The organism is Nocardioides oleivorans, from assembly GCF_004137255.1.
In the GTDB taxonomy this organism is placed as follows: domain Bacteria; phylum Actinomycetota; class Actinomycetes; order Propionibacteriales; family Nocardioidaceae; genus Nocardioides; species Nocardioides oleivorans.
Window position 1 is genome coordinate 1 of record NZ_SDWT01000003.1, and the last position, 52,312, is coordinate 52,312.

General features: G+C 71.3%; 65 protein-coding genes (1 of these 65 cut by a window edge). 27 read left to right on the forward strand and 38 right to left on the reverse strand.

Annotated features, from left to right (window positions below):
• Both EUA93_RS18585 and EUA93_RS18590 read left to right on the forward strand, forming a co-directional pair.
• Nucleotides 1-831: HNH endonuclease signature motif containing protein (locus EUA93_RS18585; protein WP_165355227.1), on the forward strand; the 831-nt coding region annotated here is incomplete at its 5' end.
• A gap of 303 nt (nt 832-1,134) precedes the next feature.
• Nucleotides 1,135-1,716: a P-loop nucleotide/nucleoside kinase family protein gene (locus tag EUA93_RS18590; RefSeq protein ID WP_207208859.1), complete on the forward strand. Its 582-nt coding sequence runs from the start codon at nt 1,135-1,137 to the stop codon at nt 1,714-1,716.
• A 79-nt stretch (nt 1,717-1,795) separates the two neighbouring features.
• On the opposite strand, the gene EUA93_RS18595 is transcribed toward EUA93_RS18590, so the two are convergent.
• Both EUA93_RS18595 and EUA93_RS18600 read right to left on the reverse strand, forming a co-directional pair.
• On the reverse strand, nt 1,796-3,028 hold the full coding sequence (locus tag EUA93_RS18595; RefSeq protein ID WP_129401847.1) for a TolB-like translocation protein: 1,233 nt from the start codon (nt 3,026-3,028) through the stop codon (nt 1,796-1,798).
• Nucleotides 3,029-3,126: 98 nt separating this feature from the next.
• Nucleotides 3,127-3,717, reverse strand: coding sequence for a DUF1349 domain-containing protein (locus EUA93_RS18600; protein WP_129401848.1), 591 nt, complete (start codon nt 3,715-3,717; stop codon nt 3,127-3,129).
• Between the two features lie 97 nt (nt 3,718-3,814).
• Here EUA93_RS18600 and EUA93_RS18605 point away from each other — a divergent pair, with 97 nt between their 5' ends.
• A complete protein-coding gene (locus tag EUA93_RS18605; RefSeq protein WP_129401849.1) occupies nt 3,815-4,237 on the forward strand; it encodes a VOC family protein in 423 nt (140 codons plus the stop codon).
• An 88-nt stretch (nt 4,238-4,325) separates the two neighbouring features.
• Here the strand turns inward: EUA93_RS18605 and EUA93_RS18610 are convergent, their stop codons facing one another.
• Nucleotides 4,326-4,697 carry a hypothetical protein gene (locus tag EUA93_RS18610; protein ID WP_129401850.1) on the reverse strand — a complete coding sequence of 124 codons (372 nt, stop codon included), beginning with the start codon at nt 4,695-4,697 and terminating at the stop codon, nt 4,326-4,328.
• A gap of 105 nt (nt 4,698-4,802) precedes the next feature.
• Between EUA93_RS18610 and hrpB the strand changes: the two genes are divergently transcribed.
• The 3 genes from hrpB (at nt 4,803) to msrB (ending at nt 8,497) form a co-directional block, all read left to right on the forward strand.
• Nucleotides 4,803-7,376, forward strand: a complete 2,574-nt coding sequence (hrpB, locus tag EUA93_RS18615) for an ATP-dependent helicase HrpB (protein ID WP_129401851.1) — start codon at nt 4,803-4,805, stop codon at nt 7,374-7,376.
• A 52-nt stretch (nt 7,377-7,428) separates the two neighbouring features.
• Nucleotides 7,429-7,968 carry a hypothetical protein gene (locus EUA93_RS18620; protein WP_129401852.1) on the forward strand — a complete coding sequence of 180 codons (540 nt, stop codon included), beginning with the start codon at nt 7,429-7,431 and terminating at the stop codon, nt 7,966-7,968.
• A gap of 76 nt (nt 7,969-8,044) precedes the next feature.
• Nucleotides 8,045-8,497, forward strand: coding sequence for a peptide-methionine (R)-S-oxide reductase MsrB (gene msrB / locus EUA93_RS18625; protein WP_129401853.1), 453 nt, complete (start codon nt 8,045-8,047; stop codon nt 8,495-8,497).
• Here the strand turns inward: msrB and EUA93_RS18630 are convergent.
• Entirely contained in the window at nt 8,494-9,219 is a 726-nt protein-coding gene (locus tag EUA93_RS18630; protein ID WP_129401854.1) for a DinB family protein, read from the reverse strand. The two genes, msrB and EUA93_RS18630, sit on opposite strands and share 4 nt — an antisense overlap.
• Before the next feature lie 121 nt (nt 9,220-9,340).
• On the opposite strand from EUA93_RS18630, the gene EUA93_RS18635 reads away from it, so the two are divergent.
• Nucleotides 9,341-9,832, forward strand: coding sequence for a VOC family protein (locus tag EUA93_RS18635; RefSeq protein WP_207208860.1), 492 nt, complete (start codon nt 9,341-9,343; stop codon nt 9,830-9,832).
• Between the two features lie 18 nt (nt 9,833-9,850).
• Here the strand turns inward: EUA93_RS18635 and EUA93_RS18640 are convergent, their stop codons facing one another.
• From EUA93_RS18640 to EUA93_RS18660, 5 genes are read right to left on the reverse strand one after another with little or no spacing between them, the layout of a single operon-like run.
• Complete coding sequence (locus tag EUA93_RS18640) at nt 9,851-10,594, reverse strand: SDR family oxidoreductase (protein WP_242497515.1); 744 nt, start codon at nt 10,592-10,594, stop codon at nt 9,851-9,853.
• Nucleotides 10,595-10,602: 8 nt separating this feature from the next.
• Complete coding sequence (locus tag EUA93_RS18645) at nt 10,603-11,271, reverse strand: histidine phosphatase family protein (protein ID WP_129401856.1); 669 nt, start codon at nt 11,269-11,271, stop codon at nt 10,603-10,605.
• The gene (locus EUA93_RS18650) at nt 11,268-12,356 is read right to left on the reverse strand and encodes a phosphotransferase family protein (protein ID WP_129401857.1); all 1,089 of its coding nucleotides are present in this window, start codon (nt 12,354-12,356) and stop codon (nt 11,268-11,270) included. Before EUA93_RS18650 ends, EUA93_RS18645 begins: the two co-directional genes overlap by 4 nt.
• A complete protein-coding gene (locus EUA93_RS18655; protein ID WP_129401858.1) occupies nt 12,353-13,141 on the reverse strand; it encodes an SDR family NAD(P)-dependent oxidoreductase in 789 nt (262 codons plus the stop codon). Before EUA93_RS18655 ends, EUA93_RS18650 begins: the two co-directional genes overlap by 4 nt.
• A complete protein-coding gene (locus EUA93_RS18660; RefSeq protein ID WP_129401859.1) occupies nt 13,138-14,391 on the reverse strand; it encodes an acyl-CoA dehydrogenase family protein in 1,254 nt (417 codons plus the stop codon). The genes EUA93_RS18655 and EUA93_RS18660 overlap by 4 nt, the downstream gene beginning before the upstream one ends.
• Before the next feature lie 51 nt (nt 14,392-14,442).
• Between EUA93_RS18660 and EUA93_RS18665 the strand changes: the two genes are divergently transcribed.
• Complete coding sequence (locus EUA93_RS18665) at nt 14,443-15,078, forward strand: TetR/AcrR family transcriptional regulator (RefSeq protein WP_207208861.1); 636 nt, start codon at nt 14,443-14,445, stop codon at nt 15,076-15,078.
• An 11-nt stretch (nt 15,079-15,089) separates the two neighbouring features.
• On the opposite strand, the gene EUA93_RS18670 is transcribed toward EUA93_RS18665, so the two are convergent.
• Nucleotides 15,090-16,664, reverse strand: a complete 1,575-nt coding sequence (locus EUA93_RS18670; RefSeq protein WP_129401861.1) for an MXAN_6640 family putative metalloprotease — start codon at nt 16,662-16,664, stop codon at nt 15,090-15,092.
• 73 nt (nt 16,665-16,737) lie between these two features.
• Nucleotides 16,738-17,133 (reverse strand): FAD synthase family protein, encoded by a 396-nt coding sequence (locus tag EUA93_RS18675; protein ID WP_129401862.1) that lies wholly within the window; start codon nt 17,131-17,133, stop codon nt 16,738-16,740.
• A 52-nt stretch (nt 17,134-17,185) separates the two neighbouring features.
• Between EUA93_RS18675 and EUA93_RS18680 the strand changes: the two genes are divergently transcribed.
• Entirely contained in the window at nt 17,186-18,484 is a 1,299-nt protein-coding gene (locus EUA93_RS18680) for a DUF445 domain-containing protein (protein WP_129401863.1), read from the forward strand.
• A gap of 4 nt (nt 18,485-18,488) precedes the next feature.
• On the forward strand, nt 18,489-18,746 hold the full coding sequence (locus tag EUA93_RS18685; protein ID WP_129401864.1) for an RNA-binding S4 domain-containing protein: 258 nt from the start codon (nt 18,489-18,491) through the stop codon (nt 18,744-18,746).
• A gap of 48 nt (nt 18,747-18,794) precedes the next feature.
• Here EUA93_RS18685 and EUA93_RS18690 read toward each other — a convergent pair whose 3' ends face one another.
• Nucleotides 18,795-19,607: an ABC transporter permease gene (locus tag EUA93_RS18690; RefSeq protein WP_129401865.1), complete on the reverse strand. Its 813-nt coding sequence runs from the start codon at nt 19,605-19,607 to the stop codon at nt 18,795-18,797.
• Entirely contained in the window at nt 19,604-20,500 is an 897-nt protein-coding gene (locus EUA93_RS18695; protein ID WP_129401866.1) for an ABC transporter ATP-binding protein, read from the reverse strand. Before EUA93_RS18695 ends, EUA93_RS18690 begins: the two co-directional genes overlap by 4 nt.
• 139 nt (nt 20,501-20,639) lie before the next feature.
• On the opposite strand from EUA93_RS18695, the gene EUA93_RS18700 reads away from it, so the two are divergent.
• Together EUA93_RS18700 and EUA93_RS18705 are read left to right on the forward strand one after the other, a co-directional pair.
• Nucleotides 20,640-21,839, forward strand: coding sequence for a sensor histidine kinase (locus EUA93_RS18700; RefSeq protein WP_129401867.1), 1,200 nt, complete (start codon nt 20,640-20,642; stop codon nt 21,837-21,839).
• Nucleotides 21,836-22,549: a response regulator transcription factor gene (locus EUA93_RS18705; protein WP_242497516.1), complete on the forward strand. Its 714-nt coding sequence runs from the start codon at nt 21,836-21,838 to the stop codon at nt 22,547-22,549. Before EUA93_RS18700 ends, EUA93_RS18705 begins: the two co-directional genes overlap by 4 nt.
• A gap of 34 nt (nt 22,550-22,583) precedes the next feature.
• On the opposite strand, the gene EUA93_RS18710 is transcribed toward EUA93_RS18705, so the two are convergent.
• The 3 genes from EUA93_RS18710 to EUA93_RS18720 form a co-directional block, all read right to left on the reverse strand.
• Entirely contained in the window at nt 22,584-22,925 is a 342-nt protein-coding gene (locus tag EUA93_RS18710) for an FKBP-type peptidyl-prolyl cis-trans isomerase (RefSeq protein WP_090972757.1), read from the reverse strand.
• A gap of 51 nt (nt 22,926-22,976) precedes the next feature.
• Nucleotides 22,977-23,408 (reverse strand): CBS domain-containing protein, encoded by a 432-nt coding sequence (locus EUA93_RS18715; RefSeq protein WP_129401870.1) that lies wholly within the window; start codon nt 23,406-23,408, stop codon nt 22,977-22,979.
• Nucleotides 23,409-23,495: 87 nt separating this feature from the next.
• The gene (locus EUA93_RS18720; RefSeq protein WP_129401871.1) at nt 23,496-24,368 is read right to left on the reverse strand and encodes an inositol monophosphatase family protein; all 873 of its coding nucleotides are present in this window, start codon (nt 24,366-24,368) and stop codon (nt 23,496-23,498) included.
• A 41-nt stretch (nt 24,369-24,409) separates the two neighbouring features.
• On the opposite strand from EUA93_RS18720, the gene EUA93_RS18725 reads away from it, so the two are divergent.
• The gene (locus EUA93_RS18725; RefSeq protein WP_129401872.1) at nt 24,410-24,871 is read left to right on the forward strand and encodes a DUF2231 domain-containing protein; all 462 of its coding nucleotides are present in this window, start codon (nt 24,410-24,412) and stop codon (nt 24,869-24,871) included.
• Between the two features lie 7 nt (nt 24,872-24,878).
• On the opposite strand, the gene rsgA is transcribed toward EUA93_RS18725, so the two are convergent.
• From rsgA to EUA93_RS18745, 4 genes are read right to left on the reverse strand one after another with little or no spacing between them, the layout of a single operon-like run.
• Nucleotides 24,879-25,883, reverse strand: coding sequence for a ribosome small subunit-dependent GTPase A (gene rsgA / locus EUA93_RS18730; protein ID WP_129401873.1), 1,005 nt, complete (start codon nt 25,881-25,883; stop codon nt 24,879-24,881).
• Nucleotides 25,880-27,187, reverse strand: coding sequence for a 3-phosphoshikimate 1-carboxyvinyltransferase (gene aroA / locus EUA93_RS18735; protein ID WP_129402054.1), 1,308 nt, complete (start codon nt 27,185-27,187; stop codon nt 25,880-25,882). The genes rsgA and aroA overlap by 4 nt, the downstream gene beginning before the upstream one ends.
• Before the next feature lie 29 nt (nt 27,188-27,216).
• The gene (locus EUA93_RS18740) at nt 27,217-27,747 is read right to left on the reverse strand and encodes a DoxX family membrane protein (protein WP_129401874.1); all 531 of its coding nucleotides are present in this window, start codon (nt 27,745-27,747) and stop codon (nt 27,217-27,219) included.
• Between the two features lie 55 nt (nt 27,748-27,802).
• Entirely contained in the window at nt 27,803-29,671 is a 1,869-nt protein-coding gene (locus EUA93_RS18745) for a sigma-70 family RNA polymerase sigma factor (RefSeq protein ID WP_129401875.1), read from the reverse strand.
• Between the two features lie 343 nt (nt 29,672-30,014).
• Between EUA93_RS18745 and EUA93_RS21670 the strand changes: the two genes are divergently transcribed.
• The 6 genes from EUA93_RS21670 (at nt 30,015) to EUA93_RS22350 (ending at nt 33,225) form a co-directional block, all read left to right on the forward strand.
• Nucleotides 30,015-30,611, forward strand: a complete 597-nt coding sequence (locus EUA93_RS21670; RefSeq protein ID WP_165355229.1) for a hypothetical protein — start codon at nt 30,015-30,017, stop codon at nt 30,609-30,611.
• A gap of 23 nt (nt 30,612-30,634) precedes the next feature.
• Nucleotides 30,635-31,372, forward strand: coding sequence for an SOS response-associated peptidase (locus tag EUA93_RS18755; protein ID WP_129401876.1), 738 nt, complete (start codon nt 30,635-30,637; stop codon nt 31,370-31,372).
• 4 nt (nt 31,373-31,376) lie between these two features.
• Nucleotides 31,377-32,045 (forward strand): alpha/beta hydrolase family protein, encoded by a 669-nt coding sequence (locus EUA93_RS18760; protein WP_129401877.1) that lies wholly within the window; start codon nt 31,377-31,379, stop codon nt 32,043-32,045.
• A gap of 96 nt (nt 32,046-32,141) precedes the next feature.
• Nucleotides 32,142-32,795 carry a sigma-70 family RNA polymerase sigma factor gene (locus tag EUA93_RS18765; protein ID WP_129401878.1) on the forward strand — a complete coding sequence of 218 codons (654 nt, stop codon included), beginning with the start codon at nt 32,142-32,144 and terminating at the stop codon, nt 32,793-32,795.
• Nucleotides 32,792-33,064: a mycothiol system anti-sigma-R factor gene (gene rsrA / locus EUA93_RS18770; RefSeq protein WP_129401879.1), complete on the forward strand. Its 273-nt coding sequence runs from the start codon at nt 32,792-32,794 to the stop codon at nt 33,062-33,064. The genes EUA93_RS18765 and rsrA overlap by 4 nt, the downstream gene beginning before the upstream one ends.
• An 86-nt stretch (nt 33,065-33,150) precedes the next feature.
• On the forward strand, nt 33,151-33,225 hold the full coding sequence (locus tag EUA93_RS22350) for a 50S ribosomal protein bL37 (RefSeq protein ID WP_369759046.1): 75 nt from the start codon (nt 33,151-33,153) through the stop codon (nt 33,223-33,225).
• Nucleotides 33,226-33,284: 59 nt separating this feature from the next.
• Here EUA93_RS22350 and EUA93_RS18775 read toward each other — a convergent pair whose 3' ends face one another.
• A complete protein-coding gene (locus EUA93_RS18775) occupies nt 33,285-33,659 on the reverse strand; it encodes a thioesterase family protein (RefSeq protein ID WP_129401880.1) in 375 nt (124 codons plus the stop codon).
• A 68-nt stretch (nt 33,660-33,727) separates the two neighbouring features.
• Between EUA93_RS18775 and EUA93_RS18780 the strand changes: the two genes are divergently transcribed.
• Together EUA93_RS18780 and EUA93_RS18785 are read left to right on the forward strand one after the other, a co-directional pair.
• Nucleotides 33,728-34,294, forward strand: a complete 567-nt coding sequence (locus EUA93_RS18780) for an RNA polymerase sigma factor (protein WP_129401881.1) — start codon at nt 33,728-33,730, stop codon at nt 34,292-34,294.
• On the forward strand, nt 34,291-35,760 hold the full coding sequence (locus EUA93_RS18785; protein ID WP_129401882.1) for a hypothetical protein: 1,470 nt from the start codon (nt 34,291-34,293) through the stop codon (nt 35,758-35,760). Before EUA93_RS18780 ends, EUA93_RS18785 begins: the two co-directional genes overlap by 4 nt.
• Nucleotide 35,761: 1 nt before the next feature.
• Here EUA93_RS18785 and EUA93_RS18790 read toward each other — a convergent pair whose 3' ends face one another.
• Genes EUA93_RS18790 through EUA93_RS18800 form a run of 3 tightly spaced genes read right to left on the reverse strand, consistent with a single transcriptional unit; the run spans nt 35,762 to nt 38,744 of the window.
• A complete protein-coding gene (locus EUA93_RS18790; RefSeq protein ID WP_129401883.1) occupies nt 35,762-36,241 on the reverse strand; it encodes a GNAT family N-acetyltransferase in 480 nt (159 codons plus the stop codon).
• Between the two features lie 4 nt (nt 36,242-36,245).
• A complete protein-coding gene (locus EUA93_RS18795) occupies nt 36,246-37,880 on the reverse strand; it encodes an acetolactate synthase (RefSeq protein ID WP_129401884.1) in 1,635 nt (544 codons plus the stop codon).
• Between the two features lie 9 nt (nt 37,881-37,889).
• A complete protein-coding gene (locus EUA93_RS18800) occupies nt 37,890-38,744 on the reverse strand; it encodes a DUF2785 domain-containing protein (protein ID WP_129401885.1) in 855 nt (284 codons plus the stop codon).
• 58 nt (nt 38,745-38,802) lie between these two features.
• On the opposite strand from EUA93_RS18800, the gene EUA93_RS18805 reads away from it, so the two are divergent.
• Complete coding sequence (locus EUA93_RS18805) at nt 38,803-40,272, forward strand: sensor histidine kinase (protein WP_129401886.1); 1,470 nt, start codon at nt 38,803-38,805, stop codon at nt 40,270-40,272.
• Here EUA93_RS18805 and EUA93_RS18810 read toward each other — a convergent pair.
• The gene (locus EUA93_RS18810; RefSeq protein WP_090969765.1) at nt 40,269-40,520 is read right to left on the reverse strand and encodes a WhiB family transcriptional regulator; all 252 of its coding nucleotides are present in this window, start codon (nt 40,518-40,520) and stop codon (nt 40,269-40,271) included. The two genes, EUA93_RS18805 and EUA93_RS18810, sit on opposite strands and share 4 nt — an antisense overlap.
• Before the next feature lie 253 nt (nt 40,521-40,773).
• On the opposite strand from EUA93_RS18810, the gene EUA93_RS18815 reads away from it, so the two are divergent.
• Nucleotides 40,774-41,094 (forward strand): hypothetical protein, encoded by a 321-nt coding sequence (locus tag EUA93_RS18815; protein ID WP_129401887.1) that lies wholly within the window; start codon nt 40,774-40,776, stop codon nt 41,092-41,094.
• 331 nt (nt 41,095-41,425) lie between these two features.
• Here EUA93_RS18815 and EUA93_RS18825 read toward each other — a convergent pair whose 3' ends face one another.
• Nucleotides 41,426-42,271 (reverse strand): RNA polymerase sigma factor SigF, encoded by an 846-nt coding sequence (locus tag EUA93_RS18825; RefSeq protein ID WP_129401888.1) that lies wholly within the window; start codon nt 42,269-42,271, stop codon nt 41,426-41,428.
• A 1-nt stretch (nt 42,272) separates the two neighbouring features.
• Entirely contained in the window at nt 42,273-42,686 is a 414-nt protein-coding gene (locus EUA93_RS18830; protein ID WP_129401889.1) for an ATP-binding protein, read from the reverse strand.
• 372 nt (nt 42,687-43,058) lie between these two features.
• On the opposite strand from EUA93_RS18830, the gene EUA93_RS18835 reads away from it, so the two are divergent.
• The 4 genes from EUA93_RS18835 to EUA93_RS18850 all read left to right on the forward strand — a co-directional run bounded on the left by EUA93_RS18835 (nt 43,059) and on the right by EUA93_RS18850 (nt 44,789).
• Nucleotides 43,059-43,712, forward strand: a complete 654-nt coding sequence (locus EUA93_RS18835; protein ID WP_129401890.1) for a hypothetical protein — start codon at nt 43,059-43,061, stop codon at nt 43,710-43,712.
• Nucleotides 43,709-44,047, forward strand: coding sequence for a hypothetical protein (locus EUA93_RS18840; protein ID WP_129401891.1), 339 nt, complete (start codon nt 43,709-43,711; stop codon nt 44,045-44,047). The genes EUA93_RS18835 and EUA93_RS18840 overlap by 4 nt, the downstream gene beginning before the upstream one ends.
• A gap of 120 nt (nt 44,048-44,167) precedes the next feature.
• Nucleotides 44,168-44,530: a hypothetical protein gene (locus EUA93_RS18845; RefSeq protein WP_129401892.1), complete on the forward strand. Its 363-nt coding sequence runs from the start codon at nt 44,168-44,170 to the stop codon at nt 44,528-44,530.
• Between the two features lie 16 nt (nt 44,531-44,546).
• Complete coding sequence (locus tag EUA93_RS18850) at nt 44,547-44,789, forward strand: hypothetical protein (protein WP_129401893.1); 243 nt, start codon at nt 44,547-44,549, stop codon at nt 44,787-44,789.
• Here the strand turns inward: EUA93_RS18850 and EUA93_RS18855 are convergent.
• From EUA93_RS18855 to EUA93_RS18900, 11 genes are all read right to left on the reverse strand, one after another.
• A complete protein-coding gene (locus EUA93_RS18855) occupies nt 44,786-45,472 on the reverse strand; it encodes a hypothetical protein (RefSeq protein WP_129401894.1) in 687 nt (228 codons plus the stop codon). The two genes, EUA93_RS18850 and EUA93_RS18855, sit on opposite strands and share 4 nt — an antisense overlap.
• Nucleotides 45,469-47,148: a hypothetical protein gene (locus EUA93_RS18860; RefSeq protein ID WP_129401895.1), complete on the reverse strand. Its 1,680-nt coding sequence runs from the start codon at nt 47,146-47,148 to the stop codon at nt 45,469-45,471. The genes EUA93_RS18855 and EUA93_RS18860 overlap by 4 nt, the downstream gene beginning before the upstream one ends.
• A complete protein-coding gene (locus tag EUA93_RS18865; protein ID WP_129401896.1) occupies nt 47,145-48,275 on the reverse strand; it encodes a hypothetical protein in 1,131 nt (376 codons plus the stop codon). The genes EUA93_RS18860 and EUA93_RS18865 overlap by 4 nt, the downstream gene beginning before the upstream one ends.
• 134 nt (nt 48,276-48,409) lie before the next feature.
• On the reverse strand, nt 48,410-48,700 hold the full coding sequence (locus EUA93_RS18870) for a hypothetical protein (protein ID WP_129401897.1): 291 nt from the start codon (nt 48,698-48,700) through the stop codon (nt 48,410-48,412).
• Nucleotides 48,697-49,071 carry a hypothetical protein gene (locus EUA93_RS18875; protein ID WP_129401898.1) on the reverse strand — a complete coding sequence of 125 codons (375 nt, stop codon included), beginning with the start codon at nt 49,069-49,071 and terminating at the stop codon, nt 48,697-48,699. The genes EUA93_RS18870 and EUA93_RS18875 overlap by 4 nt, the downstream gene beginning before the upstream one ends.
• Nucleotides 49,071-49,232, reverse strand: coding sequence for a hypothetical protein (locus EUA93_RS21675; protein WP_165355230.1), 162 nt, complete (start codon nt 49,230-49,232; stop codon nt 49,071-49,073). The genes EUA93_RS18875 and EUA93_RS21675 overlap by 1 nt, the downstream gene beginning before the upstream one ends.
• Nucleotides 49,232-49,660, reverse strand: coding sequence for a hypothetical protein (locus EUA93_RS18880; protein WP_129401899.1), 429 nt, complete (start codon nt 49,658-49,660; stop codon nt 49,232-49,234). Before EUA93_RS18880 ends, EUA93_RS21675 begins: the two co-directional genes overlap by 1 nt.
• 15 nt (nt 49,661-49,675) lie before the next feature.
• Nucleotides 49,676-50,020, reverse strand: coding sequence for a hypothetical protein (locus EUA93_RS18885; RefSeq protein WP_129401900.1), 345 nt, complete (start codon nt 50,018-50,020; stop codon nt 49,676-49,678).
• Nucleotides 50,020-50,349 (reverse strand): hypothetical protein, encoded by a 330-nt coding sequence (locus EUA93_RS18890; RefSeq protein ID WP_129401901.1) that lies wholly within the window; start codon nt 50,347-50,349, stop codon nt 50,020-50,022. Before EUA93_RS18890 ends, EUA93_RS18885 begins: the two co-directional genes overlap by 1 nt.
• 111 nt (nt 50,350-50,460) lie before the next feature.
• Nucleotides 50,461-52,158, reverse strand: a complete 1,698-nt coding sequence (locus EUA93_RS18895; RefSeq protein WP_129401902.1) for an HK97 family phage prohead protease — start codon at nt 52,156-52,158, stop codon at nt 50,461-50,463.
• Nucleotides 52,151-52,312 carry the final stretch of a phage portal protein gene (locus tag EUA93_RS18900; RefSeq protein WP_129401903.1) on the reverse strand. The gene runs 1,023 nt beyond the window's last position, so 162 of the gene's 1,185 nt are visible here — the last part of the coding sequence; its start codon lies off the right edge, out of view — the gene reads right to left on this strand; it ends in the stop codon at nt 52,151-52,153. Before EUA93_RS18900 ends, EUA93_RS18895 begins: the two co-directional genes overlap by 8 nt.

Consider the following 52,312-nt stretch of genomic DNA (forward strand, 5'->3'; position numbering starts at 1 on the left):
CGCGCCAAGGCGGAAGCACGGCTGCTGGAGCTCGCGGTCCAGCACGACGCGAAGGCTCTGAAGATGCTCGGGAAGCGGATCCTGGACGTCGTGGCCCCGGAGGTGGGGGAGTCCCACGAGGCCGCCGTGCTCGAGGCGGAGGAGGAGCGCGCGCTGGCTGGTGTGGAGATGACGCTCAGCGATGACGGGGAAGGCCGCTGCCGTGGGACGTTCGTGGTGCCCTCGCACGTGGGGAGGATGTTCAGGCGTCATCTGCTGGCGTTGGCGAACCCGGCCCGCCACACCGACGCCGACCTTCGCGACGAGAGCGGTGGGTGGAAGCCGTTGCGGCGGCGTCTGGGTGAGGCGTTCGTGGAGTACGTCGAGCGCTATCCGCTCGAGGCGACCCCGCAGACCGCGGGGGTGAACGCGACGGTGGTGGTGACGATGACGCTCGAGCAGCTGCTGGGGGACTCGGCGACCGCGCTGCTCGACGACGGCACCCGGATGTCGGCCGGGCAGGCGCGACGGTTGGCGTGCGAGGCCGGGATCATCCCCGCCGTCCTCGGGAGCAAGGCCCAGCCCCTCGACCTCGGGCGCACCGCGCGCCTGCACTCCAAGGCTCAGCGGGTCGCGCTCGGACTCCGGGACGGTGGGTGCACTGCCCGCGGCTGCGAGACGTCAGCGTCAGGGTGTCATGCCCACCACGACGACCCCTGGTCCAGAGGCGGGCCCACGGACCTGGCCAACGGTCGGTTGCTGTGCCCGCGACACCACCGGCTGGCGCACAGCAGTCGGCACGTGATGACCATCCACGCCGACAACACCGTCACCTACGTGATGCGGACGTAGGCCGGGGGCACATACGGGCGAATCGCCGCCTGTCGGGGTATCTGGCTGCCCGTGAGCGACGCCACCGCCTTCACCGCATGGTGCAGCGTTGCCGCGCCTGATCTCCTGCAGCCGTCTGTCGCCTTCCATCGGGAGTTCACGGACTGCGTGCGCGACGACGTCGAGTCGGTCCAGTGGTTCGCGGACCACGTGCATGCGATCACCCGGCCCGTCACCCGGTCGGCACCCTCATGGATCTGTGGATGCGGTGACAGCCGCGCAACTCGGTTGCCGAGGATCGTCGTGGCTGTGGATGCTTGAGCAGTGGCGAACGAGCTGGTCCTGTATCTCACCGTCGGCCTGCCGGGCGCGGGGAAGACGACGTTGGCGCGCCAGATCGCCGAGACCCAGGGGATTCTCCGACTCACACCTGACGAGTGGATGGCGCCGCTGTTCGGCGACAGTGACGCGGACGGTCGGCGAGACATTCTCGAGGGACGCATGATCTGGGTCGCTCATGAGGTGCTGAGGAGTGGGGCATCCGTCATCCTCGACTTCGGGTGCTGGTCACCGGAGGAGCGCTACGCGATCCGCGTCATCGCCGAGTCCGCCGAGGCACGCTTCGACCTCCGGCACGTCCGCATCGACGAGACCGAGCGTCGCGCACGGGCACGGTCTCGGTGGGAATCTGCGCCCGAGACCACGTTCGCCATGAGCGACGCCGACCACGACCGCTTCCTCGCCCTGTGCCAGCCCCCGTCGCCAGAGGAGCTGTCCTACGGCGCCGTGCCAGATCCCCCGCCCGGCTTCGACAGCTGGTTTCACTGGGCGAGCATGCGCTGGCCAACTCTGCCGCGCTTCGACGAGGTCAACGCTCGTCCTGCCGGGCCGAGATCCGCGCCCTGACGCGGCCGTACCCTCCCGGCTTCCGGACGACCTTCATCGACACCGGTCACGTCGCAACGGTGCGGCCCAGCGTCCCCGGTCAGTAGCGGACGGTCACCTTCTTCTTGACCGTGGTGCCGTTTCCTCGGAGCGACAGCGTGAGCTTGACCGTGCCGTTGCGGGCGAATCGCTGCTTGCCGGCCTTGGTGAGCTTCAACTTCACGGTGGCGGTCTTGCCTGCGGCGACCGCGTACTTCGTCTTCGCGAGAACGGTCCTGCTCTTGCCCAGGGTGGCCTTCCCTGTGCACTCGCCCAGTCCGGCGCAGGCGACCTTCACCTTGATCTTCCCGGCCTTGACCGACGCCTTCGTGCCTCGCACCGACACGGCGGCGTTGTCTCCACCCTGCTGGCTGCGGGTGCCGCCCCACGACGGGTAGACACCCGGGCCGACGACTCGCTCGGCCCCGGTGGCCACGTCGACGATGACGATCTGGTCGTCGCGCTCGAAGGCGACGCGGTCGCCCTCCTGCGACAGCGTGGGCGTGACGTCGTTGGGGTTGGACGTGAGGTCCTTGACGACGGCGCCCGTGGCGGCGCTGAACAGCGCGATCGGACCGTCCACGCCGCCGAACTCGGAGCCGCCGACGTCGACGGAGGCCACGTAGGTCTGGCCGTCGGCCGAGCCGTCGGGGAAGGCGAGCTGGCCGCGCGTCTCGGAGACGAGCACGGCTACGCAGCTCGAGGAGCCGCTGCGGTCGAGCTTGCAGATCCGGCTCGGCCGGCCGTTGTCGGTGGGGAAGACGCCGATGGGCGTCGGACCGGCCCAGCCGTGCGTCACCGTGCAGGAGCACGCCGCGATCCCGTAGACGTCCTGCGTCGCCACGTCGAGCCGGTAGGTGTAGTAGAAGCCGTTGACCGGCACGGCGAACTGCCACAGGAACGACGCACCGTCCGGGGAGATCACCGGCTGGAACCCGATCGCCCCGGTGTAGACCGTGGTCGGTGCGCCACCGGCGGTGGGCGCGGTGACGAGGTTCCCGTCCGGCTGCACCCAGGCCACGGTCCGCCCGTCGGCGGTGACGCCGGCGAACCGGCCGTCCGGGACCACGACGACGGGTCGTGCGCCGGGCACGTCGGGGTCGACGAGGCAGACGCCCTCCCCGCACTGGTAGCCCAGGACGGATCCGGACGCTGTGGCCATCCGGGGAGTCCGGGTGTCCGCGACGGCTGACCCGGTGGCGGGTACGTCGGCCGTGGCACCGGAGGTGGGGACGAGAAGCGCAGCGACGACGGCTACGGAGAAGGCAGCCACGAGGGCGCGCACGCGAGACATGCCCCTGACACTAACCCGGCGAAGGCGCAGCAGTCCGAGGCTGGAACTGCCCGACGGCTCGAGCCCTGTGCCGATCGGTCCGTCGGGTCGCTGGAGGCTCAGGCGTCCGGGTGCAGCCGGGTGTCCGGCGGGGTGGTGCGCCAGGACGTGAAGTGGACGGTGAGCCCGGCTCTGGTCGGCGCGCAGCAGAACGGCCCTGCAGAGACCGCCGCCGCCGTTTCCAGGGGCGCGACGCGAACGAGTCTCCACGGCTCGTCGTCGACACGTGCGCGCACCGTGAGCGCGTTGCCCGACCAGCTTCCGCGGACGGTGACCAGCCGTCCCGCCCAGCTCGGTACGGGAGACAGTGACCAGTCCGACTGCCCGCGGGTCACGACAGCGCCGAGGCTCTCCTCCCCGTCGCTCAGCTCGACGCCGGCCTTGATCCACGACTCGGCATCGACCTTGACGAAGATGCCGGCCTGGTCGAACTGGTCGGTGAAGTCGAGGTGGAACTGCACCTCGAGCGCGGACTCGGGCTCCAGCGTCGTCAGCAGCGCGTGCTCGGAGGAGTGGATGAAGCCGTACGACGTGAGGCGCCAGGCGTCACTGCCCTCGCGGGCAGTCACGTGGAGGCCGTCGGCATCGCGCCTGACCTCGACGGGTTCGTTCGTCCAGGATCCGTCGGTCCACGGAACGGTCTGGGACATGGTTGCCTTTCCGGAAGTAGGAGGGACTTCGCGTCGCGTGGGAAGAATGATCAGAGTAGGACAGAACCTGACCGCGTCACTCGCCAGACTTGCACCCATGACGATCACCACCACCCCTCACCTCAACTTCAACGGCAACGCCCGCGAGGCACTCGACTTCTACGCCACGGCCTTCGGCGCCGAGGTCACCGCCATGACCTACGGCGCGATGGGCGCCACCGACGACCCCGCGTGGGCCGACCGCATCGTGTGGGGCCAGGTGCAGACCGCGTCCGGCATCCGCGTGATGGCCTTCGACGTGTGGCCGCACCAGCCCTACGACCAGGGCACGAACGCCTCGTACGTCTACCTGAGCGGAACCGACGCCGACGAGATCACGGCCGCCTGGAACGGCCTGCTCGACGGCGCCGAGATCCGGCAGCCGTTCGGCCCCGCCGCGTGGTCGCAGCTCGCCGGCCAGCTGCGCGACAGGTTCGGCGTCATCTGGGCCCTCGACGTCGCCACGGCCACCGACCACTGACCACCGACCACTGACCACCGACCACTGACCGCTGGACACCGCCCGCAGGGGCCCGGCGACGCTGTCCCGTGTCGACGACCGAGGTCCGCTAGGGCTCGCCGACCGGCCTGACCACCGAACGATCGGCCGGACACGTCCACACCGCGCCCGCCCCGACGACCGCTGCCTGCAGAGGGTGGTTGTCGGGGTGGCTCGGGCACGGCGGCCAGTTGGTACGTCCGGACCCCCAGAGCTGGTCCTCGATGACCCACTCCTGGACCTGGTCGGCCGCATCCGCCACCCGCTCCGCCAGAGCGGCACCTCGTGCGACTGCCAGTCCTGAACCGCTCCCGTCGGCGCCCCACATCATGCACGACGCGCGGTCGTCGGCACCGGCCCAGTCGTCGTCGGCGAACCTCGGTGCGACGAGGCCCGCGTGGGCCAGGTCGCGCAGCACCGGGCCGATCGACTCTCCCAGCACCGGATCCACCCTCGCAGCGTCTCAGGTTCGCACCGCGACCAGCATCCGATTTCCCGGGACGGCCGCGGTGGTGCGCCGCCACCGGTGTTCGCAGCCCCGGCCGCGATGCGCGTCAGGCACACTGCACGCGTGTCCGACCCGTTGCGCCACCTGCTGGCCGCGCCCCCTGACCTCCCGGTCACCGCGGGTCTGCCTGCACTCGTGGAGGCGCTCGGCACGCGGGGGCTCGCGGTGGTCCATGCGCCGCCGGGCACCGGCAAGACGACCCTCGTGCCGCCCGCGGTCGCCGGGGTCGTCACCGGCCGGGTCGTGGTCACGCAGCCCAGTCGCATCGCGGCTCGCGCTGCTGCCCGTCGGCTCGCGGACCTGATCGGCGAACCGGTCGGCGAGACGGTCGGCTACTCCGTGCGCGGCGACCGCCGCAGCAGTCGACGTACGCGCGTCGAGATCGTCACGACCGGCCTGCTGCTCCGACGCCTCCAGCGCGATCCCGAGCTGGTCGGCGTCGGCGCCGTCGTGCTCGACGAGGTGCACGAGCGCCACCTCGATGCCGACCTGACCCTGGCGCTGCTCGTCGACGTCCGGGCCAACCTGCGTGAGGACCTGCGACTGGTGGCGATGTCGGCCACCGTCGAGGCCGAGCGGACGGCCGCCCTGCTCGGTCGAGGCGTCGATCCGGAGGGTCCCGATGCGGCCGGGAGCGCCCCGGTGGTCCGGGTCCCGGGGGCGCTGCACCCGGTCCGGGAGGTCTGGTGCCCGCCGCCCGCCGGGGTGCGCCGCACCGACGACCGGGGGATCACCCCGGCGTTCCACGACCACGTCGCAGCGACCGTGCGCCGTGCGCTGGTCGGGCACGAGGGGGACGTGCTGGTGTTCGTGCCCGGCGTCGCAGAGGTCGAGGGGACCGTACGCCGGCTGGCCGGCGTGGACGCGGACGTGCACGCCCTGCACGGCCGCCTGTCCGGAGCCGAGCAGGACCGCGCGCTCAGCGAGGGCCCGCGTCGCCGGGTGATCGTCTCAACGGCGGTCGCCGAGTCGTCGCTGACGGTGCCGGGGGTACGCGTCGTGGTCGACGCAGGCTTCTCCCGCGAGCCGCGCACGGACCACCGTCGTGGACTGGCCTCCCTGGTCACCGTCGCCGTGAGCCGGGCGGCGGCCGAGCAGCGGGCGGGGCGGGCCGGGCGGCTGGGGCCGGGCGCCGTGCTGCGCTGCTGGTCCGAGGCGGACCACGCGCACCTGGTCGCGCACCCGGAGCCCGAGATCGCCACCGCCGACCTGACGGCCTTTGCCCTGGAGGTGGCGTGCTGGGGCAGCCGCGACGTCCGCGACCTGGCGCTGCTCGACCAGCCGCCGGCGCACGCGATGGCGGCGGCCCGGGAGGTGCTGGTGGACCTGGGGGCGATGACCGAGGACGGGGGCGCCACCCCGCGTGGCCGGGTGATGGCCGGCGTGCCGGTCGAGCCCCGGCTGGCGCGGGCCCTCATCGACGGGGCTGGCCTCGTCGGGGCCAGGCGGGCCGCTGAGGTGGTCGCGATGCTGAGCGAGGACGTACGCGCTCCCGGCGGGGACCTGGTGGCTGCACTCCGGTCGCTTCGCGCCGACCGGCGAGCCGGGACGTGGCGCCGCCAGGTGACCCGGCTGGAGGAGGTCGTCGCGCACCAGTCCGCGGCCGAGCCGAGCGGCACACGGGCACTCACCGACGACGTGGCCGTGGGCCTGGTGGTGGCGCTGTCCCACCCGGACCGGATCGCGCGCAAGCGCCCCGGCGCGACGGGCTACCTGATGGCGTCCGGGACGGGTGCGGCGCTCGACCTGCGCTCTCCGGGCCCGTTGGTCGGTCTGGAGTGGCTCGCCGTCGGCGACGCGGAGCGACGGCCCGGGCAACGCGAGGCCCGGATCCGCGCAGCGGCCCCCCTGACCGAGGACCTGGCGCTGGAGGCCGCCGGATCACTCTGGGCCGAGGTCGACGAGGTCACCTGGACCGGTGGGCGGGTGCTGGCCCGCCGTCGCACGTTGCTCGGCGCGATCGAGCTGAGCTCGGTGCCGCTCGGCGATCCACCCGCCGAGGCCGTCAGCCACGCGATCCGCGAGGCCGTCGCAAGCGAGGGGATCGCCCTCCTCAGCTGGACGGAGGCGGCCGTGGCACTGCGCGCCCGCCTCGACTTCCTGCACCGCGCCATCGGCGACCCGTGGCCCGACGTGGGCGACACCGCACTGACGCGGGACCTCGACACCTGGCTCGGGCCGCAGCTGGCACGCGTCCGCTCGGCCCAGGACCTTCGCCGGATCGACGTGACGGCCGCCCTGCGAGCGAGGGTGCCGTGGCCCGAGGCCGGCAGGCTCGACGACCTGGCCCCCGAACGCGTGGAGGTGCCCAGCGGGTCGCGCATCCGGATCGACTACTCCCAGGAGCAGCCGGTGCTCGCCGTGCGCCTGCAGGAGGTCTTCGGCTGGACGTCGCCACCGCTCCTGGCCGGTGGACGGGTCCCCCTCCTGCTGCACCTGCTCTCGCCCGCGGGGCGCCCGGCCGCCGTCACCGCCGACCTGGAGTCCTTCTGGGACAACGGCTACCCGGGCGTGCGTGCTGACCTGCGCGGGCGCTATCCGAAGCACGCCTGGCCCGAGGACCCGCGCAGCGCACCGGCCACCGCGCGCACGAACCGCGGCCGGCGCGGCTGAGTGCCGGGTCGAAAGCGCGGTGCGGACGCCGGTCATGCGCTTCACTGCACCCATGCCAAAGCCCGAGGCCCCGCCGACCCGCTCGCGTCACGCACTCGCACGCACCCTCGCCCCCGTCGCCGTGCTCGCCGTCCTCGCCGTCCCGGGAAGCAGCTCCGCCTCCGCTGCGGACGTGGCGGGCGCCGACGATCGAGCAGCGGGCCGACCCGCCTCGTGCGCCGAGGCCAGCGTGGACCCGGCCGACTTCCCGCGCGTGGTGCCGTTGCCGCAGGGTGAGTACACGGTCCGCGGCTACCTGCGGTCCAGGTGCCGGCACCTGCTCGACCTCGCGATGGAGGTCGACGACCTGGGGCCCGAGCAGAGCCACCTGGTGCAGCGACTCACGGCGAAGCGCTTCCGCGACGTCACCTCCACCAGCCGCACGGTCGAGGTGGACACCGGCCCCGACACCGAGCCCGAGCTGCGCGAGGAGTTCAAGGTCCGCGCGCGCGGGCACGGCTACCGGGTCAGGATCGAGCTCAGCTTCGTCGGCGCCGCCCCTCGGTGGAGCGGCACCGCGCTCGTGAGGTACGTGGTGCGCCCCCTGGGCTGACGGGCCCGCTCGACGCGGGAGGGTTGCGCGCCGTCGACCCCGTCCACCTTCAGGGCCCGGTCTCTAGGCTCGTCGCATGTTCACGCGCCGCTCCCGACCGCAGCCCCCGGTGGTGCGCACGGATGCGGAGTGGCAGGCGCGGCTGGACGCCGAGGCGTACCGCGTGCTCCGGCGCTCGGGCACGGAGGCGCCCGGCAGCAGCCCGTACGCGCACCCCGTGGCCGGTGCCGACGGCGTCTACAGGTGCGCAGGGTGTGATGCTGCGCTGTTCCGGGCGGGCGACCAGTTCGAGTCCGGGACGGGCTGGCCCAGCTTCTCCCACGCTGCCACCCGCGACGCCGTGTCGGTCCGGACCGACTTCAAGCTGCTGGTGCCGCGGCGCGAGGCGAGCTGCGCCACGTGCGGAGGTCACCTGGGGCACGTCTTCGGCGACGGTCCCCGGCCCACCGGCCAGCGGTGGTGCATCAACGGCGCCGCGCTCACGCTCGACGAGGCCCCGTCGGAGCCGGCCGACGGACCGACCGCCTAGCGCAGCCCAGCCTCAGGCCCCAGCAGGTCGAGGTCCCGCACGCAGAACCCGTGGTGAGCCCACTCCTCCTTGAGCACCACCTGGAGGCACTGGAGCACGGTCCTGCCCCGGGCGTAGGGCGGCCAGCCCGGGCCCTCGGGGACCGGCGCGGGGGAGGCCAGCTCGGCGTCCGTCACGCCGGCCAGCCAGTCCGAGAGCTCGACCGCCTGCACCTCGCGGACGGCGACCACCTCGTCGAGCCCGGGCGCGGCCGCCGGGTCGAGGCCCTGCTCCACCTGGTCCGGCACGAAGTCGGTGGCCAACCCGAGCGCGGTGAAGAGCGATGTCGAGCCGAGGCAGCAGCGGCGGAACCACGAGTCGTGCACGAAGACGAGGTGGCGCATGGTCTCCACCGCCGACCACTCACCTCCGACGCGCTCGTGCTCCGAGCCGGCCGGCAGCGCGCGGAGGCGCGACACCGTGGCCGCCCAGGCGCCCTGCAGCTGCGACGCGGCCGCGCGCAGGTCGCTGGGGGAGGAGGACCGCACCAGCACGCGCACCGGGTGCCGGCGGTCGAGCTCCGCCTCGACGTACGACGTCACCTCCACGCCGTTGACGACGAGGTTCGTGACGAGCCCGTCGATGACGGCGTCCTGCATGACCACGCCGACGAAGCGGGCGCGACTCAGGTCGCTCTCGCGGAACTCCGCATCGGACAGGTCCTGGTCCTCGAAACGCGCCATGTCGCCAGTCTGCACCGGACGTCGGACACCGAGCGTGGCGCAGAGGTCTGTACAGGGCTGTCGCGAAGCCCTTGCACGGAGCATCATGCGGGGAGGTGCACGACGCGAGTGGAGGTGCCCCATGGTGACGTTCGCCGGAGTCGACCACGTCTCGTTCACGGTCACCGACCTCGACCGGAGCCAGTCGTTCTACACCTCCGTGCTCGACTTCGTCCCGGTGCTGGACGTGGGCTACGGCCGGATCCTCATGCACCCGGCCACCGGCTTCACGCTCTCGCTGATGAAGCACGACGGGGCACGTGGTGGCGGCTTCACCGAGCTCACCACCGGGCTCGACCACCTCGGGCTCGCGGCAGGGTCGCGCGCCGAGCTCGAGGAGTGGGAGCGTCGCTTCGACGACCTCGGGGTCGGCTACACGCCCATCCGGGACATGGAGCTCAGCTTCCACCTCAACTTCCGCGACCCGGACGACATCGCCCTCGAGCTCTCGGCACCCAACGAGCACCTGCTGGCGGCCAGGGCGGCCCTCGCCGCCGGGCACACCAGCCAGGACGACATCGACGCCTTCATCGACGAGCACGACCTCGACCTGCCCCGCGTGGACACGACCTGAGCCGACCCACCGACCGGGTCAGCTCATCCGCCGCAGCACCGAGGTCGGCACGTGCTTCACCACGAAGCCGAGGGGACCCCAGGGCCAGGTGGGGACCCGGGCGCGGGGCTTCTCCTTCTCGATCGCCTCGACCATGGCGCGCACGCCCTTCTCCGTCGAGGACAACAGCGGGGTCTTCGCCGAGGTGCCGGACATCTCGCTGACGATGTAGCCGGGGTAGAGCACGGTCACCTTGATCGGCGTCCCGTGGACGTCGGCGCGGAAGCCCTCGGCGAGGTGGGCGACCGCGGCCTTCGTGGCGGCGTACGTCGTGATGTTCCCGGGCATCCCGCGGAGCGCGGCGAACGACGAGACCATCACCAGCTGGCCCGCGCCCTGCGCGCGGAAGATCGCAGCCGCCGCCTCGGTCTGGGCGAGCGCACCGATGAAGTTGGTCTGCGCGGTCTCGAGGTTGGCGTCGAAGCGACCGGTCCCCAGCGGCTGGCCCTTGCCGAGGCCGGCGTTGACGACGACCTTCTCCAGCGAGCCGAGCTCCGCGCGGAACTCCTCGAAGACCGAGAAGACGGCGTCGTGGTCGTTGACGTCGAGCGCCTTCACCGAGACGCGCACCGCGGGATGGGCCGCCGTGATGTCGGCGGCGAGCGAGTCGAGCCGGTCCGTACGACGCGCACAGAGCGCGAGGTCGTACCCGAGCGCGGCGAACTGGCGGGCCATCTCGGCGCCCAGCCCGCTGCTGGCACCGGTGATGAGGATCGTGGGCACAGAGGGTCCTAGCGGTAGGTGATCAGGTCGGGGGAAAGGTGGTCGTGGGCGTTGAAGGCGACGAGGGTCGTCCCGCGCCGGCCGCGCACGAGGGTCGTGACGCCGGAGTTGACCGACACCGGGTTGAGCCGCAGCCACAGCTCGGAGCGGACGCCCGGGTCGTCGGCGAGCAGGGTCGCGGCGGTCCACGCGATCGCGCCGCCGCTGGTGAGCACGACGGCCGTGCCCGAGCGGGGCAACGCCTCCACGAGCCGGGCCAGCGAGGCATCGACACGTGCGCCGAACGCCGCGAACGACTCGTCGTACGACGCCTCGTCCGCGCCGGACGTCCAACGCCGGGTCGCCTCCTCGAACCACCGCTGGAAGGCCGCCTTCTCGTCCTCGCCCTCGACGGTGCTGGGCGCGGAGTGCACGCCGAGCACCTGCAGGTGGTCGAACTCGTTCCAGCCCGCGTCGACGCCGACGTCGGCCCTCCAGCCCGCGCCCTCGAGCACGCCGCGAGCGGTCTGGTCGTGCCGCTTCATCTGGCCGGCCACCACGAGGTCGGCGGCGACGCCCCGTGCCGCCAGGGCGGCACCGAGGATGCGCGACTGCGAGTGGCCGAGCTCGGAGAGGTTGTCGTAGTCGTCGGCACCGAACGACGCCTGGCCGTGCCGGACGAGGAGGATGCGGCTCACGACCCGGTCGGTCCTGCCGCGATGGTGGCGTCGAGGCGCCGGCCGATGATCTGCACGGCGGGGCCGAACAGGGCGTACATCTCGTTGGACGTCTGGCCGTGGAAGTACCGGTAGTAGATCTGCTGCGCGATCACCGCCATCCGGAACAGCCCGAAGACCTCGTAGAAGCGCCACTGCGCCGGCGTGACCGACCGCCCCGTGCGTTCGGCGTACGCCGCCACGAACTCGTCGCGCGTCAGCATGCCCGGCAGGTGCGTGGGCACCCGCCGCATCATCTGGAACTCCTCGGTGTCGTCGGCCTGCACCCAGTAGGCCATCGAGCCGGCGAGGTCCATGAGCGGGTCGCCGAGGGTCGCCATCTCCCAGTCGAGCACCCCGACGACGCGCGTCACGTCGTCGTCGTCCAGCACGAGGTTGTCGAGCTTGAAGTCGTTGTGGATCACGCAGGTCGCGACGTCGTCGGGCTGGTGCTCGTCGAGCCACGCCATCACCGACTCGAGGTCGGGCACGTCGTCGGTGCGGGCGTTGCGGTAGCGCGTCGACCAACCCTCCACCTGGCGGCGGACGTAGCCGGCTCCCTTGCCGAGATGGTCGAGACCGGCCGCCGCAGGGTCGATGCCGTGGAGCTCGGCCAGCACGTCGACGGCGTGCAGGCACAGCGCCCGCGCCTGCTCGGGCGACAGCGGCACGTCGGAGGGCCACTCGCTGCGCGGGATCACGCCGGCGATCCGGTCCATCGCGTAGAAGTCGCCGCCCACCACCTCGGGGTCGTCGCAGAAGGCGACCATGGGTGCGACGTAGTCGAAGACCGGCGCCACGGCCGACTGGATGACGTACTCCCGGTGCATGTCGTGCGCCCCCCTGGCCTTCGTGCCCGCAGGCGCGCGCCGCACGATCAGGTCGCGGCCCGACGGGAAGCGCAGGAGGTAGGTCAGGTTCGACGCACCGCCGGTGAACTGGCGGACCTCCGGGTCGCCGTCGAGGCCGTCGGGGGTGGCCGCGTGCGCGCGGAGCCAGGCAGCCACGGCAGCGACGTCGAAGGCGTCCTCCTCGCGCACCTCCCGGGCGCCCGGCACGGCGGTCACGACCCCGCCCCGGCAGCGCCCCGGAGCTTCGCCGCCTGGTCGCGCATCACCGCGTCGTAGGCCGGGCGGTCGGCCCACTTGAGGGAGTACGCCTGGCGCGCGGGCTCGTCGGGCACGATCAGGTCGTCGCCGGCGTCCATCCCGGCCAGCACCGCCGCGGCGATGTCGTCCGCCGTGATCGAGGAGCGCTCGACCAGCCCGCCGACGACCTGGCCGACCAGCGCGTCGCTGCCCTGCATCGAGTCCATCAGGTTCGTGCGGAAGTAGGACGGGCACACCACGCTCGCCCGGATGCCGTACGACGACAGCTCGTGGCCGCAGGTCTCGGTGAACGCCACCACCGCGGCCTTCACGGCGTTGTAGGAGCCCATCCCCGCCGGGTGGGCGAGGCCGGCGAGCGAGGCGACGTTGACCAGGTGGCCGGAGCCCTGCTCCTTGAGCATCGGCACGAACGCCCGGGTGCCGCGGACGGCGCCGAAGAGGTTGATGTCGGTGATCCACTGCCACTCGTCGAGGGTGCAGACGTCGACCCGGCCGCCACCGGCGACGCCGGCGTTGTTGACCAGCACGTCGAGCCCGCCCCACCGGTCGCGCACCGCGTCGACCGCGGAGGCCCAGTCGTCGTCGGAGGTGATGTCGAGGACGAGGTCGACGCCCTCGGCATCGACGCGGTCGGTCGCGAGCACCTCGTCGCCCCGTGCCCGGGAGGCGGCGACGAGCGCGGCGCCGAGGCCGGAGCCCGCGCCGGTGACCAGGACCCGGGCGCTGTGCGGGGTGGTGCTCACGAGGCGTGCTTCCCGAGCTCGATCTTCGCGATCACGTTGCGGTGGACCTCGTCGGGGCCGTCGGCGAGGCGCAGCGACCGGGCGCCCACCCAGGCCGCGGCCAGCGGGAAGTCCTCGCTCAGGCCGCCGCCGCCGTGCAGCTGGATGGCCATGTCGATGACGTCGAGCGCCATGTTGGGCACCTCGACCTTGATCTCGCTCACCGCCGAGTAGGCCTCACGGCTCATGCCCTGGTCGAGCAGCCACGCGGCGTGCATGACGAGCAGCCGCGAGCGGTTGATCGCGATACGGGCGTCGGCGATGCGCTCGCGGTTGCCGCCGAGGTTGGCGATCGGCTTGCCGAAGGCGGTCCGGCTCGTCGCCCGGGCGCAGGCGAGCTCGAGCGCGCGCTCGGCGAGGCCGATGGCGCGCATGCAGTGGTGGACCCGGCCCGGTCCGAGCCGGCCCTGGGCGATCTCGAAGGCACGGCCCGGGCCGAGCAGCACGTTGGCGGCCGGCACCCGGACGTCGGTGAACGACACCTCGCCGTGACCGAGCGGCTCGTCGTAGTAGCCCATCGTGGTGAGCATCCGCTCCACCTTGACGCCCTCGGCGTCGCGGGGGACCAGCACCATCGTGTGGCGCGAGTGCCGGTCGGCCTCGGGGTCGGACAGGCCCATGAAGACGAACACCTTGCAGTCCGGGTTGCCCACGCCCGTCGACCACCACTTGCGGCCGTTGATGACGATCTCGTCGCCGTCGACCTCGGCGGTAGCGGCCATGTTGGTGGCGTCGGAGGAGGCCACGGCGGGCTCGGTCATGCAGAACGCGCTGCGGATCTCCGCGCGCAGGAGCGGCTCGAGCCACTGCTCGCGCTGCGCGTCGGTGCCGTACTTCAGCAGCACCTCCATGTTGCCGGTGTCGGGCGCGTTCGAGTTGAAGACCAGGGGAGCGAGGAACGAGCGGCCCATCGCCTCGGCGACCGGTGCGTAGTCGGCGTTGGAGAGTCCCTCGCCGCCGTCGGTGCCGAAGTCGGCGGCGTAGCGGCCGGCGTGCGCGGCGGGGAGGAAGAGGTTCCACAGCCCCTGGGCGCGGGCCTTGGCCTGCAGCTCGGCGATCACCGGGTCGGGCGCCCAGTTGTCGCCGCCCGACTCGCGCAGCCGGGTGATCCGGTGGTGCGCCTCGGCCTCGATCGGCTCGACCTCGTCGGCGACGAACGCGCGGACCCGGTCGCGGAGGTCGGCGGCACGGGGGGAGAGGGAGAAGTCCATGCATTGACCTTGGCACACTGTTGAGCAATGCTCAATAGCGTGACGGACGCCGTGGCAGGACCCGAGGCAGCGCCCGGGGGAGCATCCGGGGGAGCACACGAGGCCACCCCGGTACGCCGACGTCTGAGCGCGCAGGACCGTCGCCGCCAGCTGGTCGCCATCGGCCTGGCCAAGATCGTGGAGAAGCCGATCCAGGACCTGTCGATGGACGACATCGCGGCCGAGGCGGGGATCTCGCGCGGCCTGCTCTTCCACTACTTCCCGACCAAGACCGACTACTACCTGGCCTGCATCGCGGCCGCCGGGCGCCGGATCCTGCGCAACACCGCGCCCGACCCGGACCTCCCCGGCGAGGACCAGGTCGAGATGGTGACCCGGCTGATGATCGAGCAGATCGAGCGGCGGCGCGACTTCTACCTCGCGCTCGTGCACGGCCACGGGGTGGCCGACCCGCGGGTCAGCGAGGTCATGGACTCGGTCCGCGACGGGAGCACCGACCGGGTGGTGGTCGCGCTCGAGGTCGCGCCGGGCGAGCGCGATGTCGTACGCGCCTGGTGGGCCTACACGGAGGACCGGGCGCTCACCTGGTCGGCAGTGCCGACCGGCGAACGCCCGGTCCCGGTGTCAGTGCTGGTCGAGGAGTGCGTCGCGGCGCTCCACGCCCTGCTCGCCCTCAGGCGGTCCTGATCAGATGAGGCTCACTTCGTGACGCGGCCCGTCACGGAGAAGCGCGCCTTGTCGTCCAGCGGCTTGCCGGCGCAGGCGTAGCCCGTGCCGCGGTTGCACTGGTAGCGGGTCGAGCCGTTGACCAGGGTCACCGAGACGACGGCGACCTTCTTGCTGTCGAAGCCCACCCGGATGCGGCCGTCACCGTTGTTGTTCAGCTTGACCAGCTTGACCTGGCGCTTGCCGTTCTTGAGGTGCACGACCACGACGGCGGCCGGCGACGTGCGCTTGACCGGACCGTTGACCGTCACGGCGAGCTTCCACTTCTTGCCCTTGCTGTTCTTCGGGGCGAAGCCGTAGGACGACGAGGCGAGGTGGTAGATCTTGGCGTTGAAGCGCTTCGACTTGCCCTTCTTCAGCACCTTGCCGTTGGCGAAGCGCGGGAAGGGGTACTCGGCACCCTCGGGGAAGTTGGCGGCGGGCGTCAGGTTGCCGGCGGAGAACTTGGCGAACGTCTTGGTGAGCCCGCCCTTCTTCTTGAGGATCTTCTGCAGCGCGGCGATGCTGTTCTTGCCGCCGTCCTTCTTGAGCGAGCCGGCCTGGTCCCAGGCCTTCTTCACGATCTTGGTGCCGTACTTCGACGAGAGGTACTCCCACCACACCCAGCTGCCGTACTGGAAGGTGTACTGGCTGCTGAACAGGTCGAGCGGCACGTAGGGCGCGTAGATCGGGCTGGTCTCGAAGTACTGGCGGTTGTCGTTGACGTGCGTCGCGACCCGCTCCTCCATCCACGTCGCCGTGGACTCCATCATCCAGCGGTCCTCGGCGTAGTCGTAGCCGAACTGGACGGCGTGGAAGAACTCGTGGCCCGCGGTGACGAGCAGGTTGTCGCTCGGCGTCGCGTTGGGGAACTGCGCCTGGGCGAAGTCGTTGTCGAGGACGCAGTAGCCCGAGGCGGTGCGGTTCTTGACGCGGGTCTCGGGTGCGCAGTAGCCGTAGATCCCCTGGCCGCCGAGGTCCTTGAGGTAGACGTCGAGCTGCGGGCCGCCGCCCTTGGCGCCGTCGGAGAGCGGCGCGCGGTAGCCGAGCTGGTCGACCTCCTGCGTCCAGATCGAGTCGACGACACCGAGGTTCTGGTTGACCCAGTCGAGCGACGGCGGCGCGTCGGCCGTGCTCCCGACGTAGTGGAGGCAGATGCGGGTGTTGCACACCGGGGCGGCCTCGGGCGCGGTGTAGCCGAAGCCGTCGGGGTCGCCGGCGCCGTCGGTCGGGCGGGCGAGCAGCTCCTCGGCCTGGGCCAGCGCGCGGCCGCTCAGCTCGGACTTCTTCGCCCACAGGTCGCGCAGCGCGAGGGTGGCGGAGGGGTCGTTCGCGCGGGCCTTGCCCGAGAAGACCCGGCGCGCAGTGGTGAGGGCGTCGGCGCTGGTGAGGTCGGCGACCTCGGGCAGCGCGGCCTGGGGTGCGACGTCGGACGCGTCACCGGACGGCGTCAGGTCGGCGGTGCGTGGGTCGATCTTCGCCTGGCCCTCGGCAGCGACGGCGGGCGCGGACAGCGCCGCGCCTCCCATCAGTGCGATGGCCACGGCGGTGGTGAGGATTCTGCGCATGGTTGGCCTCTGGTTCCCCTCTTGGTTGTCAGCTCGGAGTGACACTAACCCAGCGCCACCGCTCCGAAACCTGTCACAGGTCGGCGATGTGCTCGATGATCGCAGTCGTGGAGATGGCGGGGGTGCGTTCGAGGTAGACCACCTCGCACACGTCGCCGAACTCGTCGAACCTGCCCGCCCAGTCGTCGCCCATGACGAGGACGTCGGCTGCGTGCTCGACGATGTAGTCGCGCTTCTGCTCCAGGCTCTCCTCGACGAAGACCTCGTCGACCACCTTGAGCGCACCGACGATGGCGAGGCGCTCGCGCTGGCTGAAGATCGGGGCCCGGCCCTTCTTCCGCTCGTTGAGGGCGTCGGCCGACACCCCGACCACGAGCCGGTCGCCCAGCGCCGCGGCACGCTCGAGGACGCGCAGGTGACCGACGTGGAACACGTCGAACGTCCCGAAGGTGATGACGGTGCGAGGCATGCGCGGCATTCTGGCACGCGGGTCGTGGGGTGACGTGGGGGAGGATGACGCCATGCCCACCACCGCCGCCACGTCCCCGCCCTCCGGGAAGCCGACGGTCTCGCTGATCACCCCCGACCCCGGCGCCGACGAGGCCCGTCGCCGTGGCCTGCGCCAGATGCGCACGGTCGCCGTCGGCCTGTTGCTGCTCGCCGCCTGCGTGTACGTCGCCACGCTCGGGCGCGACGGCGCCTGGGGCTTCGTCAACGCGGGCGCCGAGGCGTCCATGGTCGGGGCCATCGCCGACTGGTTCGCCGTCACCGCTCTCTTCAAGCACCCGCTCGGCCTGCCGATCCCGCACACCGCGCTGATCCCGAAGCGCAAGGACGAGCTCGGCAAGGGCCTGGAGGAGTTCGTCGGGGAGAACTTCCTGCAGGAGGACATCATCCGCGAGCGCGTCACCGCCGCGGCCATCTCGGCCCGGGTCGGGGACTGGCTGGGCGACCCGGCCAACGCCCGCCGGGTCGTCGACGAGGCCTCCGACGTCGCGGCGATCGCGCTCGGCAAGGTGCGCGACGACCACGTCGCCGACCTGGTGACGCAGGCCCTCGTCCCGCGCTTCCGCGAGGAGCCGATCGCGCCGCTCCTGGGCACGACCCTCATGGAGGTGCTGCGCGACGACCTCCACCACGGCGTGGTCGACCTCGCGCTCGACGAGATGCACCGCTGGCTGGTGGACAACCCCGAGACCTTCTCCCAGGTGCTCGAGGAGCGCGCGCCGTGGTGGACGCCGACGCGGCTCAACGACGCGGTGACCTCCCGCATGCACGTCCAGGCCCTCGCGTGGGTCGAGGACATCCGCGACGACCCGCACCACCGGGCCCGCGAGGCGCTCGACTCGATGCTGGGCCAGCTCGCCACCGACCTGCTGCACGACCGCGAGACGCAGGAGCGCGCCGAGGCCTTCAAGGAGCGGCTGCTCGACCACCCCCAGGTCGTCACGACCGCCATCTCGCTGTGGAAGGCGATGCGTGCCGCGCTGCTCGCCTCCGTCAAGGACCGCGAGGGTGCCGTCCGCCAGCGCCTGCTGCTCGAGCTCAACCAGTTCTCCCAGCGGCTCCGCGACGACGCCGACCTTCGCGCCCGGCTCGACCAGATGGCGGCGGACCTGGCCGTGTTCATGGTGGAGCGGTACGGCGCCGAGGTCACCACGGTGATCACCTCCACCATCGAGCGGTGGGACGGCAAGGAGGCCGCGCGACGCATCGAGCTGCACGTGGGCAAGGACCTGCAGTACATCCGGATCAACGGCACCATCGTCGGTGGCCTCGTGGGCGTGCTGATCCACGCGTTCTCGGTGCTGGTTCACTGAGCCCATGCCCGCGCCGTCCCCTGAGCCCATCGACGTACCCATCCGCGACGAGTCGATCCGGCTCGGCCAGTTCCTCAAGCTCGCCAACCTCGTGGAGAGCGGGGCCGAGGCCAAGCCGGTGATCGCCGATGGCGCCGTGCTCGTCAACGACGAGGTGGAGACGCGACGGGGCCGCCAGCTCGTCCCCGGTGACGTGGTCACGCTGGGCGGGCTGGCGGCCCGTGTCGCCACAGGAGAGGTCGAGATCGACGTCCCCTGGTGAGTGGCGACGGATGGGGTGACGGGTCCCCCGACCACGTCACCCCACGACTCACTTCACCTCGCGGTTCAGGACCCGGTAGGTGCCGATCGCGAGGGGCAGCAGCACCCATGCCGCGACGCCGGTGCCGAGCTGCGCCCAGTCCCGGCCGGCCATCTCGCCGGCGAACAGCGGCTCCATCACCCGGTCCAGGTTCACCCACCGGCCGATCTCCTCGAGCCGGCCGATGAGCGCCGTCGCGATGCCCCAGATGCTGGGCAGCACCAGCACGGCGACGATGGCGATCGGGGTGTTGAGGAACAGCAGGCCGAACGCCACGCCCTGCAGGACGTAGAGCATCAGCGCGAGCACGAGCCCGCCGGCGGCGGCGCCCGTCAGGTCCCACGTGCCGGTGCCGGCGGTGACGTTGACGAGGGCGGACGCGGCGAACGCGGCCGCGACGACGCCGAGCGCGAAGAGCATCGACGCGATCGCCTTGGCGACCACGATGCGCCCGCGACGCGGCTCCAGGGTGAAGGTCACCAGGCCGGTGCGCTGCGACCACTCGGCGGTCGCGGCCATGATCCCGAGGATCGGGAGGACGATCGCGAGGGGCATGGTCGCCATCGCGAGCAGGCCGTCGAAGGTCGCGTCGCCGGGGTCTCCCCAGATCACGACGGCGGCCAGGACGACGGCGGCCAGGGCCGCCATCACGATGACCATCCAGAGACCGGCGCGGGTGTCGACGATCTTGCGCAGCTCGCTCTGGAGGGTGCGGCCGAAGGGCACGCCGGGGCGTCCCTCGAGCGCGGTCGGGACGGGGCGTACGTCGTGCGCGTCCCCGCCGACGACGGGTGCGGGGGTGCGGGTGGTGTCGGTGCTCATGCTGCGTCTCCTTCCCGGGAGGTGGCGGCCGTGAGGCCGAGGAACATCTCTTCGAGGCCTTCGGAGCCCCCGGAGCGCAGCTCGAGGAGCACGATGCGCTCCTCGGCGGCGACCCGGCCGACGACCTCGGCCTCGGCGTCGACCACGAGGCCGGAGCCGGTGCGCGAGAACGGCACGCCGGCCGTCTCGAGCAGGCCGGCGAGACGGGCGTCGTCGGTGGAGCGGACGGTGGTGCCGCCGCGGCTGAGGAGCTCCTCCTTGGAGCCCATCGCGACGATGCGGCCGCGGCCGATCATGACGAGGTCGTCGGCCACGATCTGCACCTCGTGGAGCAGGTGGCTCGACAGCAGCACGGTGCCGCCGCCGTCGGCGAAGCGGCGCAGCAGGCCGCGCATCCAGTGGATGCCCTGCGGGTCGAGGCCGTTGGCCGGCTCGTCGAGGATCAGAACCTGCGGCTCACCGAGCAGCGCGGCGGCGATGCCGAGGCGCTGGCGCATGCCGAGGGAGTAGTTGCGCACCCGGCGGCCCGCCTCCTCGTCGGTCAGGCCGACGGTGTGCAGCACCTCCTCGACGCGGGCCTTCGAGACGCCGACCGAGACGGCGGCGACGCGGAGCACCTCACGCCCCGTACGACCCGGGTGCTGGGCCGAGGCGTCGAGCATGACGCCGACCTGACGGCCGGGGTTGTGCAGCTCGCGGTAGGTCTGCCCCAGGATCGTGGCGCGGCCGGACGTGGCCGGGGTGAGCCCGGTCATCATCCGCATCGCGGTGGACTTGCCGGCACCGTTGGGACCGAGGAATCCGACGACGCTGCCCGGACGCACCTCGAAGGAGATGTCGTCGACGGCCGTGAAACCGCCGTAGCGCTTGGTGAGGTTCTCGACTGTGATCATGGCTCCAGCCTGCGCGGACCGGGGGTCGCCGGACATCCGGCGCAGGGCTCGCCCGCATCCGACTCCGGTATCGGCCCGCGCCGCGGGCCGACACCTGGGTCGGACGCGACGACGTCCTGGGTACCTCTAGCCTCGGTCCATGCCCGCGACCGAGGACGACCCGATCCTGCGGGCCGACCGGCCGAGCCGGTGGGCGTCCACGTGGCGCTACGCGCTCGCCGCGCTCATCAGCGTGCTGACCTGGGTGATCGTCGTGGTCGGCGCTGCGGACTGGGGGCCGTCCCGGCTGGCCACGATGTGGCTGCTGGTCGGCGACCCGGCACTCGGGCTCGTGTCCTTCGTGCTCATCCGCTGGCGACACCGTCGGCCGGGCCCGGTGGCCCTGGTGCTGACGATGTTCTCCTCCGTGTCGATCGTCAGCTCCGGACCGGCCTCCTGGATCATGGGCTCGGTCGCCTCGCACCGGCGGTGGCGGCTGCTCGCGGTCGTGGTCCCGCTCAGCCTGGCGGCCGGCCTCGTGCAGGAGAAGGTCGGCCTCAACGACTCCGGGCTGCCGATGTGGGCCACGATCCTCTTCGGGGCGCTGGTCGCGGGCGTCCTCGTGGCGACCGGCTACGCCATGGGCTCGCAACGCCAGCTCGTCGACTCCTACCGCGACCGCGCGGAGACCGCGGAGCGTGAGCAGCAGGCCCGAGTCGCGCAGGCGCAGGCCGCCGAGCGCACCCGCATCGCGCGTGAGATGCACGACGTGCTGGCGCACCGGATCTCCCTGGTGGCCATGCATGCGAGCACGCTCAGCTATCGCACCGACCTGTCCGAGGAGGACCGCGCGACCGCCGCCCGCTCGATCGAGGAGAACGCCCAGCGGGCGCTCTCCGACCTCCGCGACGTGCTCGGGGTGCTGCGCGACCCCACCCAGCCGACCGGCTCCTCGCCCGAGCCGCCCCAGCCCGGGATCAACGACCTGGCCGCGCTGGTCGAGGAGGAGGCCGCCGGCGGGATGCGTGTGCGCCTGAGCAACCGCGTCGAGGACGACATGCCCGCCTCCACCGGGCGGACGGTCTACCGCATCGTGCAGGAGGCCCTGACCAACGTGCGCAAGCACGCGCCCGGGACCACCGTCACCGTCGACCTCGCCGGCACGCCCGAGGACGGGCTCGTGGTCGCCGTGCGCAACGCGGCACCCGTCGGCCCCGTACGCCGCACTCCGCTACCGGCCTCGGGCCTCGGGCTGCTGGGGCTGACCGAGCGCGCCGCGCTCGCGGGCGGCCGGATCAGCCACGGGGTCGACGCCACCGGCGGCTACTCGGTGCGGGCATGGATACCGTGGGCGACGTGATTGCAGCAGAGGGGGCCGGGGCCGCGGAGCGGGCTCCGGACAGGATCAGCCTGGCCGTCGTCGACGACGACCCGATGGTGCGCGCGGCGCTGGGCATGATGCTCGGCGGGGCGTCGGGGATCACCGTCGTGGCCGAGGCGGGCGACGGCGAGGAGGCGCTCGGCGTCGTACCGGGCTCGGGTGCCGACGTGGTCCTGATGGACATCCGGATGCCCGTGCGCGACGGCCTCAGCGCCACCGAGGAGCTGCTGCGGACGCACCCCGACCTCAAGATCATCGTGCTGACCACGTTCGACACCGACGACATGGTGCTGAAGGCGCTGCGGACCGGCGCTGCGGGCTTCCTGCTCAAGGACACCCCGCCGGCGCGGCTCGTGGAGGCGATCCGCACCGTGGCGTCCGGCCAGCCGATGCTGTCGCCGAGCGTGACCGCCCAGCTCATCGCCGCGGTCACCCGCGACGACAGCGCCGGGGCGGGCGGTGAGGCGCAGGACCGGGCCCGTGCCGCCCAGACGGCGCTCGCCGGCCTCACCGAGCGGGAGCGTGACGTCGCCGACGGGGTGGCGCGCGGGCTGAGCAACGCCGAGATCGCGGCCGAGCTCTTCATGGGCGTGCCCACGGTGAAGACGCACGTCGGGCGGCTCTTCACCAAGCTGGCCGTCGAGAACCGGGTGCAGGTCGCGATCCTGGTCCACGACGCCCAGGGCTGAGGCTGGAGAGCCGCCCGACGTCAGGTGCTGCTGGTCAGCGGACCTCGAGCAGGTCCACCACGAAGATCAGCGTCTCGCCGGGCTTGATCGCGCCGCCGGCGCCGCGGTCGCCGTAGCCGAGGTGCGGCGGGATGACGAGCCGACGACGACCGCCGACCTTCATTCCCTGCACGCCGGTGTCCCAGCCGGAGATGACCTGGCCGATGCCGAGGCGGAACTGCAGCGGGGTGCCACGGTTGTAGGACGCGTCGAACTCCTCGCCCGTGGAGTGGGCCACGCCGACGTAGTGGACCGAGACGGTCGAGCCGGAGGTGGCCTCGGTGCCGTCGCCCTCGACGAGGTCGGTGACCTCGAGGTCGGTGGGCGCCTCGCCCATGTGCGGGTCGACGTCGGGCTTCTCGCTCACGATTGCTCCTTCTGGTTGCTGTCAGGTCTGGTGGACGTAGCTGTCGAGCTGGTCGCGCTCGAACTCGAGCTCGCCGATGCGGTTCTTGACCACGTCACCGATGGAGATGATGCCGGTCAGCCGTCCGTCGGCCACCACCGGGACGTGTCGGATGCGGTGCTGGGTCATCGTCTGCATGAGGTCGGTGAGGTCGTCGCCGCCACCGCAGGTGCGCACCTCGGCGGTCATGATGTCGCGCACGGCGACGTCGAGGACGGTCGCGTCGGCGTGGAGGCGGCGTACGACGTCGCGCTCGCTGACGATGCCGGTGACGGAATCGCCGTCGTCGCTCACCACCAGCGCTCCGACGTTGTGCTCGGCCAGCAGCGCGACGAGCTCGCGCACGGTGGCGTCGGGGCCGATGGTCACCACGGCCTGGCTGCCCTTGCCCTGGATGACGTCCTGGATCCTCATGGTCCTCAACCTCTCGTCCGGCGTGACTACTGACCAGTCACCGTAGCCAGTACCGACGTCGAGGGACAGGGCACGACGTGGCGCAGGTCACAGCCGGTCGCGCAGGCTGCTCACCGATCCGGGTCCGCGCCGCGGCACGTCGGGGTCGGTGTCGTCGTCGCCGAGCGCGCCCAGGAACGACAGCGCGGCGTCGTGGAGGTGTCCGTTGGAGGCGAGCGCGTTGCCGCCCCACGGGCCGTCGGTGCCGTCGAGCGAGGTGAACCTGCCGCCCGCCTCGCGCACGATCACGTCGAGCGCGGCCATGTCGTAGAGCTCCAGCTCGGGCTCCGCTGCGAGGTCGACCGCGCCCTCGGCGAGCAGCATGTAGGACCAGAAGTCGCCGTAGGCGCGGGTGCGCCAGCAGCGCCGCTGCAGGGAGATGAAGTCGTCGAGCCGGTCGCGCTCGTCCCAGCCGGAGAGGGAGGAGTAGCTCAGCGACGCGTCCTCGAGGCGGCGTACGTCGGAGACCTCGCACCTCGTCGCCTTGAGCAGCGAGCGGCCGGTCCAGGCGCCGTTGCCCGAGGAGGCCCACCACCGCCGCTGCAGCTGCGGGGCGGACACCACGCCGAGCACCACCTCGTCGTCGACGGCGAGCGCGATCAGGGTCGCCCAGACCGGCACGCCGCGGACGAAGTTCTTCGTGCCGTCGATCGGGTCGACGATCCAGCGGCGCTGGCTGTGGCCGGTCGTGCCCTCCTCCTCGCCGATGACGGCGTCACGCGAGCGGACCCGCGAGAGGGTGCGGCGGATGCCCTCCTCGACGGCCTGGTCGGCATCGGTCACCGGGGTCAGGTCGGGCTTGCTCATGACGTGCAGGTCGAGTGCCTTGAACCGGGCCTGGGTGAGCGAGTCCGCGTCGTCGGCGAGGACGTGCGCGAGGCGCAGGTCGTCGGTGTAGTCGTTGGAGCCGTGGATGGGCATGTTCACAGGCTATTCCCAGCAACGCGCCCTACTGTGCACGCATGGAGCTCAACGGAGTGCCGCTGCACCCGCTCATCGTCCACGCGGTCGTCGTCCTCGGCCCGCTCGCCGCCCTCACGGGCCTGGTCTTCGCGTTCGTGCCGAGGTGGCGCTGGCTGCTGCGGTGGCCGCTCGTCGTGCTCGCCGTCGTGACGGCTGCGGCGTCGTTCCTCGCCGTCGTGGCGGGCGAGGACCTGCTGTCCTCTCGTCCCGAGCTCGCGCCGCTGGTGGAGGACCACGAGGAGGCCGGTGAGCTGCTGCGCAACGTGTCGCTGGCGTTCGTGCTCGTCGCCGGGTTCGGCGCCTGGGCGCTCGGCGGGGCGTCCGCGCTGGCGTCGGGCCGGGGTGCCCGGGAGACCAGGCTCGCGATCCCCGCGATGGCGCTCCTGGTCGTCGGCTCGGCCGTCCTGGGATACGCGCTCTTCATGGCCGGCGACACCGGCGCCAAGGCAGTCTGGGGCTGACGCACCGCTACCAGTCGCTGGCGCCCTCACGGGCGGCGAGCAGGCGCCGGAACGACTCCACCCGGTCCGGGTCGGCCTCGCCGGCCTCGACCGCCTCGTCGAGCCCGCACTCGGGCTCGCCGGCGCCGTGCGTGCACCCACGGGGACAGTCCTCGGTCATCTCCTCGAGGTCGGGGAACGCCTCGATGAGGTTCTCCGGCTGCACGTGCGCGAGGCCGAACGACCGGATGCCCGGCGTGTCGATGATCCAGCCCGCGCTGTCCGGCAGCTCGAGGAGGTAGGCGCTCGTCGAGGTGTGGCGACCACGACCGGTGACGGCGTTGACGATGCCGACCTCGCGGTGGGCGTCGGGCACGAGCGCGTTGACCAGTGTGGACTTCCCGACCCCGCTGTGGCCGACGAGCACGCTGGTGCGCCCGTGCAGGCGCTCGCGCAGCTCGGTGAGGTCGCCGGCTCCCTCACCCTTGAGCTGGGTGACGACCCACGGCACGCCGAGCGAGCGGTAGGTGGACAGCAGGGTCTCGGGGTCGGCCAGGTCGGCCTTGGTGAGGCAGAGCAGCGGCGCCATCCCGGCGTCGTACGCCGCCACGAGCGCGCGGTCGATCAGTCGCGGGCGGGGCTCGGGGTCGGCCAGCGCGGTCACGACGACCAGCTGGTCGGCGTTGGAGACGATGACGCGCTCGACGGGGTCGTCGTCGTCGGCCGTACGACGCAGCGTGGTGCTGCGCTCGACCACCTCGACGATCCTGGCCAGCGAGCCGTCGACGCCGCTCGTGTCGCCGACCACGCGCACGTGGTCGCCGACGACGACGCCCTTGCGCCCCAGGGGGCGGGACTTCATCGCCATCACGCGGTGCCCGTCGACGGTCAGGGTGAAGCGGCCGCGGTCGACGGTGACGACGCGGCCGTCGACGGCGTCGTCGTAGGTCGGCCGGTCCTTGGTGCGGGGTCGGGTGCGGCGGCGCGGGCGCTCGTAGTGCTCCTGGTCGTGCTCGGAGTAGCGACCCGTCACCGGGTCGTCCCGTGCACCGCGTTGCTCCAGGCCGTCGCGAAGTCCGGGAAGGTCTTCGACGTGGTCGCGATGTCCTCCACGAGGACGTCGTCGACCGCCAGGCCGAGGATGACGCCGGCGTGGGCCATGCGGTGGTCGGCGTACGTGCGGAAGGTCCCGCCGTGGAGCGTCGCGGGGCGCACGGACAGGCCGTCCTCCCGCTCGGTGACGTCGGCGCCGAGGCGGCCGAGCTCGGTGGCGAGAGCGGTGATCCGGTCGGTCTCGTGGCCGCGGATGTGTGCGACCCCGCGCAGGTGCGAGGGCGAGTCGGCCAGCGCGCACAGCGCGGCGACGGCCGGGGTGAGCTCCCCGACGTCGTGGAGGTCGAGGTCGACGCCGTGCAGCTTCTCCGGACCGACGACCGTGAGGTCGCCACCGGTCAGCGTCACCTCGCAGCCCATCAGCGTGAGGATCTCGCGCAGCTCGTCGCCCGGCTGGGTGGTCAGGGCCGGCCAGCCGGTGACGGTGACCCGCCCGCCGGTCGCGGCGCCGAGCGCCAGGAACGGAGCGGCGTTGGACAGGTCTGGCTCGATGTCGTCGTCGATCGCCTTCACCGGTCCGGGCGCGACCGCCCAGCGGTTGGCGTCGTGGTCGTCGACGGCCACGCCGCGCTGGCGCAGCATCTGGACGGTCATCTCGATGTGGGGGAGCGAGGGCACGGGCTTGCCGACGTGGCGCACGTCGACCCCGTGGTCGTAGCGGGCGCCCGCGAGCAGCAGGGCGGAGACGAACTGCGACGAGGCGCTGGCGTCGATGGTGACGGTGCCACCGGGCACCGCACCGGCGCCGTGGACGGCGAAGGGGAGCGCCCCGCGGCCGCCGTCGTCGATCGTCATCCCGAGTGCGCCGAGGGCGGCGAGCATCTGGCCGACGGGCCGCTGGCGCATGTGGGGGTCGCCGTCGAAGCCGACCGTGCCGCGCGCCAGCCCGACGACCGGTGGGACGAAGCGCATCACCGTGCCCGCGAGACCGCAGTCGACCGCGGCGTCGCGGTCCCACGCGCCGGGGGTGACGGCCCAGTCGCCGGACCCGTCGCCACCGTCGGTGTCCTCGATCGAGGTGCCGAGCGACCGCAGCGCGGCAGCCATGAGCAGCGTGTCGCGCGAGCGCAGGGGACGGCGTACGACGCTGGGACCGTCCGCGATCGCGGCGAGCACCAGCGCACGGTTGGTCAGCGACTTGCTGCCCGGCAGCGACACCACGCGGTCGACCGGTCCCGGGGGACGGGGTGCGGGCCAGGGATCGGCGACTGGGTCGGCAGGCAGGTCACTCACCCGCGCAGCCTAGCGAGGCTTCAGGTGAGCTGGGCCCTGGCCAGCTTCGCCTCGCGGCGGGCGTCCTTGGCGACCTGCTTGGCCTCACGCCGTACGTCGGCCGCGGCACGCCGCGCACGCCAGGCCAGCCCGGGCCGGCCCTCGGTGTCGACGGCGGCGAGGAGCAGGCCGCCGAGGACGGAGGTGTTCTTGAAGAACTGCAGGCGCTGGGTGGCCCTCGTCTGGGGGTCGGTCTCGTCCCAGAAGGAGTGTCCGGCGAGCGTGGTGGGCACCAGCGACGCGGCGAGCACGCCGGCGCTGAGCCGCGGGGCGCGGCCGGTCGCGAGGGCGGCGGCGGCGAGGATCTGGGCACCAGCGTTGATCCGCACGAGGGTGGCGGGATCCGTCGGGATCGGGAGGGTGGGGGCGGCTTTCTGCGCGGCCGGGACGACGCGGTCGGTCACCTTCTTCGCCTTGGCGGCATGGCCCTCGGTGTTGCGGATGGCGTTGATGCCGCCGGCGACGAAGATCGAGGCCAGCATGGGACGGGCGAGCAACCGGGTGATCGTCATGCCGTCATTCCTACACGATGGGCGTCACCCCCGCTCCGTCCGCAGGGGTGCGAGATCAGGCGAGTCGGCCGCGCCAGGTGTTGTTGGCGAGGTCGGGGTCGTCGGTGCCGGCGGTGACGGTGGCGCTGATGGGGCCGGGGAGCGTCAGCAGGGTCATCGTGAGCGGTGCCGCGTTGGTGGCCGTCACGGTGCACACCAGACCCGCGGGCGCGTTGACGCAGCGTCGGTCCACGTCGAGGCCGACGAACAGGCGGCTCACCGTGACCTGCACGGTGGCCGTGGTCCCGGGGGCAAGGCCGGACGGACGCAGCGTGACCCGGTAGAACGGCCCGCCGGTCACGCTGCCGGTGATCGAGGTGTCGACCGGGGTCGGCGTCGGCGTCGGGTCGGGAGTCCCGGTCGGGTCGGGGGTCCCGGTCGGGTCGGGGGTCCCGGTCGGATCAGGGGTCCCGGTCGGATCAGGGGTCCCGGTCGGGTCGGGCGTCGGGTCGGTGGTCGGGGTCGGGTCCGTCGTCGGGGTCGGCTCCTCGGTGGGACTCGCCGTGGGCGTCCCGGTCGGGCTGGACGTCGGCGTCCCCGTCGGCGTCCCGGTAGGAGTTCCGGTCGGCGTCCCCGTCGGAGTCCCGGTCGGGCTGGAGGTCGGGCTCGACGTCGGCGTTCCTGTCGGTGTCCCCGTCGGGCTCGAGGAGGGCGTCGAGGAGGGCTCGTCGGTCGGGTCCGAGGTCGGGTCGTCCGTCGGGTCGTCCGTCGGGTCGTCCGTCGGCGTCCCGGTCGGTGTCTCCGTCGGGGCGGTGGTCCCCGGGGTGTCCGTGGTCGTCGAGGCGGGCGGCAGCACGGGGAGCTGCTCGTCGGTGACGGGCTCGAGGCTGTCCGGGGCGTCGCGCTGGAACGTCGCGCCGAGGCCGTCGTCGTCCTGGCTGGAGGCGGGTGCCGACACGCTGAGGCCCGGGTTGCCCGGCGGTGGCTCGGCCGTGGTGCGGGGAGGGTGGTGCAGGCCGACGGCCACGGCACCTCCGACCACCACGACGCTCGCGGCCACTCCGGCCACGGCCGCGACGGCACTGTTGCCCACGATGACGTCGCGGACGCGGCCCACGACGGCGCCGATGCTGCCGAGGCCGAGCGGCACGGAGCCGGCGGCGAGCGCCGTACCGAGGTAGGCGGAGCCGATCGCGCCCAGCAGGAGCGGGGCGAGCAGGCCGCCGAGGTTGGAGTTGACCTCGGTGAGCTCGAGATAGATGGCCGTGCAGGAGCGGCAGTCGTCGAGGTGGGCCTGGACCTTCGCGGCGTCGCGGCGGGAGGTCGCGTCGCGGACGAACGCGCCGAGCTGGGAGTGCGTCCAGCGGCAGCGGTCGCCCTCGATCTCGGCTGCGTGCTCGATGAGGAACGCCTGGCGCAGGCCCTCGCGCGCCCGGTAGGCCAGGGCGGAGACGGAGTTCGGGCTCATCCCGAGCAGGGGAGCGATGTCGACGGGCTTGTCGCCCTCGACCTCGGTGTGCCAGAGCACGAGCTGCCAGCGCTCGGGGAGCGAGGCGAAGGCGCGGGCCGCGGCAGCGTTCTCGAAGCCCTCGACGGCCGTGTCCTTGAACGGGATGCCCGGGTCGAAGGCCTCCATGTCGTCGGTCGTGTGCAGCTTCGAGCCGGCGCGGAACCGGTCGACCTGCAACCGGCGCACCGACGTCAGCAGGTAGGCGCGGAAGGCCACGTCGGGGCCGCCGCCGCGCTGCAGCACGCCGAGCACCTTGACGAAGGCCTCGGAGACGAGGTCCTCGGCGTCGGACGGCGGCACGAGCTGGCGGGCCAGGCGCCGGGCGGCGTCCGCGTGGCGCTCGAAGAGCGTGCCGTAGGCGTCGACGTCACCGCCGCGGACCGCCGAGATCAGCTCGGCGTCGGCCGGTGCTTCGAGACTGGTGGCACTGCTCATGCGGCTGGACGCTTTCCCCGTGGCACCGCCGTGGTGCGAGTCCTGGTGGTTCCTTGCGACTGTAGCCCGCTGAGCGTGTCGGCGCGTGCCGAAGACGCGATTTCCAAAAAGGGTGGTCTGGTCCGCGTCATGGTCGCGGACCTGGGCCGTCCCATCACCGAGCAGTGGGAAACAGGAGGGGGGTGCCGTGAGGAAGTTCGCCACACGTGGGCGTCGGCCTCCGGCCGTCGATCCTGGGACGAGCGCGTTCGGGTCAGCTGTCGTGCGGTCGGGGTTGCCGCACCGGTTCGAGCCCGTGGGGGAGGCGCTCGTCTCAGGATCAGACGTCCTTGCTGCCTGCGAGGTGGCCGGGCACGACCTGGCCCTCGACGGTGCCTCGGTCCAGGAGGCGCTCGACGGCCTGCGCCAGACCTGGCAGCAGGCCGCCGGCACCGATCCGTCGTACGACGTCGTGTCCGCGCTCATGACCGCATGGAGCGAGGCCACCCTCGGTTACCTCAACCAGCTGTCCTGCGAGGATCCGCTCACCGGGCTCTCCAGCCAGGCGCACCTGCGCAGCAGGCTCTCCGAGGTCTACCGGCTCACCGGCCCGGGCGGGGTCGCGTCGCACGCGCTCGTCGTCTTCGCGCTGGCGCCGGGCGAGGCGTCGGAGGACACGGGGGACCACTTCACCCGGGCGATGCGGCTCGCGCGTGCGGGTGAGCTGAGCCGTACGGCGTTCGCGCGCGACGAGACCGTGGCCCGCCTCGGCATCCATCGCGTCGGCATCCTGACGCGTCGCGACGAGCACCTCGGCCGACGGGTCCAGGTGCTGCGGACGCTCCTCGACCGGCTGCGCGATCCCGGTGGCGAGGAGTCCCCGGTCCGGATCTGGATCGAGGGGCTGCCGACCACCGACGTCGGTGCAGGGATGCTGCTCGACGACCTCGCCCGCGGCTGAGGACCCTCCCCTAGGGTGGACGCATGTGCGGCAGATACGCCTCCTCGCGGCAGCCCGATGACCTCATCGAGGAGTTCGAGGTGGTCGAGAGCCGCATCGCCGCGCCGCTGGCGGCCGACTACAACGTCGCGCCGACCAAGGAGGTGTACGCCGTCGTCGAGCGACCGCCGTCGCGGGAGTCGACCGAGCCACCCCGGCGCCAGCTCCGGGTCCTCACCTGGGGCCTGGTGCCGTCGTGGGCGAAGGACCCCGCGATCGGCAACCGGATGATCAACGCCCGGATGGAGACCGTCGCGGAGAAGCCGTCCTTCCGCAAGGCGTTCGCCACCCGGCGTGCGCTCCTGCCGGCCGACGGCTACTTCGAGTGGTACCCGACCGCGCAGACCAACGCCAAGGGCAAGCCCGTCAAGCAGCCCTTCTTCATCCGGCCCAAGGACGGTGGCATCCTCGCGATGGCCGGCCTCTACGAGATCTGGCGCGACCCGAGCAGGGCCGAGGACGACCCGGACCGCTTCCGCTGGACGTGCACGGTGCTCACCACGGAGGCCGAGGACGACCTCGGCCACATCCACGACCGGATGCCGCTCATGGTCGAGCGCGAGCGCTGGCACGAGTGGCTCGACCCGACCACGCCCGGCGACACCGGACTGCTGGTGCCCGCGGCTCCCGGCCGGCTCGAGGCGTACGCCGTCCCCACGCTCGTCAGCAACGTGCGCAACAACGGACCCGAGCTCGTCGAGCCGCTGGAGGCCACCACATGAAGGCATGCCCGTGAAGAAGGCGACGATCCGGACGGTCGACACCCCGCACGGCGAGGGCAGGCTCCACACGCGTCGCGCGACCAGCCCGATCGCGACGCTGCTGCTGAGCCACGGCGCCGGCGGCGGCGTGGACGCGCGCGACCTGTGGGCGCTCGCCGACGCCCTGCCCGCGCAGGGCGTGTCGGTCGTGCTGTTCGAGCAGCCCTGGCGGGTCGCCGGTCGCAAGGTGGCGACACCACCGGCGAGCCTCGACGCCGGGCTCACGCGTGCCGCCGACGTGATGCGCGTGCGCACGCCGCTGGTCGTCGGCGGCCGCTCGGCCGGCGCCCGCTCGGCGGCGCGCACCGCCCGTGCCCTCGGTGCCACCGGCTGCCTCGCCCTGTCCTTCCCGCTGCACCAGCCCGGGAGGACCGAGGCGACCCGGCTGCCCGAGCTCCGCGCGGTCGGCCTTCCCACCCTGGTCGTGCAGGGCGAGCGCGACCCGATGGGTCGTCCCGAGGAGTTCCCGGGCGACCTCGACCACGTCGACCTCACCGTCGTGCCGGGCGGCGACCACGGTCTCAAGGTGCCCGCGCGGGGCGAGGTCAGCCAGGCCGAGGCCATGGGGATCGTCGTCGAGTCGACCCTCGAGTGGCTGGTGCGTGAAGTCGTCGGGAATCCCTCGGGGAGGTGAGGTGTTGGGGCCAGTGTGCAGACACTGACCCTCGAACGCCCCCGCGCGGCGCAGCGCGGTGAATCGCCTGCACCCACAGCGGTATCGTGGGAGGCGATGACTGAATCCCTCAACGACCCCATCGAGGTCGAGATCGACGTCGCGGACGAGTCCACCGACGATCGTTCCGCGCGCTTCGAGCGCGATGCCCTTCCGTTCCTCGACCAGCTCTACGGCGCGGCGATGCGGATGACCCGCAACCCCGCCGACGCCGAGGACCTCGTCCAGGAGACGTTCGCGAAGGCCTACAGCGCCTTCCACCAGTTCAAGCCCGGCACCAACCTCAAGGCCTGGCTCTACCGGATCCTGACGAACACCTACATCAACTCCTACCGCAAGAAGCAGCGCCAGCCGCAGCAGTCGATGTCCGAGGACGTCGAGGATTGGCAGCTCGCCCGCGCGGAGTCGCACTCCTCGACCGGGCTCCGCTCGGCGGAGATGGAGGCGCTCGAGCACCTGCCCGACTCCGAGGTCAAGGACGCGCTCCAGCGCCTGCCCGAGGAGTTCCGCCTCGCGGTCTACCTCGCCGACGTCGAGGGATTCCCCTACAAGGAGATCGCCGAGATCATGGACACGCCGATCGGCACCGTGATGTCGCGGCTGCACCGGGGCCGCCGCCAGCTGCGCGACATGCTCGCCGACTACGTGCGGACCAACGACCTCCTGCCCGCCTCCGCACTGCCGGGCACTGGTGAGGGGAGCGCGTCGTGAGCACGCACGAGCACGGCCGCGACGACTGCGTCGACTACATCGAGCGGATCGTCTACTTCATCGACAACGAGCTCGACCAGGCCGACTGCGCCGTCGTCGAGATGCACCTGCGCGAGTGCGGGCCCTGCCTCGAGCGCCACGACCTCCAGAAGGCCGTGAAGCAGCTCGTCCAGCGGTCCTGCTCGGAGGCGGCACCGGAGTCGCTGCGCGACCGCGTACGCCTTCAGCTGCGCGAGGTCCGCGTCCAGATCACCGAGGGCGGGTCCTGACCCGTCCGCACCGTCCGCGGACCCGATTAGCCCCGCCCGGGGTCATTTGAGACACTGCTCCGAGCACCGAATCCAGGAGGACCACCATGGGCAAGACCGGACGCAAGCGCCGCGCGCGCAAGAAGAAGGGCGCGAACCACGGCAAGCGCCCCAACGCCTGATCCGTCTCTGACGCATCACGCCGCCGAAGTCCCCGCCAGTGGCGGGGACTTTTGCACGTCTACAGCCTGCTCATGAAGCGCTCCGCGTCGACGACCACGCGGGTGATCTCGCCCGCGGCGAGCACCTTGCCGGAGGTCGTGTCGCGGGCACTCACCGTGAAGCGGTGGAGCCGGCCGTCCTCGTAGGCGCTCGAGGCCGACACCTCCACCTCGGCGCCGACCGGGCTGGCGGCGAGGTGCTCGACCTGGACGCGGGTGCCGACGCTGGTCGACCCCTCGGTCAGCACCGGCTCGAGGCTGGCGCAGGTCGCGGCCTCGAGCCAGGCGAGGAGGCGGGGCGTGCCGAGCACCGGCAGCGAGCCGCTGCCGACGGCTGCCGCGGTGTCGTCGTCGCCGACGACGAAGGTCAGCGTGGCGGGCTCGGTCTGCGGCATGGGCGGGCCTCTCGGGGGAAATCTGCGGGAGTGGGGCAACCTGTCGGACACCGACACGTCTACCAGACATGAGCACGCGGACCACGACGACGAGGACGGGGGTCGGGACCGGCATGGAGCCAACGGTCGACATCACCGACCTGTACGCCGCCCACCGGCTGCAGCTGGTCCGGCTGGCGGTGCTGCTCGTCGACGACTTCGCCTCGGCCGAGGACGTCGTGCAGGACGCCTTCGCCGCCCTGGCGCGCAGGCCCGACGCGGTCCAGGACCCGTCGAAGGCGCTGGCCTACCTCCGGGTCTCGGTGGTCAACACCGCGCGGTCCGCGCTGCGGCGACGGCGGACGGCGCGGGCGTACTCACCACCCGACGACGTCGCCCCACCCGGGCCCGAGGACGCTGCCGTGCTGGCGGAGGAGCACCGCGAGGTGATCGCGGCGCTCCACACCCTGGCCCCGCGGCAGCGTGAGGTGCTGGTGCTGCGCTACTGGTCGAACCTGTCCGAGGCCGAGATCGCCCGGACGCTCGGCATCAGCCAGGGCACCGTGAAGTCGACCGCCAGCCGCGCGCTGGTGGCACTGGAGAAGAGCATGACGAAGGCCGCCTCGGCCGCGACCTCGGGGAAGGAGGAGCGATGAGCACCACGCAGGAGACGCCGGGGACGGCGGAGATGGAGGCGCGGCTGCGGGCCGCGCTGGGAGCCCGGGCCGAGCTCGTACGACCCGAGGACCTCGCGCCGATCGCGCCGGTGGTGCCGCTCCGGCCCCGCTGGCAGTCGCCGTGGGCGTTGCTCGCGACCGCCGCGGTCGTGCTGCTCGTCCTCGGTGCGGTCTTCCAGGGCGTCACCGGTGGGCCGAGGTCCGACGAGATCGCTCCGCAACCCGACCCGCGGACGCTCGAGCAGACACCCGAGCTGCCGGCGGACGTCGGGCGCGACTGGACGCTCGACGACAGCACCGAGCCCGCCCGGGTCGACCTGGACGGCGACGGCACCCGCGAGCGCGTGGAGCTCCTGACCGAGCCGACCTCGGACGACGACGGCCGGATCCGCCTCCAGGCGACGCTGAGCAGCACGGGTGATCAGGCCTACGGAGTCGTGGAGCTCGGCACCACGGGCGTCGTGGGCATCCAGGGGGCGATCGACGCCGACGGCGACGGCGACCAGGAGCTGGTGGTCTTCGCGAACACCCTGGAGGGTCCGGTCACCTCCTTCGCCCCGGCCGTCCTGGACCTGCGCGACGGGCTGCTGGTGCAAGTGGTGCCGGAGGGCGACGGCTCGCTGCTCGTCGGTGGGTACGTCGCGGTGCCGGGGTCGGAGACGCCGTACTACGACCTGGTGCACACCCAGTCGTTCTACATCGAGGACGGCACCCTCGTGTCGACCCGCTCGGTCGACACGTACGCCCGGTCGCTGTCCACGATGCAGGCCCTCGTGCCCGAGACGGTCGTCTCGGACCGGTACGAGTGGTCGCTCGACGACGACGGCGTGCTCCGACCGGGCGAGCCCACCTGCGTGTACCGCGAGCCCGAGGGTCAGGCGATGCCGTGCACGTCCGACACCCGGGCGGACCTGCCGTACGTCACCTCCGAGTCGACCGACACGATCGGCGTGGGGGAGCAGGTGGCCCTCGAGGACGGCGGCCTGGGCTACAGCGCCCGGCTCGAGGACGGCGACCCGCCCACGCTCGTCGTGGACGGCCCCGGCGCGGACGGCGACGTCTTCGCCGTCGACGTGCCCGACCCGCGCATCCACACGACCAGCCCGACCGACCTGGGGTCGGACCAGGGCGCGTCGCTCCTCGTCACCTCGGCGTCCGACCCCGACGCGATGCAGGTGGTCGTGCAGGCTCCCGACCGAGCGGGGCTGATGGCGCTCGACCCGGTCGGGGACGTCACCCTCGGCACCGGCACCTCCGCCGACGGGCGCGCCTACCGGTCCTGGCTGACCGGGGGCGGGCTGCTGGTCACGGTCGTGGAGGCCGAGGACGGGGCGTGGGAGGCCTGGCGCTGGACGCGGGTCGGAGACCAGGAGATGGCCGCGCTGCCGTGGGGCGAGATCTGCTTCGACGACGTCCAGGACCCGGCGACGGGTCGGGCCTGCTGAGTCAGAACGACTTGCGGAAGGCCAGCAGGTCGACTCCGGGCATCGGCGACCAGTCGCGATCGGGGTCGCGCTCGTAGCCGAGCCGCGCATAGACCCGGTGGGCGCTGGTCATCTCGGCCAGCGAGGACAGCGCCATCCCGACGGCCCCGTGCTCGCGGGCACGCTCCTCGCACAGCCGCGCCAGCGCCGTACCGGCTCCGGCCCCCTGCGCTGCCGGGTCGACGGCGAGCATCCGGAACTCGCCCTCGTCGTCGCGCCCGATCTCGCGCCACGGCGAGCCGGGCACGCAGGACGTCACCAGGCCGAGGAGCCGGTCGCCCTCGACAGCCACCCACACCTCCGCCTCGGCGTCGCGGGTCGCCACGTCGCGGAGCCGGTCGCGGTAGTCGTCCTCGGCCCCGCCGAGGAAGGGCTCGTAGGCCGCGACGCACACCTCCCCGGCCGCGGCGTGCTCCTCCGGTCGGATGCGGCGCAGCTCCACCGGCTCAGATCCCGAAGGTGTTGCGTGGGTAGGCCTCGTTGACGTCGGTGATCACGTTGACCAGGTAGGGCACGCCGGCGGCGTACGCGCGGTCGAGCGCCGGGCCGATCTGCTTCGGGTCGGTCACGGTCTCGCCGGCGCCGCCGAGCGCCTTGACCACGTCGTCGTACGGCGTGCGCTGGGCGAGGTCGGCGACCACGTCGTAGCCGTAGAGCATCTGCATCGGGCCCTTCTCCAGGCCCCACGCGGAGTTGTTGCCCATCACCATCACGACCGGGAGGTCGTGGCGCACGAGGGTGTCGACGTCCATCAGCGAGAAGCCCGCGGCGCCGTCGCCGAGCAGCAGGGTGACCTGCGCGCTCGGGCGGGCGATGCGGGCGGCGATCGCCGCGCCGAGGCCGGCACCGAGGCAGCCGTAGGGGCCCGGGTCGAGCCAGCCGCCGGGGCGCTTCGGCTCGACGTACTTCCCGGCGAAGGACACGAAGTCGCCGCCGTCGCCGATGACCACCGAGTCGTCGGCCAGCCGCGGCACGAGCTCGCCGTAGATGCGGGCGGGGTGGATCGGGTCGGCCTCGGCGGTGAGCAGGGCGGCGTCGCGCTCGACGGCCGCCCTGACCTGGTCGGCGAGCTCGTCGGACCATGCCCGCCAGTCGGGCTTGCTCCCGCGCTCGATCGCGGCCTGGAGGCCGTCGAGGACGGTCGTCAGGTCGCCACCGACGGACGCGGCGAGCTCGGCGTGGCCGGAGACCTGGCCGGGGGAGTCGGCGACGTGGACCACCCGGGCGTCCCCGAAGACGCCGTAGCCGAGGCGGAAGTCCAGCGGCGTGCCGACCACCACGACGAGGTCGGCGCCGGAGAGTGCGGCCTTGCGGGCCTTGGTGACGAGCGAGCGGTGGCCGCCCGGGATGACGCCGCGCCCCATGCCGTTGGTCAGCGTCGGGACGCCGAGGTCCTCGACGAACCGCAGGGCCGCCTCCTCGGCGTGGTCGGCCCAGACGTCGGTGCCGAGGATCAGCACCGGTCGCTGCGCCTCGGCGAGGAGGCGGGCGACGCCCTCGATCGCGGCGGGGTCGGGCTCGACCCGGGTGCCCGTCCCGGACGCGGCCGCGCCGGTCGAGGAGTTGAAGAACTCGTCCATCGGCACGTCGACGAAGACCGGACCGCGGTGGCTGGAGCGGGCGAGGGTGAACGCCTCGTCCATCCCGCCGGCGACGTCGGCGGCGGTCATCAGCGTCTTCGCCGACTTGGCGACCGGAGCGATGATCGGCGGCTGGTCGAGCTCCTGGAGCGAGCCGGTGCCCCAGCGGCCCTGGGGTGCCCGACCGCCGACGACGACCATCGGCGATCCGGCGAACTGGGCCTGCGCGATCGCGCTGATGCCGTTCGTGACGCCGGGGCCCGCGGTGAGCACCGCGAGGCCCGGCACGCGGGTGAGCTTGCCGGTCGCCTCGGCGGCGAACGCGGCGGTCTGCTCGTGGCGCACGTCGAGGAGCCGCATCTGCGGGTCGGCCTTGACCGCGCCGTCGTACATCGGGAACACGTGGGCGCCCGAGAGGGTGAACATGGTCTCCACGCCGTGGGCGCGGGCGACGCTGACGGCCAGCTCGCCGCTGTGGCCTGTGATCTCAGTCTCGCTCATGCCCGCAGGCTAGCGCGTGCCTACTTGCAAGTAGGGAGCGTTGGTGGCGCGCAGCGCGTCGATCACGACCAGGAGCAGGTCGGGGCGCACGGTCGGCGGCTCGGGCGCGAGCGAGAGGTGCACGAACAGCGCCCGCAGGAGTCCCTGGGCGCCGGACGTGGGCGCGAAGGGGTCACCGGCGGCGCCGGGACCGTAGGCGTTCGCGGCCGCGCCGATGCGGTGCACCCACGGCTCGAGGACCTCGGTGCCGAGCGTGTTGCGGCGCAGGATCCGCATCGCCGCGGCGGCGATGCGGTCGGCCTCGCCGGAGACGAGGGGCTGGTCGGGCGGCTGCTGGACGGCGCGCTCGGCGAGGACGTCGAGGAGCACCGCGTGCTCGGCCCCGGCGAGGTGCGGTGAGCCGGCGAGGGCACCGATCGTGTCGGCGCCGTGGGCGATCGCGTGGGCCCAGCCCTTGTTGGGGACGAAGCCACGGGCGTCGACCTCGCTGAGGAACCACACCGCGATCCGGTCACCCCAGTCGAGGACCTTGGCGCCGGACAGCAGGTGGTGGAAGTTGTTGCGCTCGAGGCACTCGGCGAGGATGAGGGCGCTGAAGCTGCGCCGGAAGACCGTGTCGGTGCCGCTCTCGCCGAGCCCGACCGCCAGCCCCGCGACCATCCCGTCGCCCAGCCCGGCCAGCAGGTCGTCGTAGACGCCGCGCTCGATCCAGGTCGCCAGCGCCGGGTAGGCCGTGCCGTCGCGGACCTCCGGCCGGGTCGACCCGAGCATCGTGGTGAGCTCGGCGGTCAGGTCGTCCAGCGGCCTGTCCGACGGGACCTCGAACCCGGCTGCCTGCACCTGGTTCCAGTACCCGAGCGTCATGTCGGCCATCCTGCCAGCCGACCCCGACACCGACCCAGTCGAGCCCTAGGCTGACCGGGTGCCCTCCCTCCACGAGCTCGTGAGAGCCCACACCGACCTCGTCGAGGACGACGTCTCGTGGCTCCAGCTGCTCATGGCCGACTGGCAGATCCTCGCCGACCTCTCCTTCGCCGACCTCGTGCTGTGGCTGCCCGACCGCGAGGGGAAGGGCTACTGGGCCGGCGGCCAGATGCGCCCGACGACCGGTCCCACGGCGCTCGTCGACGACGTGCTCGGCACGTTCATCCCGGCCGGGCGGCGCCGGATGCTCGACGAGGCGTTCGCCACCGGCCGGCTGGTGCGGGAGGGCGATCCCGAGTGGCGCGACGACGTGCCGGTGCGGGTGGAGGTGATCCCCGTGCGCCGCGCGGGCCGGGTGATCGCGATGATCGCGCGCAACACCAACCTGCTCGGCGTCCGCACTCCCAGCCGGCTCGAGCTCAGCTACCTCCAGACCGCCGCCGAGCTCACCCAGATGATCGCGGCCGGCTACTTCCCGCTCTCGGACCAGCGCAGCGACCACGCCGACTCACCCCGCGTGGGCGACGGCTTCGTGCGACTCGACGCGGCCGGGCGCGTCGTCTACGCGAGCCCCAACGGCCTGTCGGCCTACCGGCGCCTCGGCCTGCAGGGCGACCTCGCCGGCCTCGTGCTCACCGAGCTCACCCGTGACCTGGTGCCGGTCCGGAAGCGGCCGGACGAGGAGACCCTGAGCGCGGTGCTGGGCGGCCGTGACGGCCGGGCGACGGAGGTCGGCACCGACGAGGTGACCCTGATAGTGCGCAGCATCCCCCTCCGGCCGCAGGGCGACCGCAGCGGTGCGCTCCTCCTGGTCCGCGACGTCACCGAGCTCCGGCGCCGCGACCGCGAGCTCGTCACCAAGGACGTCACCATCCGCGAGATCCACCACCGGGTGAAGAACAACCTCCAGACCGTGGCGGCGCTGCTGCGCCTGCAGGCACGGCGTACGGACGCCGAGGACGCCAAGGCCGCGCTCGAGGAGGCCGTACGACGCGTCGGCTCGATCGCGATCGTGCACGAGACGCTCAGCCACGCCGTCGAGGAGACGGTCGACTTCGACGACATCGCCGACCGGCTCGGCGCGATGGTCGTCGACGTCAGCGGCGTCGAGGTGCCGGTGCGCGTCGTCCGCGAGGGGTCCTTCGGCAAGCTGCCGTCCGAGGCGGCCACCCCGCTCGCGATGGTGCTCACCGAGGTGCTGCAGAACGCGATCGAGCACGGCTACGCGGGCGTGCCCGACGGCACGACCGGACGGGTCGTGGTGACCGCACGCCGGATCGTCGGGCGGCTCCACGTCGTCGTCGAGGACGACGGCCGCGGACTGCCCGACGACTTCGACCTCGACGGGTCGACCCAGCTGGGCCTGTCGATCGTGCGCACGCTCGTCGAGTCCGAGCTGGCGGGCGTGCTCGAGATCGGTCCCGGGACCCGGGGCGCCCGGGTGCAGGCGGACCTGCCGATCGACTAGGCGGTGCGGATGCGGGCCCGGGCGTTGCGGCGCTTCAGTGCGCGACGCTCGTCCTCGCTGAGGCCGCCCCACACACCGTGGTCCTGCCCGGCCTCCAGAGCCCAGGCGAGACACTGCTCGCGCACGTCGCATCGTCGGCACACCTGCTTGGCCTCTTCGATCTGGAGGATCGCGGGTCCGGTGTTGCCGATTGGGAAGAACAGCTCAGGGTCCTCGTCGAGGCATGCCGAGCGACTGCGCCAATCCATGGGGTGGGGGATCCCTCTTTCTCAGTTCACAGGCGGGTGCTGTTTCGGACAATCAGCTCAGCCCGGGCGCACAGAAGCGCAGCGACCAGACTGGCAAGACTTGAACGTTCACACAACCCCAAACAATGGTCGTGTCGGTCACAACTACTCTGGGACAGTGCCCGTTACGCCTTCGGTTGATCCCCCAGCCGCACACCATACAACCCCGCCCCCACTCCTCCTGGCCGCCGCACTGACGGCGCTGGAGGCCCTGGTGCTCCTGGGCCTCGGCGTGCTGGAGCTCGCGCACCTGCGCTCGATCCGCCTGACGATGGGGGTGACCACGAGCATCTTCTTCCTCGGCGCCGCTGCCGCGCTGGCCTGGTGTGCCTGGGCGTTGTGGGGCGTACGCCGCTGGGCGCGAGGTCCGGTCGTGATGGTCCAGCTGATCCAGCTCGGGCTCGCGTGGAACCTCTGGGCCGGTCCGACCCGGCTCGCCTCGGCCGTGCTCGCGGTGGTGGCGATCGCGGTCGTCGTCGGTCTCGTCCACCCGGCCAGCACCCGCGCGCTCGAGGCGGCCGAGGAGGTGGGCTGATGGCCGGCCTCGCGCACGTGCGCCCGGTCCGGCCCGGCGACGAGCGGGAGTGGCGTCGGCTGTTCGCGGGCTACCGGGAGTTCTACGAGCTCCCGGCCGACGACGACGTGGTCGACCGGGTGTGGGGCTGGCTGCACGACGACGGGGTCGAGGTGCAGGGACTGGTCGCCGAGGTCGACGGCGTGCTCGTCGGACTGGCCCACCACCGCGCACGGCCGGTCGGTGGTCCGCTGGATCACGGCCGAGGACAACCACGTCGCCCGCTCGATGTACGACTCGATGGCCGACGCGACCCGCTGGGTGACGTACGACCGACGGCCCTGAGGCGGGCTCAGTCCGCCTCGAGGGACGTGCGCAGCTGCGCGAGGGTGCGGGTCAGCAGCCGGGAGACGTGCATCTGGGAGACGCCGATCTCCTCCGCGATCTGCGACTGGGTCATGTTCTTGAAGAAGCGCAGCAGCAGGATCCGCTTCTCGCGCTCGCCGAGGCCCTCGAGGAGCGGCTTGATCGACTCACGGATCTCGACGTGCTCGATGTTGGCGTCCTCCACGCCGAGGCTCGCGATCATCGCGGGCGGGCCGTCGTCGTTGTCGTCGGAGGCGTCGAGGGAGAGCGTCGCGTAGGCGTGCGAGGACTCGATGCCCTCCATGATCTCCTCGACCGAGCAGCCGATGACCTCGGCCAGCTCGCGCGGGGTGGGGGAGCGGCCGAGCTTCTGGGTCAGCTCGCCCGTCGCCCCGCCGATCTGCATGCGGAGCTCCTGGAGCCGGCGCGGGACGCGGATGGCCCAGCCCTTGTCGCGGAAGTGGCGCTTGATCTCGCCGATCACGGTGGGGGTGGCGTAGGTGGAGAACTCGACGCCGCGATCGGTCTCGAAGCGGTCGACGGCCTTGATCAGCCCGATCGTGCCGACCTGGACGAGGTCCTCGAAGGGCTCGCCCCGGTTGCGGAACCGGCGCGCGCAGTGCTCGACCAGGGACAGGTGCAGGTGCACGAGGTCGTCGCGCGCCATCGAGCGCCGGGCGTCGCCGGCCTCCTCGTCGCGCAGCACCGAGAACAGCTCCGCGCTGCGGGCGCGCACGTGGTCGAGGTGGGTGGGCACGACGTCGTCGAGCCCCTCCTCCTCGGCAGCCCCCGCTGCCACGTGGTCCTGCGCTTCCCCCGTGTCGTTGCTCATGTCAGAGCTCTGCACCCGTCATTCCCGCCGCGACCGCCGAGGAGACCGTGAAGCGGACGCGGAAGCGTCCGTCCTCGGGTCCCGCCGACGCGTCCTGCGCCATCGTGTCGAGCACCTGCCAGGCGAAGCTCTCGGTGTCGAGCTCGGGGTCGTCCATCGCCTCGGTCTCGAGGGACACCGTCATCGTGCCCCGGCCGAACCAGAAGTGGGCGACCAGGTCGGTGCCGGGGTCGGCGGCCGGGATGACGAGCGCGGACGCCTCGCCGATCGCGATCCGGAGGTCCTCGATGTCGTCGATGGTGAAGTCCAGCCGCGCGGCCAGGCCCGCAGCCGTCGTGCGGACGATGGTGGCGTAGGCGCCCTCTGCCGGAAGTCGGAGCTCGACGTCGGCGCGGCCCCTGTGGTCTTCTGCCATCTGCCTCAACGTCTCCGTCCTCCGAGCCTGGTCAATGGCCCACACCCTAGGTCATACGACACCGGGCCCGGGCGCCACAGGCGTGGCGGCCGGGCCCGGTGACGGGACGAGGAGGGGCTGAGCCTGCTCAGGCCTTCTTCGTCTCCACGTAGGCGAGCGTCAACGGACATTGGTGGCTGTCGAGGGCCTCCCACTGCTGACCTGCACGGGAGTCATTGGTCAATGGTGATCGAGCTGGATACTCGGTGGCCCTCTTGCGGACTCTGTGCGGACTCACGACCCACCTCGCCGGCCGCGGCAATAGCGGTCCGGACATGAAACAGCCCCGGTGCTGGAACACCGGGGCCAAGGTCCCTCTGGAAAGGGCAAGCAATGTCTGAGCAGAACGGTACTACAAGCGCGCCCGAACGCGCTACCTATCCCGGACTCTTCGACCTCGTCATCGAGCGACGTCAAGCGGCTTGGGACGCAGGGCTCTACTACGACCCGTGGACCGACCTGACGCGTCGCACTGGCGTGAACCTCGAGTTCCGCAATGGCGGGCCGTATGAAGACTGGAAGGACCCGTGGGGTCTGACGAACTTCAACGACCTTGACGTCACTCTCAGGTTCGGCCTGACGGAGTGGCAGCTTCGATCGACGCTGGCGCACGAGCTCGTTCACCTCGACCGCGGGCCGCGGGCCGACCACACCTCGGAAGCGGTCGACGAGAACCGCACCAACAGGCTGGCAGCGCAGCGCATGATCGACCCGGTGGTCTTCGACAAGATCATGGAGCTGGGCAACGGAAAGCCGAACCGCTGGGTGATCAACCACGCGCTCGGAGTCGACCTCGGACTCTTCCGGCACTACCGAGGATGGAGGAAGACCTGCAAGGAGTCCACTGCCATGAAGGCGTTCGAGGCGTCCCGCACGAAGACGCCGTGGCCCGCGCCCTGGGTCTACAAACTGGTCCAGAAGCACCCCGGTAACTGGCCCTACATGGAGAACGCAATCGCTGCGGCGGAAAGCGCGGCACGGGCATGAGCCGGACGACGACAACCACGGTGTCGATCACCTGCCCGCACTGGTGCAGGATCGAGCCCCAGGCGCACGCCGACGACCTGTGGAACCAAGGCGGCGTGCTGGTGCATCACATGCCGGAGATCCGCATCAACGACGCGGGTGGCTTCGAGCAGGCGGGAAGCGACACGCTGCCGGCCGCGGAGTTCTCCATCGGCATGACGTCGCTGTCCACGCCGGGGGGTCGTTTGCAGGGCTCCTCGGTGATCTACCTCGACGGGCACGAGGTGACCGTTGACCAAGCAGAGCAAATCGCCGCGGCGCTGCTCGAGGTCATCGCGCTGGCGAAGGCGCCTTAGTAAGACGGCAGCGGCCGGGTGCTCTTGGGAAGCTCCTGGCCGCTGCCTATGGAACCGCTGTTCGGGAGGAACGTCGGAACCGTGACCACATCATTGCAGTCCGATCTAAGGTGCGTATTCATGACGGGGAAGTTGGCGGCACTCGTGCTGGCCGTGACCATGCTGACCGCGGCGCCGGCAGCCGCAGGCGATCCGTGGCCCGATGGGCTGCCGTGGTCGACGAGCCACATGGGGTCAGGCGCGAAGTGCGCCAGCGGGTGGGAGCAGCGACAGCTCGAGGTCGACCTCAGCCGTGCCGACGTCGAGGAGCTTCTCGACGGCCCAGGCCGCGCGTTCCCAGGCAAGCCGAACGAGCGTTACTACCGCCCGTGCAACCGTTCGTGGCACAAGGGGCAGGTCGTCATCATCTACAAGCGCGACCGCCTGTGGAACTCTTTCAAGGTCGTCACGCCCAGCTCGATCAACGAGGTGCCCTACGCCTGAGGGTAAGTTGCTGGACATGACCGACGAGCCTCAGATGTACATCAACGCACTCGCTGACGGCGGACCGATCCATGGCGGGTCGATCAACTTCGCAGCCCCGCCTCCCGGCGCCGGCGTTATGCGCGGAGCGGGTTTCCTCATCAACGTGGATGACACCCAGCACGAGTACACGCTCCGCTTCTTGGATGGGCCCCCTTTTCAGAAGTGGGAGTACCGCGGCGTCACCGTTGAGATGCCCGCGGACATCGTCGACCGTTAGGCCACTCGAGCTCTACGGCGACGAGCAGCGTTGCGCAGGCAGACGCGGCACAAGGTGTGATCCCGGGTCTTGCTCTGATATCCATGCTCGTCGAGGTCGTGACCGTAGGAGCACTTGCCGTCAGCTCGCTTGCGAGGGCCAACGGGGGTCTCCGGAGCCAGCCACAGCGCATTGATCTTGCGCCTGACCCGCATCAGTCGCGTAGTGAAAGTGGTGCGTGTCAGGCAGAGAGCTTCTGCCGCAGCGGCGTGGTTCCCAAATGCCGCCAAAGTGGCGATGACGTCGTACTCCTCGGCCGTGAGCGCACCCAGCACTTGTCCTAGGGCAACCCTCTCCTCTACCTGCTCGGAGAAGCTTCCAGAGCCGGCGACAGCACGCCAGTAGATAGCGAAGTGCGGGGCCCACTCGTCTCGCTCAAGCTTCCGGTAACTCAACTTGCCGTGGTGCCTCTGGACGTCGGTCGCTTCCTGGCTGATCGCTGTAAAGCCGATCTGCCCTAAATTCTCGGGACGTTCGTCGCTGGCGTAGATCGCCTCGACGATCGCCATCCACGCAATGTCCTTGCGCTCGTCGTAGCCCAGCATCGGCGCCTTTGCCCGCGAGGCAGCGATGCGTGCCGCCCTGTCGACGTCGGCCATCGTGAAGCCGTGGGCGAGTTCTGCGGTGTTGGCAACGAGGCTCATGCGCTCACCACGGCCACGGCCGGCTGCTGCTGTGGAATCGGGATAGTGGCGGATCGGGAGTAGCCGACGGTCACAAGCCATCCTTCCGGTGTGATGTCGTGTGCGATCGAGGTCACCCGCTGGTTCTCGTCGACGGCCTTGGCTGTGTTCTTGACGCGGTGCAGGTCGTAGAGATCCACGAACGCGCGGGCAACCCGGTGTGCGTCCGTCCTGATGGGGAGCACGACAGAGTTGGGCGTGATCTTGGGCGTGGCATTGGCGGCAAACACGGCGGCGGCGATGGTGTTGAGCCCACCTCGGTTCAAGAAGGTGGTGGCCAGCATCGTGAAGTCGCGGTGCCTGCGGCCCCAGGTGGTGATCGAGTTCACGGAGACCCGCGTCTCGGTGAGGTCTTCCTGCATCTGGTTGTCGGTGTAGCTCCAGTTCAGGAGCTTGATCGCCAGCGAGTTGATGACGCGGCCTACGTCGAACGAGAGGTCGACACTGGAGTACATGGATTCGTCGATGGTGACCGCGGTGCCGGCGAGCGTGGAGCGGACGCGGAGGACGCCAAGGCGGTCGATCCACGCGTAGCCCGACACGCTGTCTCGCGTCAGGGCCACTTGGTCGGCCGCTGAGGCGTTGTCGTTGATCGCTCGGTAGGTGGCGGTTGCGACGTGACCCGCGATTTCATCGCAGTCCCAAGGCACGGGCATGGCGTCGGTGATGCCCGATCCCTCGAGCACCCAAGGCAGCAGGTTCACTGCGTCAACGCTGTAGCGCCGCTGGATGGCGCTGAGGGCCTGCATGGCGTCGACCGCGGTGAGCTCGATCTTGCAGTGCAGAGGGTCGGTGGGCTTCCTGCGGGGCACGTCGTAGGACACGTCAGCGGTCTGGACGGTGCCGGTGAAGATGGGTTCGAACGTTCCTGATGTCGCCCCGTTGAGTGCGGTGAGGCGGACCTTGCGACCGGGGCGCAGGGTTGCCGTCGTGGACGGGTCGAGCGCCGAGTTGCGAATCGTGGCCGTGAGGGTGCCCAGGTCGAACTCTTCTCGCCGCACCTGGATGGCGTTGTAGGTGCTGCTCAGCACGTTCGTCCAGAGCACGTTGGGCGCTGCGGCATTGGCCAGCATCGAGGCATCAGAGAGTGAGCCGCTCTGCGAAGAGAAGACGCGCACGTTGCGGACGGCGAAGGCCGATCCAGTGGATGGGTAGGGGTGGGTGAAGTCGGCCTTGGTGACCTGGAATGTGAGCGCGCCGAACACCGCGCCGGCGGGGACGGTGCGAGCCGCAGTCCAGTAGTTGGTGCTGGGGATGGTGATGTTGTCCTGCGGGGCGGAAGGCGTCGTGGAGTGGCCGACTCCGTTGATGTCGAACCACCAGAACTGGACGACGTAACCCGCCACGGGTGCATCTACGAGATCCCACTGTGCGCGGAGCTGCTCGCCGCCAGTGACCTTGAACATGGCCGACACGAACAGGTTGGTCGTGCCGCCGACGGTGATGTACTGGAGGGCGGGGTTGCCGCCGTAGAGCGCGTAGTTGATGCGAGAGCCGCCCGTGGTGGACAGCCACCCCCACGCCCCAAGCGTGCCGGAGGGATTGGCGATCCTGTTGACGTACTCGCCCGCGGTCGGGTCGCGCTCGACCTCGAGCTTGATCCTCGTCATGGGATCAAACATCAGTTGGTTCGTCATGCGAGCCGCCGCCCGCCGCTCTGGAAGTAAGCCTCGAGAGTCCTCTGAATCTCGCGGCCGGTCTCGGCAGGGTTGGCCGTGACGGGCACGCTGACGGTCATGTTGATGACGGTCGTGGGACCCATGCCGTAGCGGCCATTGAGAGGCACGACGGCCTCGGGTCCGGCCTCGCCGATCACGGCGAGCGTGGGCCGCGTGACGATGCCGCCGTTGGCCAGGTATGGGATGTTCGGAGTGGTGATGGAGAAGGAGTCAGGCAGCCCGGGGATCTTGTCGGGGATGTCGACGGAGAAGCTCAGGTTGTTCCACCAGCCGATCATGCGGTTGATGACGCCCTTGAACGAGTTGCCGAGGCCGTCCCACATGCCCGACGCGGCCGAGGTGATCTTGCCGCCCAGGCCGGTGATGGTGTCGATCATCGAGTGCAGCTTGCCCAGCACGCCGCCGCCCTGTGCCGAGTAGGACCCGACGATGTCGGAGACCTTGTCGCGAATGGCGTTGAACTTCTCGTTCAGCGTGGTGATGGCGTTGCGGATGGCGGGACCAGCAGTGCCGGTGAACCAGTCGACCACCTTCCCGATGACCGCCTGCACCTTGTCCCACACCGCGTTGACGATGTTCCGGAAGGTCTCGTTCTTCTTGTAGAGGAGCACGAAGCCAGCGGCGAGAAGCGCAGCGCCGGCGATGATGAGCCCGATGGGTCCAAGGGCGAATCGGATGGCTACGCCCAGTGCCCGCTTCGCCGCCGCAAGTCCGTTGGTGGCGACCGTCGCCGCCTTCTGTAGTCCCGGGATCTTCTCCGTGGCCAGGTTGAGCAGGTCCGAGGCACCCGTGACACCCATGATCGCGGCCGAGGCGGTCTCCATCTTGGCCGCTGTGCCCTCGGAGATGAGCCCTGTGGCCTCGAGCGCGCCGGCAAGGTCTCCGAGGCCACCTGCGGCCTGCGACGAAGCCGAGGCGGTGGCGTCTGCGCCAGCCGCGGCGGTCGAGAATGCGCTGTCGATCCGGTCACCCGACGTCCTGGCCTGAGCTGCCGCCGAGTCCATGGCCGTTTCGGCCTGCGACAGGCTCGAACGCAGGTCGGAGGTGTCGGCCAGGAAGGCGATCTTCACCGGTCGGGCTGCCATGGACTACTCCTTCATCTGCTCTTTGATCCGCTGCGACGCTGGTCCGTAGGCGTCTCGTTCGGCCCTGCTCATTAGGTCCCACTCGGACGGCCGAACGCCCGTCTTCATGACGAACTCCGCCTTCTCCTCGAAGGTCAGGCGGACGGCTCTTTTCCCGCGTCGTCCTCGTCGTCGTCCTCGCTGAAGTAGCCCTGGGTCTCGGCGATCGTGAGCGCCTGGACCGCCTTGTAGGCGTCGGGATCGTTCATGTTCTGGCGACGCTTGTCGACGAAGATCAGCGCGCGGAGGAAGGTGAACGGATCCGGGTTCTCGGCGTTCTCCTGGGCGTCGACCCCGAGAGCGGTGATCTTGCGCCCGAAGTGGGCAGCGATGGCGATCTCGTCGAAGCCGGTCAGGCTCTCGAACATGTCGTTGGCAGTGCTCATAGCAGTCCGTTCCTCTTGGCGATCTCTTCCCATCCCTGCTCGAGCAGCTCTGGCGCGCGCTGTTCCATCACGGCGTCGGTCTGCTCGATGGTTCGAGATGGCTTGATGTTTCGGCGGGGCCAGCCATAGATCTGTGGGCCGGCGTACTGGACTCGAGCCCTGCCCGCGGTGACGATGGCCCGACCCTTGGCGCGGTTGCCGCGCACTGAGTCGTGGAGCTTTCGAGTGGCGCCCTTGCGGATGAACCCCTGCATGACGTCGGCACCCTCGGCGGCCACCGCACCCATGGCGTCCTTGAGCTCCTCGACGTCAACGCCGGCCTTCTCGAACGCCCTGGTGGTCTCGTTCAGTCCGGCGACGTGGACGCCCATCAGGAGACCTCGTGCTTCTTCCCGTCGATGGTGTGCGCGCCGGGGGTGTCGAATACGTAGACGCCGCCAGTCACGGTCACGCGGCTGCCGTCAGGGCGCTCGACCTCGGTGCGCTCGGGCACCTCGATCTCCTGGCCGACCTCACGCTTCGGCGCGGTCATCAGAACGACCCCGTGGTCAGCTCGGTGGGCTTGGCTGCGAAGACCCAGCGGCACTCGAACGTCTGCTTGGCGGTCGTCGACGAGTTGGCGGCGCCACCGATCAGGTCGCCGTCGGGCATGATCACCGTGACGTTGCCGGAGTAGTGCGGCTCCGAGGTGCTGGCGGTGGTGTTGCCGTAGGGGTTGACCTTAACGGCGACCGAGGTGCCGGGGTTGTCCCAGAGGTAGCGCCACAGCGATCCGGTGGCGAGATCCTGCGCGGCGATGAACCGCAGGAACCACTCACGCGAGCCACCAGCCGCGGCGTCGGTGTACGAGGTGAAGTCAGAGTCTGCGGGGTCGGATCCGACCGCGCACTCGCTGACGGACGAGGTGTACTCGGTACTCCCCACCTTGACCTTGAGGAAGCGCGTCCCCAGATGTGCCATGTCCTTCTCCTGTGTCTAAGCGGCGCGAGCGCCTTCGATGATGAGTCCGTTGGTGCTGCCCCCGCCGCCGAGGACGAGGTCAGCGGGTACGACGTTGGTGATGACCAGCTCGGTGGAGATGGCTCCGAGCAGGTCGTCGAGGCGGTCGGCCAACCACTGCTCCGCAGTCCTCACGTCCTGTGGGAGCGCGAACCACACCTGCCATGTGTCGATCCAGCCGAGGCCGGAGTCGTCGCGGGCGCGGCCGTTCCACTTCACGAAGCCCGTGTACGCCTGGAGCGTCTGGCGGTACTCGGGGTAGATCGTGACGTCGAGACTGCCGGTCGCAGCCGCTGCGATGTCGTCGCGGGCGGTGAACATCAGGCCACCGGCCTGCGGCGGTACGGCGCCTCGAGCCGGCGCACCTCAGCGTCGAGGCCGCCCACCCGCGTGCTGATGCCAGTGGTGTCAGAGAGCTCGACCTGGAGCCCCAAGGCCAAGGGCCGGATGGTCAGCGTGTGAGCCACCCGTCGGCACAGGGCCTCGACGAGGTCGGCGGTGTATCCGTCCTCGGGCACCTTGACGGCCTTGAGCTGCGCAGCGGTCTCAGCGTCAAGGGCGGTGAGGATCGCGCCTTCGTTGCTGGTGGGCAACCCGGCGCTGTTGAGGTAGTCCAGCACTTCAGGGAGGCCGGGTGCGGGGACTGGCATGCTGGACTCCTCTCGGCTACTTCTTCTTGGTGGGCTTCTTCGGCTCCGGCTTGGGCGGCTTCACGTCTTCGCGAAACCGCTCGCGCCGGTCACCCTTGGCGGGGCTGGCCATCAGGCGGTGGGGTCGTAGGTGACCTGGCGGACGCCGCCGAAGTCGCTGATCGCGGTGGCGACGTAGCCCCAGATCGCGAGGTCGACGTAGGCGACGCGGTACTGGAACTCGAGGCGCTGCGGCGCGCTGTTCCACAGGTGCACGCACCCGGTGTCGATCAGGTAGCTGTTCGACGTGTTGTTGCTCGAGGCGCCGAGCGACGGGACCGGGTCGAACTCGACGCCGGCCACATCGAGGGACGTGAACCGCGCACGGGCGCCACCGTTGGCGTTGGTCGGGCCGTACATCGGCAGGAGCTTGCGGCCGGTGGAGTCCACGGCGGCAGCGAGCTTCTTGTAGAGGTTCGCGTGGGTGGCGGCGTAGTTGAACGTGTTGCCACCGGCGATGAAGTTGAGGTCGGCGATCGCGGCCTCGAGCTCGTTGACCAGGTCGTCGTCGGCCGCCGCAGTCGTGAGCGGGATGTCCGTGATGGACGCGACGTTGGCGTTCAGGATGTTGTAGGCACTGACCTCAAGGGCCGAGAAGTAGTGCTGCACCATCTTGTTCCAGATCAGGCCGGAGACCTGCGGGTTGCCGCCCTGGTCCCACACCTCGCGGGTGATCTCGACCTTGCCGGAGACCGCCGACGGGGTGACCGTCTGGTTGGTGGCGGTGAAGCTGCCCGGGGTGGGCTCGACACCCTCGACGTGAGGTGCGACGAGGTTGGCGGCGGAACCGAACTTCGGGAAGAGGAACGGCGTCATGTCCGTGATGGCGCCCTTGTGGAGGGCGTCGTAGAGCGGGGTGCGGAAGCGGCGCTCGTCGACGTACATGTCGGGACGCTGGCGGGCCGGGTTGAGCGAGGTGACGTTGCCCGTGTCGACGTCGAAGGTCGGGGTGAACATCTCCTGCATGAACGCCATGACGCGCTCGCCGGCCTCGGAGTCGTGGTCGCGGCCGTAGGAGATGAGGTCGGTGGAGAAGTCGTGCGAGCCACGGACGCCGTCGAAGCGGTAGGGGCTCTCCTCGGTGACCGTGAGGGAGGCACCGGCCGAGATGACCTCGGGGCCGCCCTGCGGGTTCGCCAGGTGGGCGAAGCCTGCGGCGATGGCGCTGGTGATCGACGCCTCGAGCGACTCCGCGGGAGCGTCGGCCTCGGGGGTCTCGATGGTGGGGCCGGTGACCGCGATGGTTGCGGTCGCGGCCATGGTGGGCTCGGTGGTGGGCGCGTCGGCCATGGTCTGTCCTTCCTGGGACATCGAAACTGAAGTGAGGCGGGAGCTGTCGAACACGGGCTGTGGGGTCATGGAGATCTCACGGAGCGGGAACTTGACGGCGTGGTGCACGCCGTTGCGGAGCTGGAACTTGACGCCTTCGCCGGGGCCGATCGAGAGGCCGTCCCACACGCCGTCCTCGGCCATCGACAGGGCCTTGTCGCCCTCGGGGCCACGGGCGACCTTGAAGGCGGCTTCGAGGCCGGCGTCGGTGTCCTTGAGCTCGAAGGCGTGGCCGACTGCCTGCGCGGCGTCATGGGCGATGTAGAGCTTCACGCGCTTCGGGTCACCCCACGTCACGGTGCCCTTGGCGAACATGAACCGCTGACCGCCCTTGACTCCCTCGACGCCGTAGGGGACGGCGAGACCGCGGATCACGCGGGTCTCGTGGTCGACGGCGAAGACGGAGCCGGTCGTGACGGCGTCCATGGTGAACTCAGGCACTGGCGGCCTCCTCGGTGTCGGCGGCGGTCTCAGGCAGCGGGTCGGGAGGCAGGCTGTCGAGGGGCTTGTCCTCGGCCTCGCGGATCTCTTCCTCGGTAAGTGCCCCGACGTCGAGGCCCAGGCGGTATGCCTCGTAGCGGCCCTTGGGGTCGGA

What these genes read in the sequence shown, in the direction of transcription:
- EUA93_RS18715 (WP_129401870.1), bottom strand. Translation starts at nt 23,408, where the DNA reads ATGAGGATCCAGGACGTCATCCAGGGCAAGGGCAGCCAGGCCGTGGTG.
- msrB (WP_129401853.1), top strand. Translation starts at nt 8,045, where the DNA reads ATGTTCACGCGCCGCTCCCGACCGCAGCCCCCGGTGGTGCGCACGGAT.
- EUA93_RS18870 (WP_129401897.1), bottom strand. Translation starts at nt 48,700, where the DNA reads ATGAGCACTGCCAACGACATGTTCGAGAGCCTGACCGGCTTCGACGAG.
- EUA93_RS18745 (WP_129401875.1), bottom strand. Translation starts at nt 29,671, where the DNA reads ATGAGCAGTGCCACCAGTCTCGAAGCACCGGCCGACGCCGAGCTGATC.
- EUA93_RS18620 (WP_129401852.1), top strand. Translation starts at nt 7,429, where the DNA reads ATGCCAAAGCCCGAGGCCCCGCCGACCCGCTCGCGTCACGCACTCGCA.
- EUA93_RS18845 (WP_129401892.1), top strand. Translation starts at nt 44,168, where the DNA reads ATGACGGGGAAGTTGGCGGCACTCGTGCTGGCCGTGACCATGCTGACC.
- EUA93_RS18825 (WP_129401888.1), bottom strand. Translation starts at nt 42,271, where the DNA reads ATGAGCAACGACACGGGGGAAGCGCAGGACCACGTGGCAGCGGGGGCT.
- EUA93_RS18760 (WP_129401877.1), top strand. Translation starts at nt 31,377, where the DNA reads ATGCCCGTGAAGAAGGCGACGATCCGGACGGTCGACACCCCGCACGGC.
- EUA93_RS18595 (WP_129401847.1), bottom strand. Translation starts at nt 3,028, where the DNA reads ATGTCTCGCGTGCGCGCCCTCGTGGCTGCCTTCTCCGTAGCCGTCGTC.
- EUA93_RS18685 (WP_129401864.1), top strand. Translation starts at nt 18,489, where the DNA reads ATGCCCGCGCCGTCCCCTGAGCCCATCGACGTACCCATCCGCGACGAG.
- EUA93_RS18855 (WP_129401894.1), bottom strand. Translation starts at nt 45,472, where the DNA reads ATGAGCCTCGTTGCCAACACCGCAGAACTCGCCCACGGCTTCACGATG.
- EUA93_RS18840 (WP_129401891.1), top strand. Translation starts at nt 43,709, where the DNA reads ATGAGCCGGACGACGACAACCACGGTGTCGATCACCTGCCCGCACTGG.
- EUA93_RS18695 (WP_129401866.1), bottom strand. Translation starts at nt 20,500, where the DNA reads ATGATCACAGTCGAGAACCTCACCAAGCGCTACGGCGGTTTCACGGCC.
- EUA93_RS18630 (WP_129401854.1), bottom strand. Translation starts at nt 9,219, where the DNA reads ATGGCGCGTTTCGAGGACCAGGACCTGTCCGATGCGGAGTTCCGCGAG.
- EUA93_RS18850 (WP_129401893.1), top strand. Translation starts at nt 44,547, where the DNA reads ATGACCGACGAGCCTCAGATGTACATCAACGCACTCGCTGACGGCGGA.
- EUA93_RS18890 (WP_129401901.1), bottom strand. Translation starts at nt 50,349, where the DNA reads ATGCCAGTCCCCGCACCCGGCCTCCCTGAAGTGCTGGACTACCTCAAC.
- EUA93_RS18725 (WP_129401872.1), top strand. Translation starts at nt 24,410, where the DNA reads ATGGAGCTCAACGGAGTGCCGCTGCACCCGCTCATCGTCCACGCGGTC.
- EUA93_RS18675 (WP_129401862.1), bottom strand. Translation starts at nt 17,133, where the DNA reads ATGCCTCGCACCGTCATCACCTTCGGGACGTTCGACGTGTTCCACGTC.
- EUA93_RS18795 (WP_129401884.1), bottom strand. Translation starts at nt 37,880, where the DNA reads ATGAGCGAGACTGAGATCACAGGCCACAGCGGCGAGCTGGCCGTCAGC.
- EUA93_RS18765 (WP_129401878.1), top strand. Translation starts at nt 32,142, where the DNA reads ATGACTGAATCCCTCAACGACCCCATCGAGGTCGAGATCGACGTCGCG.
- EUA93_RS18800 (WP_129401885.1), bottom strand. Translation starts at nt 38,744, where the DNA reads ATGACGCTCGGGTACTGGAACCAGGTGCAGGCAGCCGGGTTCGAGGTC.
- EUA93_RS18605 (WP_129401849.1), top strand. Translation starts at nt 3,815, where the DNA reads ATGACGATCACCACCACCCCTCACCTCAACTTCAACGGCAACGCCCGC.
- EUA93_RS18755 (WP_129401876.1), top strand. Translation starts at nt 30,635, where the DNA reads ATGTGCGGCAGATACGCCTCCTCGCGGCAGCCCGATGACCTCATCGAG.
- EUA93_RS18635 (WP_207208860.1), top strand. Translation starts at nt 9,341, where the DNA reads ATGGTGACGTTCGCCGGAGTCGACCACGTCTCGTTCACGGTCACCGAC.
- EUA93_RS18860 (WP_129401895.1), bottom strand. Translation starts at nt 47,148, where the DNA reads ATGACGAACCAACTGATGTTTGATCCCATGACGAGGATCAAGCTCGAG.
- hrpB (WP_129401851.1), top strand. Translation starts at nt 4,803, where the DNA reads ATGCGCGTCAGGCACACTGCACGCGTGTCCGACCCGTTGCGCCACCTG.
- EUA93_RS18670 (WP_129401861.1), bottom strand. Translation starts at nt 16,664, where the DNA reads ATGCGCAGAATCCTCACCACCGCCGTGGCCATCGCACTGATGGGAGGC.
- EUA93_RS18830 (WP_129401889.1), bottom strand. Translation starts at nt 42,686, where the DNA reads ATGGCAGAAGACCACAGGGGCCGCGCCGACGTCGAGCTCCGACTTCCG.
- EUA93_RS18680 (WP_129401863.1), top strand. Translation starts at nt 17,186, where the DNA reads ATGCCCACCACCGCCGCCACGTCCCCGCCCTCCGGGAAGCCGACGGTC.
- EUA93_RS18600 (WP_129401848.1), bottom strand. Translation starts at nt 3,717, where the DNA reads ATGTCCCAGACCGTTCCGTGGACCGACGGATCCTGGACGAACGAACCC.
- EUA93_RS18865 (WP_129401896.1), bottom strand. Translation starts at nt 48,275, where the DNA reads ATGGCAGCCCGACCGGTGAAGATCGCCTTCCTGGCCGACACCTCCGAC.
- EUA93_RS18885 (WP_129401900.1), bottom strand. Translation starts at nt 50,020, where the DNA reads ATGTTCACCGCCCGCGACGACATCGCAGCGGCTGCGACCGGCAGTCTC.
- EUA93_RS18660 (WP_129401859.1), bottom strand. Translation starts at nt 14,391, where the DNA reads ATGGACTTCTCCCTCTCCCCCCGTGCCGCCGACCTCCGCGACCGGGTC.
- EUA93_RS18710 (WP_090972757.1), bottom strand. Translation starts at nt 22,925, where the DNA reads ATGGGCGAGGCGCCCACCGACCTCGAGGTCACCGACCTCGTCGAGGGC.
- EUA93_RS21675 (WP_165355230.1), bottom strand. Translation starts at nt 49,232, where the DNA reads ATGACCGCGCCGAAGCGTGAGGTCGGCCAGGAGATCGAGGTGCCCGAG.
- EUA93_RS18775 (WP_129401880.1), bottom strand. Translation starts at nt 33,659, where the DNA reads ATGCCGCAGACCGAGCCCGCCACGCTGACCTTCGTCGTCGGCGACGAC.
- EUA93_RS18810 (WP_090969765.1), bottom strand. Translation starts at nt 40,520, where the DNA reads ATGGATTGGCGCAGTCGCTCGGCATGCCTCGACGAGGACCCTGAGCTG.
- EUA93_RS18780 (WP_129401881.1), top strand. Translation starts at nt 33,728, where the DNA reads ATGAGCACGCGGACCACGACGACGAGGACGGGGGTCGGGACCGGCATG.
- EUA93_RS18720 (WP_129401871.1), bottom strand. Translation starts at nt 24,368, where the DNA reads ATGCCCATCCACGGCTCCAACGACTACACCGACGACCTGCGCCTCGCG.
- EUA93_RS18700 (WP_129401867.1), top strand. Translation starts at nt 20,640, where the DNA reads ATGCCCGCGACCGAGGACGACCCGATCCTGCGGGCCGACCGGCCGAGC.
- EUA93_RS18785 (WP_129401882.1), top strand. Translation starts at nt 34,291, where the DNA reads ATGAGCACCACGCAGGAGACGCCGGGGACGGCGGAGATGGAGGCGCGG.
- EUA93_RS18880 (WP_129401899.1), bottom strand. Translation starts at nt 49,660, where the DNA reads ATGGCACATCTGGGGACGCGCTTCCTCAAGGTCAAGGTGGGGAGTACC.
- EUA93_RS18835 (WP_129401890.1), top strand. Translation starts at nt 43,059, where the DNA reads ATGTCTGAGCAGAACGGTACTACAAGCGCGCCCGAACGCGCTACCTAT.
- EUA93_RS18690 (WP_129401865.1), bottom strand. Translation starts at nt 19,607, where the DNA reads ATGAGCACCGACACCACCCGCACCCCCGCACCCGTCGTCGGCGGGGAC.
- EUA93_RS18875 (WP_129401898.1), bottom strand. Translation starts at nt 49,071, where the DNA reads ATGGGCGTCCACGTCGCCGGACTGAACGAGACCACCAGGGCGTTCGAG.
- EUA93_RS18740 (WP_129401874.1), bottom strand. Translation starts at nt 27,747, where the DNA reads ATGACGATCACCCGGTTGCTCGCCCGTCCCATGCTGGCCTCGATCTTC.